The organism is Deltaproteobacteria bacterium, assembly GCA_016208165.1.
GTDB lineage: Bacteria > Desulfobacterota > Desulfarculia > JACQYL01 > JACQYL01 > JACQYL01.
This window is the reverse complement of sequence record JACQYL010000028.1, coordinates 1-57,671: the sequence shown is the minus strand read 5'-3', so window position 1 is coordinate 57,671 and position 57,671 is coordinate 1. Positions and strand designations below refer to the sequence as shown.

The 57,671-nt window shown below is 54.4% G+C and carries 52 protein-coding genes and 1 tRNA gene (1 of these 53 running past the window's edge); 20 read left to right on the top strand and 33 right to left on the bottom strand.

The genetic code is table 11. From position 1 onward, the window contains the following. The 5 genes from pstA to phoU form a co-directional block, all read left to right on the top strand. Nucleotides 1-519 carry the 3' portion of a phosphate ABC transporter permease PstA gene (gene pstA / locus HY788_06170; GenBank protein MBI4773756.1) on the top strand. 342 nt of this gene lie to the left of the window's left edge, so 519 of the gene's 861 nt are visible here — the last part of the coding sequence; the start codon falls outside the window, past its left edge; its stop codon occupies nucleotides 517-519. Nucleotides 520-760: 241 nt separating this feature from the next. Beyond that, nucleotides 761-1,444, top strand: coding sequence for a response regulator transcription factor (locus tag HY788_06165; protein MBI4773755.1), 684 nt, complete (start codon nucleotides 761-763; stop codon nucleotides 1,442-1,444). Between the two features lie 4 nt (nucleotides 1,445-1,448). Continuing rightward, nucleotides 1,449-3,269 (top strand): HAMP domain-containing protein, encoded by a 1,821-nt coding sequence (locus HY788_06160; GenBank protein ID MBI4773754.1) that lies wholly within the window; start codon nucleotides 1,449-1,451, stop codon nucleotides 3,267-3,269. 18 nt (nucleotides 3,270-3,287) lie between these two features. Continuing rightward, nucleotides 3,288-4,052 (top strand): phosphate ABC transporter ATP-binding protein, encoded by a 765-nt coding sequence (locus HY788_06155; protein ID MBI4773753.1) that lies wholly within the window; start codon nucleotides 3,288-3,290, stop codon nucleotides 4,050-4,052. 9 nt (nucleotides 4,053-4,061) lie between these two features. Then, nucleotides 4,062-4,721: a phosphate signaling complex protein PhoU gene (phoU, locus tag HY788_06150; GenBank protein MBI4773752.1), complete on the top strand. Its 660-nt coding sequence runs from the start codon at nucleotides 4,062-4,064 to the stop codon at nucleotides 4,719-4,721. 41 nt (nucleotides 4,722-4,762) lie between these two features. Here the strand turns inward: phoU and HY788_06145 are convergent, their stop codons facing one another. The 16 genes from HY788_06145 to HY788_06070 form a co-directional block, all read right to left on the bottom strand. Further along, entirely contained in the window at nucleotides 4,763-6,736 is a 1,974-nt protein-coding gene (locus tag HY788_06145; protein MBI4773751.1) for a response regulator, read from the bottom strand. Between the two features lie 27 nt (nucleotides 6,737-6,763). Beyond that, nucleotides 6,764-7,570, bottom strand: coding sequence for an SAM-dependent methyltransferase (locus HY788_06140; protein ID MBI4773750.1), 807 nt, complete (start codon nucleotides 7,568-7,570; stop codon nucleotides 6,764-6,766). 946 nt (nucleotides 7,571-8,516) lie between these two features. Next, nucleotides 8,517-8,708, bottom strand: coding sequence for a zinc ribbon domain-containing protein (locus HY788_06135; GenBank protein ID MBI4773749.1), 192 nt, complete (start codon nucleotides 8,706-8,708; stop codon nucleotides 8,517-8,519). Between the two features lie 552 nt (nucleotides 8,709-9,260). Next, nucleotides 9,261-9,890: an OmpA family protein gene (locus HY788_06130; GenBank protein ID MBI4773748.1), complete on the bottom strand. Its 630-nt coding sequence runs from the start codon at nucleotides 9,888-9,890 to the stop codon at nucleotides 9,261-9,263. Nucleotides 9,891-10,068: 178 nt separating this feature from the next. Continuing rightward, on the bottom strand, nucleotides 10,069-11,253 hold the full coding sequence (locus HY788_06125) for a nucleotidyltransferase family protein (GenBank protein ID MBI4773747.1): 1,185 nt from the start codon (nucleotides 11,251-11,253) through the stop codon (nucleotides 10,069-10,071). A gap of 172 nt (nucleotides 11,254-11,425) precedes the next feature. Continuing rightward, nucleotides 11,426-12,115: a glycosyltransferase family 2 protein gene (locus tag HY788_06120; protein ID MBI4773746.1), complete on the bottom strand. Its 690-nt coding sequence runs from the start codon at nucleotides 12,113-12,115 to the stop codon at nucleotides 11,426-11,428. Nucleotides 12,116-12,123: 8 nt separating this feature from the next. Further along, nucleotides 12,124-12,846 carry a glycosyltransferase gene (locus tag HY788_06115; protein ID MBI4773745.1) on the bottom strand — a complete coding sequence of 241 codons (723 nt, stop codon included), beginning with the start codon at nucleotides 12,844-12,846 and terminating at the stop codon, nucleotides 12,124-12,126. A gap of 27 nt (nucleotides 12,847-12,873) precedes the next feature. Further along, nucleotides 12,874-13,944, bottom strand: a complete 1,071-nt coding sequence (locus tag HY788_06110; protein ID MBI4773744.1) for a glycosyltransferase family 4 protein — start codon at nucleotides 13,942-13,944, stop codon at nucleotides 12,874-12,876. Between the two features lie 51 nt (nucleotides 13,945-13,995). Beyond that, nucleotides 13,996-15,042, bottom strand: coding sequence for a serine kinase (locus HY788_06105; GenBank protein MBI4773743.1), 1,047 nt, complete (start codon nucleotides 15,040-15,042; stop codon nucleotides 13,996-13,998). A 49-nt stretch (nucleotides 15,043-15,091) separates the two neighbouring features. Then, nucleotides 15,092-15,568: a PqqD family protein gene (locus HY788_06100; GenBank protein MBI4773742.1), complete on the bottom strand. Its 477-nt coding sequence runs from the start codon at nucleotides 15,566-15,568 to the stop codon at nucleotides 15,092-15,094. 180 nt (nucleotides 15,569-15,748) lie between these two features. Next, a complete protein-coding gene (locus tag HY788_06095; protein MBI4773741.1) occupies nucleotides 15,749-16,687 on the bottom strand; it encodes a hypothetical protein in 939 nt (312 codons plus the stop codon). A gap of 102 nt (nucleotides 16,688-16,789) precedes the next feature. After that, nucleotides 16,790-17,620 carry a hypothetical protein gene (locus HY788_06090; GenBank protein ID MBI4773740.1) on the bottom strand — a complete coding sequence of 277 codons (831 nt, stop codon included), beginning with the start codon at nucleotides 17,618-17,620 and terminating at the stop codon, nucleotides 16,790-16,792. Nucleotides 17,621-18,756: 1,136 nt separating this feature from the next. Continuing rightward, the gene (locus tag HY788_06085) at nucleotides 18,757-19,509 is read right to left on the bottom strand and encodes an FRG domain-containing protein (protein ID MBI4773739.1); all 753 of its coding nucleotides are present in this window, start codon (nucleotides 19,507-19,509) and stop codon (nucleotides 18,757-18,759) included. Nucleotides 19,510-20,170: 661 nt separating this feature from the next. Next, nucleotides 20,171-21,001, bottom strand: a complete 831-nt coding sequence (locus tag HY788_06080) for a hypothetical protein (protein ID MBI4773738.1) — start codon at nucleotides 20,999-21,001, stop codon at nucleotides 20,171-20,173. A 491-nt stretch (nucleotides 21,002-21,492) separates the two neighbouring features. Beyond that, entirely contained in the window at nucleotides 21,493-22,035 is a 543-nt protein-coding gene (locus HY788_06075; GenBank protein ID MBI4773737.1) for a transposase, read from the bottom strand. Between the two features lie 990 nt (nucleotides 22,036-23,025). Continuing rightward, nucleotides 23,026-23,099 (bottom strand) — tRNA-Gln (locus HY788_06070). A 409-nt stretch (nucleotides 23,100-23,508) separates the two neighbouring features. On the opposite strand from HY788_06070, the gene HY788_06065 reads away from it, so the two are divergent. The 10 genes from HY788_06065 to HY788_06020 all read left to right on the top strand — a co-directional run bounded on the left by HY788_06065 (nucleotide 23,509) and on the right by HY788_06020 (nucleotide 33,441). Next, the gene (locus HY788_06065; GenBank protein MBI4773736.1) at nucleotides 23,509-24,486 is read left to right on the top strand and encodes a peptidylprolyl isomerase; all 978 of its coding nucleotides are present in this window, start codon (nucleotides 23,509-23,511) and stop codon (nucleotides 24,484-24,486) included. Between the two features lie 195 nt (nucleotides 24,487-24,681). Continuing rightward, complete coding sequence (locus HY788_06060) at nucleotides 24,682-24,882, top strand: cold shock domain-containing protein (protein ID MBI4773735.1); 201 nt, start codon at nucleotides 24,682-24,684, stop codon at nucleotides 24,880-24,882. 226 nt (nucleotides 24,883-25,108) lie between these two features. Next, nucleotides 25,109-25,879 carry an ABC transporter permease gene (locus HY788_06055; GenBank protein MBI4773734.1) on the top strand — a complete coding sequence of 257 codons (771 nt, stop codon included), beginning with the start codon at nucleotides 25,109-25,111 and terminating at the stop codon, nucleotides 25,877-25,879. Nucleotides 25,880-25,908: 29 nt separating this feature from the next. Next, nucleotides 25,909-26,655 (top strand): ABC transporter ATP-binding protein, encoded by a 747-nt coding sequence (locus tag HY788_06050; GenBank protein ID MBI4773733.1) that lies wholly within the window; start codon nucleotides 25,909-25,911, stop codon nucleotides 26,653-26,655. Nucleotides 26,656-26,663: 8 nt separating this feature from the next. Next, nucleotides 26,664-28,175 (top strand): MCE family protein, encoded by a 1,512-nt coding sequence (locus HY788_06045; protein MBI4773732.1) that lies wholly within the window; start codon nucleotides 26,664-26,666, stop codon nucleotides 28,173-28,175. A gap of 49 nt (nucleotides 28,176-28,224) precedes the next feature. Then, nucleotides 28,225-29,781, top strand: coding sequence for a PAS domain S-box protein (locus HY788_06040; protein MBI4773731.1), 1,557 nt, complete (start codon nucleotides 28,225-28,227; stop codon nucleotides 29,779-29,781). A 47-nt stretch (nucleotides 29,782-29,828) separates the two neighbouring features. Then, nucleotides 29,829-31,307 (top strand): response regulator, encoded by a 1,479-nt coding sequence (locus tag HY788_06035; GenBank protein ID MBI4773730.1) that lies wholly within the window; start codon nucleotides 29,829-29,831, stop codon nucleotides 31,305-31,307. Between the two features lie 119 nt (nucleotides 31,308-31,426). Then, the gene (locus HY788_06030; protein MBI4773729.1) at nucleotides 31,427-31,888 is read left to right on the top strand and encodes a universal stress protein; all 462 of its coding nucleotides are present in this window, start codon (nucleotides 31,427-31,429) and stop codon (nucleotides 31,886-31,888) included. Nucleotides 31,889-31,923: 35 nt separating this feature from the next. Next, nucleotides 31,924-32,298: a response regulator gene (locus HY788_06025; GenBank protein ID MBI4773728.1), complete on the top strand. Its 375-nt coding sequence runs from the start codon at nucleotides 31,924-31,926 to the stop codon at nucleotides 32,296-32,298. Nucleotides 32,299-32,322: 24 nt separating this feature from the next. Then, nucleotides 32,323-33,441, top strand: coding sequence for a hypothetical protein (locus tag HY788_06020; GenBank protein ID MBI4773727.1), 1,119 nt, complete (start codon nucleotides 32,323-32,325; stop codon nucleotides 33,439-33,441). A gap of 39 nt (nucleotides 33,442-33,480) precedes the next feature. Here the strand turns inward: HY788_06020 and HY788_06015 are convergent, their stop codons facing one another. Continuing rightward, entirely contained in the window at nucleotides 33,481-34,623 is a 1,143-nt protein-coding gene (locus HY788_06015) for an aminotransferase class V-fold PLP-dependent enzyme (GenBank protein ID MBI4773726.1), read from the bottom strand. Between the two features lie 352 nt (nucleotides 34,624-34,975). Next, nucleotides 34,976-35,164 (bottom strand): hypothetical protein, encoded by a 189-nt coding sequence (locus HY788_06010; protein MBI4773725.1) that lies wholly within the window; start codon nucleotides 35,162-35,164, stop codon nucleotides 34,976-34,978. Between HY788_06010 and nifA the strand changes: the two genes are divergently transcribed. From nifA to HY788_05995, 3 genes are all read left to right on the top strand, one after another. After that, entirely contained in the window at nucleotides 35,158-36,801 is a 1,644-nt protein-coding gene (nifA, locus tag HY788_06005; protein ID MBI4773724.1) for a nif-specific transcriptional activator NifA, read from the top strand. The genes HY788_06010 and nifA overlap by 7 nt on opposite strands. A gap of 316 nt (nucleotides 36,802-37,117) precedes the next feature. Then, complete coding sequence (locus HY788_06000) at nucleotides 37,118-37,921, top strand: hypothetical protein (GenBank protein ID MBI4773723.1); 804 nt, start codon at nucleotides 37,118-37,120, stop codon at nucleotides 37,919-37,921. Nucleotides 37,922-38,196: 275 nt separating this feature from the next. Next, entirely contained in the window at nucleotides 38,197-38,892 is a 696-nt protein-coding gene (locus tag HY788_05995; protein MBI4773722.1) for a type 1 glutamine amidotransferase, read from the top strand. 352 nt (nucleotides 38,893-39,244) lie between these two features. Here the strand turns inward: HY788_05995 and HY788_05990 are convergent, their stop codons facing one another. The 3 genes from HY788_05990 to HY788_05980 form a co-directional block, all read right to left on the bottom strand. After that, nucleotides 39,245-40,570 (bottom strand): ammonium transporter, encoded by a 1,326-nt coding sequence (locus HY788_05990; GenBank protein MBI4773721.1) that lies wholly within the window; start codon nucleotides 40,568-40,570, stop codon nucleotides 39,245-39,247. Nucleotides 40,571-40,708: 138 nt separating this feature from the next. Then, complete coding sequence (locus HY788_05985) at nucleotides 40,709-40,861, bottom strand: hypothetical protein (GenBank protein MBI4773720.1); 153 nt, start codon at nucleotides 40,859-40,861, stop codon at nucleotides 40,709-40,711. A 285-nt stretch (nucleotides 40,862-41,146) separates the two neighbouring features. Further along, a complete protein-coding gene (locus HY788_05980; protein MBI4773719.1) occupies nucleotides 41,147-42,649 on the bottom strand; it encodes a pyruvate carboxylase subunit B in 1,503 nt (500 codons plus the stop codon). A gap of 583 nt (nucleotides 42,650-43,232) precedes the next feature. Between HY788_05980 and HY788_05975 the strand changes: the two genes are divergently transcribed. Next, on the top strand, nucleotides 43,233-44,555 hold the full coding sequence (locus HY788_05975) for a hypothetical protein (protein ID MBI4773718.1): 1,323 nt from the start codon (nucleotides 43,233-43,235) through the stop codon (nucleotides 44,553-44,555). Further along, nucleotides 44,552-45,658, top strand: coding sequence for a histidinol-phosphate transaminase (gene hisC / locus HY788_05970; protein MBI4773717.1), 1,107 nt, complete (start codon nucleotides 44,552-44,554; stop codon nucleotides 45,656-45,658). The genes HY788_05975 and hisC overlap by 4 nt, the downstream gene beginning before the upstream one ends. A gap of 702 nt (nucleotides 45,659-46,360) precedes the next feature. Here hisC and HY788_05965 read toward each other — a convergent pair. The 12 genes from HY788_05965 to HY788_05910 form a co-directional block, all read right to left on the bottom strand. Next, entirely contained in the window at nucleotides 46,361-47,407 is a 1,047-nt protein-coding gene (locus HY788_05965; protein MBI4773716.1) for a hypothetical protein, read from the bottom strand. 10 nt (nucleotides 47,408-47,417) lie between these two features. Next, the gene (locus tag HY788_05960; GenBank protein ID MBI4773715.1) at nucleotides 47,418-48,635 is read right to left on the bottom strand and encodes an MFS transporter; all 1,218 of its coding nucleotides are present in this window, start codon (nucleotides 48,633-48,635) and stop codon (nucleotides 47,418-47,420) included. After that, on the bottom strand, nucleotides 48,632-49,507 hold the full coding sequence (locus HY788_05955; protein ID MBI4773714.1) for a xanthine dehydrogenase family protein subunit M: 876 nt from the start codon (nucleotides 49,505-49,507) through the stop codon (nucleotides 48,632-48,634). The genes HY788_05960 and HY788_05955 overlap by 4 nt, the downstream gene beginning before the upstream one ends. Further along, the gene (locus HY788_05950) at nucleotides 49,504-49,977 is read right to left on the bottom strand and encodes a (2Fe-2S)-binding protein (protein MBI4773713.1); all 474 of its coding nucleotides are present in this window, start codon (nucleotides 49,975-49,977) and stop codon (nucleotides 49,504-49,506) included. The genes HY788_05955 and HY788_05950 overlap by 4 nt, the downstream gene beginning before the upstream one ends. Beyond that, on the bottom strand, nucleotides 49,977-52,280 hold the full coding sequence (locus HY788_05945; protein MBI4773712.1) for a xanthine dehydrogenase family protein: 2,304 nt from the start codon (nucleotides 52,278-52,280) through the stop codon (nucleotides 49,977-49,979). Before HY788_05945 ends, HY788_05950 begins: the two co-directional genes overlap by 1 nt. A gap of 61 nt (nucleotides 52,281-52,341) precedes the next feature. Next, nucleotides 52,342-53,049 (bottom strand): serine/threonine-protein phosphatase, encoded by a 708-nt coding sequence (locus tag HY788_05940; GenBank protein MBI4773711.1) that lies wholly within the window; start codon nucleotides 53,047-53,049, stop codon nucleotides 52,342-52,344. Further along, nucleotides 53,009-54,136 carry a hypothetical protein gene (locus HY788_05935; protein ID MBI4773710.1) on the bottom strand — a complete coding sequence of 376 codons (1,128 nt, stop codon included), beginning with the start codon at nucleotides 54,134-54,136 and terminating at the stop codon, nucleotides 53,009-53,011. The genes HY788_05940 and HY788_05935 overlap by 41 nt, the downstream gene beginning before the upstream one ends. Beyond that, a complete protein-coding gene (locus tag HY788_05930) occupies nucleotides 54,123-55,106 on the bottom strand; it encodes an ABC transporter substrate-binding protein (GenBank protein MBI4773709.1) in 984 nt (327 codons plus the stop codon). The genes HY788_05935 and HY788_05930 overlap by 14 nt, the downstream gene beginning before the upstream one ends. Nucleotides 55,107-55,115: 9 nt before the next feature. Continuing rightward, entirely contained in the window at nucleotides 55,116-55,523 is a 408-nt protein-coding gene (locus HY788_05925; protein ID MBI4773708.1) for an ATP-binding protein, read from the bottom strand. Between the two features lie 260 nt (nucleotides 55,524-55,783). Further along, nucleotides 55,784-56,113 (bottom strand): STAS domain-containing protein, encoded by a 330-nt coding sequence (locus HY788_05920; GenBank protein ID MBI4773707.1) that lies wholly within the window; start codon nucleotides 56,111-56,113, stop codon nucleotides 55,784-55,786. Between the two features lie 349 nt (nucleotides 56,114-56,462). After that, a complete protein-coding gene (locus HY788_05915) occupies nucleotides 56,463-57,041 on the bottom strand; it encodes a hypothetical protein (GenBank protein MBI4773706.1) in 579 nt (192 codons plus the stop codon). A 41-nt stretch (nucleotides 57,042-57,082) separates the two neighbouring features. Then, a partial coding sequence (locus HY788_05910; protein MBI4773705.1) for a hypothetical protein occupies nucleotides 57,083-57,671 on the bottom strand: 589 nt, incomplete at its 5' end.

Genomic DNA, 57,671 nt, shown 5'->3' with positions numbered 1-57,671 from the left:
CCTTCAGTGGTGTTCGGCCTGTTCGGTCTTGGGCTTTTCGTAGTCTTTTTGAAGTTCGGCTCGAGCCTTTTGTCGGGTTCCCTGACGCTGGGGTTTCTGATTCTGCCGGTCATGATCGGAACATCCGAGGAAGCTCTCAAAAGCGTGCCTCAAACGTACAGAGAAGCTTCGTTAGGGCTAGGAGCCACCAAATGGCAAACCATTTACAAGGTGGTTTTGCCTGCGGCGTTTCCGGGAATCCTGACGGGGTCCATATTGGGAATCGGCAGGGCCGCCGGAGAGACCGCCCCGATCATGTTCACAGCGGCCACGTTCTATACATCCCGTCTTCCGGGGTCCCTTTTTGATGAGGTAATGGCGCTTCCGTATCACATATATGTTCTGGCTACGGCAGGCACCCATATCGAGAAAACCCGGCCTCTGCAGTACGGTACGGCGCTGGTGCTGATCTTTCTGGTCCTAGGCGTCAGTCTTACGGCCATACTGCTTCGATCTAGGCTGCGTAGAACAAGGAACTGACCGTCGGGTGATCGTCGCGTCCCGGAGGCCGGCCCCGGCAAGGATACGGGTTTTTCGAAGGATGGTTCCGGGTGAACAAGCGGGTCGCGCAGGAGCGTCGCAGAGGTGTTCGAAATCGTTACCTTCTCCGAAAGAGAAGGGCATACCTGCATTCTCGAGATTCGTGATCGGGAGATCGGAATGTCTAGACACTCGGAATACCGCCGGACGCACCAATCAATTCTAGTACAAGGAAGGCGAAGTGCAGGCAAACAGAATCCTCATCGTGGAAGATGAAGAGGACATAGCGTCTCTTCTGGAATATCATTTCGAAAAGGCGGGTTTTCGTACCGACAGGGCCGCTAATGGAGAAACGGCCTTCAGAATCATTCGAAACCACCCGCCGGACCTGGTAGTCCTGGACCTCATGCTGCCCGGTATGGACGGCTTGGAGATCTGCAAGCTTCTGAGGAGTGACAAGGAAACTCGAAAGCTGCCGATTCTCATCCTGACGGCCAAAGGAGACGAGATCGACCGGATTCTCGGTTTGGAATTAGGCGCCGACGACTATGTAGTGAAGCCGTTCAGTCCGAGGGAACTCATCTTGAGGGTTCGCGCCATTCTCAAACGGGTATCCATGGAAACCGACGAGTCGGATGTGATCATGGTCGGGAATTTGAGAGTGGATCCAGGATCGCATCGGGTAACCATAAACTCCGAGGAGGTCCCTCTAACGTCTACGGAATTCAATCTTTTGCTGGCACTGCTGCGCCACAAGGGTAAGGTCCTCACGAGAGATCGATTGCTGGATATCGTCTGGGGCTATCAGTACGAAGGATACGCTCGAACGGTGGATACCCATATCCGACGCTTGAGACAGAAATTGGAGGACGAAGGTTCGGCTATCGAAACCGTTTGGGGCGTAGGTTACCGGTATAAGGAATAGGAGAATGACCCTTAGCTTGAGGATGAAGATCATTCTATCGTATCTTTTTCTGTTTGGCGGTTTTTTGGGGGCCGCCACCGTATACTCCACGCGTTTCCTGGAACGCGAGTTGATCGGTCGAGTGGAAACCCGCATGCAGCACGAGATCGATTTTCTGGGTAACTTGCTCCATTACGAACTGATTTCGGAGCCCGGAATAGATCCGATCCTCAAGCGAATGGGTAAGGATCTTGGTCTCAGGTTGACCCTTGTGAACGCCAAAGGGGCAGTGATAGGCGACTCGGAAGTACCCTCCGCGCAGATTCCTGAAATGGACAATCATGGCGGCCGCGAGGAAGTTCGCTCCGCCATAAGGACAGGTTTTGGAAAGAGCCACCGGGTCAGCGCAACCACGGGCAAGGAAATGCTGTACATGGCCCAAAAAGTATTTTTGCCGAAGGATAATTGGGGCATTTTGAGACTGTCCGCGTCCCTGATAGAGGTAAGACAAGAAATTGCGGAAATCCTGTGGCGTTTGTACAGCGCCGCCGCGGGCGCCTTTGTATTGATCGTAGTTTGCACGCTCTGGCTCGGCAGGCGCATAGCCAATCCCATCGAGAATATGACGCAAATGGTGCGGCGCATAGCCGAGGGAGATTTCAGACTCCGGATTTTGGAATATCCGAAGGATGAGATCGGCGAACTCGGAAAAGCCATGGACACGATGGCTCATCGATTGCAGACGACGATCGAAAAGCTGAACGGTGAGACGAGCCAGTTAACGTCCGTGTTCAGAGGGATGATCGAGGGCGTCATGGTCGTGAACGAGCGCGGCGAAATTGTTCTGGTCAACGATGCATTCAAACGCTTCTTTCCTCAGGTGAAAGACATTGAAGGCCAAGGCCCCTTGGCGGCGATTCGCAACACTCTTATCACGGAAGCGATCCGTTCGGCTTTAGGTGGAAAGGAGACATTTGACCTCGAGATCGCAGTGGGGTTGGAGAATAGCCGGTTTTTCCAGGCCAATGTGGTGCCGTTGCGCATAGAAGGCCAGGCAAAGGGCTGCATTGCGGTGCTTCACGACATCACCAGAATCAAGAAACTGGAACAGATGCGCAAAGACTTCCTGGCCAATGTCTCCCATGAGATTCGCACGCCTCTCACGACCATCAAAGGATACTCCGAGACGCTGCTGGAATTGCCGCCCGAAGACTGGGAGGCAAAACGGCGTTTCCTTCAAGTCATCGTCAAACACGCCGATCGTCTGTCCAGCCTGGTCGCGGACCTTCTGAAACTCTCCGCCATTGATTCCCACAAAGTGGAATTGCACATGACGGCCCTGAACATGGAGTCGCTATTTAAAGGACTTAAGCAGACCTATGCGAAAGCGCTGGATTCCAAAGAGCTGAGTATGACGTTTGATGAAGGGATCGGAGAATTGTCCGTGTTCGGAGACTATGGGTCGCTAAATCGAATTTTTGAGAATCTGGTCGATAATGCGATTAAATATACGCCCTTGGGTGGAAAGATTAGAGTCGGTGCTTCCACGGATCAGGAGTGGGTTGACGTAACGATTGAAGACACGGGTATCGGAATCCCCAAGAAAGATCTAGACCGCGTGTTTGAGCGGTTCTATCGGGTGGACAAGGAACGTTCGCGCGACTTGGGTGGAACCGGCCTGGGCCTTGCCATCGTCAAGAACTTGGTCATTGCCAACGGGGGACGTGTGTGGGCCGAAAGCCGGGTCGGCAAAGGATCGACCTTCCATGTCGCGCTCCCGAAACCGAGAAAAGCGGCGCCCTCCGAAGATACGATCGCTGCCACAACTGAGACCACCTCTGTCTAATGAAATCGGAATAGTTGCATGGGGATCACGTCGTCTAAGATATCCGCCCGGAACCTGGACTTCTATTATGGGGATTTCCAGGCCCTTAAGAGTATATCCTTGCTCATGTACGATCGTAAAGTGACTGCCCTGATCGGACCCTCAGGATGCGGCAAAAGCACCTTTCTGCGATGTCTGAACAGAATGAACGAAACCATCGTAGGCGCCCATGCGGAAGGAGAGGTCATTCTGGACGGGCGGAATATCTATGACTCGGACGTGGACGTGGTGGAGGTGCGTCGCAAGGTGGGAATGGTATTTCAGAAGCCGAACCCCTTCCCCAAAAGCATTTTCGAAAATGTGGCGTATGGCCTCAGGGTCAATGGCGTAAAGAGCAAACGCGCCATTATCGAAAAAGTGGAGACGAGCCTCCAGGACGCGGCCCTTTTCGATGAAGTGAAAGATCGCCTTCATTCTTCGGCCATGGGCCTTTCCGGTGGACAGCAACAGAGGCTCTGCATTGCGCGCGCCCTGGCCGTGGAACCGGAGGTGGTCCTGATGGATGAACCCGCTTCGGCCCTGGATCCGGTTGCCACGCAAAAGATCGAGGAACTTATAGAGCGTTTGAAAGAAAAATATTGTATAGTGATCGTGACCCATAATATGCAGCAAGCCGCCAGAGTGTCCGACTATACGGCGTTTTTTTTCCTCGGTGAATTGGTGGAAGTGGACAGAACCGACATTCTTTTTACGCGACCGAAGAAAGAGCAAACGGAAAACTACATCACCGGTCGTTTTGGATAAGGAGTCCAGATGTCCACGGAATTGAACCGTGAATTGAAAGAACTTCAAATGACCCTCCTTGAGATGGCCACCTTGGTCGAGGAGGCTTTACGAAGCGCCATGGAGGCTCTTGTCGAACGCAACACGGAACCCGCCCTGGCGGTTATCGACGGCGATGCTCGAATCGACGAACTGGAAATCCGCATCGACGAAGAGAGCTTGAGGCTGCTGGCCCTAAGGCAACCCCTAGCCGTGGATCTGAGATTCATCACCTCCATCATCAGAATTAATGCGGATATCGAACGGGTGGGCGATCTTGCGGTCAATATAGCTGAGCGGGCCGTTGAACTCAATGAGCGGCCGCCATTACCGTTCCAGGTAGAAATCGAAGCTCTCGGAAATGTGGCGCTGACCATGCTCCAGGACGCCATCAATTCCTTTATCAGCAAGGATACCAGACTCGCCAGGGAAGTATGCAAGCGAGACGACGAGGCCGACGCATTGGCTACGGAGATCGTACACAAGCTGTTGGATCAGATGATGAAGGACACGCCGGCCATCCGAAGGGCGGTAAGCATGATTATCATTGACCGCGCCCTGGAACGTGTTGCGGACCTGGCCACCAACATCTGCGAAGCAACGATCATGTACGCGGAAGGCAAGAGCATCAAACACCACCACTTTGAATGAGCGATCGTTCTATTTCCAAATAGAAGGCAAGGATCGTCCCTTCACATGGTTGACTCGTCGAGGATCTCCCTTACTTTCTTGGAGAGCGCAGTCAGCTTGAAGGGCTTTTGAATAAAGCCGTTACAGCCCCGATTCATAATGTCCGTGGCTTTCCCCTCGATGCTGTAGCCCGTCGAAAGCAGCACCTTTACCTTTGAGCTGATGTTCCTGAGAGCATCGTAGGTTTCACCGCCGCCCATTTCCGGCATAATCATATCCAGAATGACCAGCGAGATTTGATCTCTATTTGCACCATAGATTTCGACGGCCTCTCTGCCGCTGTTCGCCGACAGAACCTGGTACCCAAGAGCCTGAAGGAGTTCGCTCGCTATGCTCAACACCGCCCTTTCGTCGTCCACGCAGAGGATGGTCTCGTTTCCTTTGATCGTTTGTTCCGGGGCTCTTGGAGGCTGGGCGAACACCCGATCCGACGCGGGAAGATAGATCTCGAAGGTCGTACCCTTGCCTACTTCGGATTCCACTTTGATGTAACCACCGTGTCCTTTTACAATGCCATAAACGACCGCCAGACCCAAACCGGTGCCACGGCCCATCTCTTTGGTCGTGAAAAAGGGATCGAAAACGCGCTCCATGGTTTCTTTGGTCATGCCTGAGCCCGTGTCGGCGATGTTGATCATGACGTAGTTGCTCTTTTTCGGGTTGCTCAGCTTTCCTTTCACCTGATCGTAAGACAGATTCTTCGTTCCGATAAACAAGTTTCCGCCGCCGGGCATGGCGTCGGCCGCATTAATATAGAGATTCAGCAAGACCTGTTCGATTTGCCCTGCGTCCGCTTCGATGGCGAGCAAATGCTTATCCAGTTCGAGATGGATCGAGAGTTCCTTTCGAGTTCTGTTGAATGTCTCGGCAAGATCTTCCACAAGTCTGTTCAGATCGACGGGCTTCACCTCGTACCTGCCCTTTCTGGCATAACCAAGGAGTTGAGTCGTCAGCCGGCTACCACTTTCGACTTGTTTCTCGATACTTCTCAGCCGCTCATAAAACGGATGCGCGCGGTCCATGCTTAACAGCATCAGGGACGTGTGGCCCTGAATGGTTGTGAGGAGGTTGTTGAAGTCGTGCGCAATGCCGCTGGCCAGGGTGCCTATGGCCTCGGTCTTCTTAGCCTCTCGGAAATCGGCTTCGAGTCGTTTTCGTTCCGTTATATCAACGAAGGAAACCATCACACCGATTCGATACCGGCCGACGTCCTTGATGATGGATAGTGAGACTTCGACTTCAAAATAGGATCCGTTGGCCCGTCGCGCCCGCAGCTCGCCCCGCCACCCCGCCCCGGCCTTTTCGGATAGCGCGTTGACGATCTCATGCGATTTGTCAATTTCAAGTAAGTCGATGCAATTTTTTCCGTGAACCACACTGGGGTCCTCAAGACCCCACATGTCCGAAAAAGCCGGATTCACGTAAGTAATGCGTCCGTCAATGTCCGTTAACATGATTCCGTTTATGGAGGTATTGATTGCATGGTTCTTGATATAAAGTTCGCGACGCTGACTTTCCAGCGCGCCCGACAGAGCCCGCCTCATTTGTTCCTGGTCTTCGAGTATCCGGGCTTCGAGGGCGGTGTTGTAGCCTTCCATCAACGAACTCATGTACCTGTCCACCAGGTCCAGGCCTTGATCCATGAGCTCAGAGCCTTCCACGGGGAACGTTGCCCTGCAGAAGCGCCTCAGGCGCACGCCCAGGGCTGCGAGGGTTGACTGCCCCAGGCCTTCTTCCATGCGATAACTGCCAGCGCTTACAACTTCTTTATCGTTGCCGGAGGCCACAAACTCAAGGAAGTGGTTCGCTTGTTCCCAGCCCAATTCGCTTATGCGTCTGGGATGGAGGTTGAAGCGATTCTCGAAAGCAAAATCCTGAAACATCTCGCCAAGCTGAGTGGCAAGATAGGTCAGCTTTTCCAGCAGTTTCTGATAGATCACGCTCGAATGGTGACTTTGGCGCACATCGGGGTTCACAGGATCCGACCTCACGGGTTCGAGACTCTACTTATAGAAAATCACGCCGTAGAAGCCCCGCCCTCCCCATTCGTCTGTTTCTCTCTGGGTGACTTTCTTCCCAATTCCAATCCACTCATCCAGCGTCAGCGATCCGGGCTCGGAGACTTTCCAGGGTTCCGCCATCTTCTTCAGCCTTTCCTGAGACCGAATATGAATAGGCTGACCGATTCTTGAATACAACTCGAAGACGGGCTTAAGCTTCTCCGATGTTTCCGAGACGTCCGCGTCTGCGTCACAGAGAAACAGTCTGGACCCTTCTCCGGCCCATCCATACAGCGTGCGGAGAGCGTGCTGGATCCTGTCATCCGGCAGAAAGTATGCGATGCCATTGAAACCGATGGCGATTTTCCGATTTTTCCCAAAAAGCTCCTCGACAACGCCCGAGGTCAGAAGTTTTTCAGGATTGCCGGCGTCGCATTGCACGTACCGAACGTTAGGGTCGTCCTTCAGAAGATCTTGTGCGTACTGCACCGTGACCGGGTCAATGTCGGAATAGATCACTTTGGTCCCCGCCGGCGCCAGTTCATGGATATGATCTTCCACCGGCAGACCGGAAGCAAAGTCAAGGAACTTGTCAAAGCCCTCGACAACCAAACGCCTCGTGGCCTCTCCCAGAAACCATCGAATCAATCGAAGGGTTTGCGGCATAAAAGGCGCCACTGCGAGCAGCTGTTTGGCCGCCATTCTGTCGATTTCAAAGTTGTGATGTCCGCCGATCAGGTAATCGTAGATTCGGCCGGCATTGGGGGACGTAGGATCCGCAATGTTTGAAAAGTCTCCCTTGTTTTGCATGAGCACCCTCCTTCAACGGTTTGTCGTAACAAAGCTCTGCAGGTTTGACCAAGAGGCGATCCGTCAGGTGAAGCTTAGTAGATAGCATCAAAGAATACAAGTGCTTTGATATACAATGTTTACTAACAACCGTTTTTTAACGTTTCGCCGGAGCGGGTATTCGGATCGTCAAAACGGATGTTCCGATTGGTTCACTGTAAATGCATGCCAGGGACACACTGAAACTCATAGGAGGGAGCTGTGAAATGACATTGCCGGCTTGCGAAAGCGCGAGCAGCTGTCGATGTGCAGGGAAAGTTCCGAGGAGACTTCTGATAGGGTCGGATATCACGGTCCACTTCCACCCACCGTTACCATCCAAATCAATGACGGTTTAGGGTGAAACTGTCGGGGAATTCCGCTCCATCGGACGGAACCAACAGCCTTCTGATGGACTCCCGTCTCTTTCATATGCAAAATAATCCACATCCCGGTTTTTCAACGCCGTCCTATAGACCGAAGCGTGTTTCAACACGACTCGATAGGAGTCTCTGCCCTTGGGGTCCAGGAGGTTCTCAGCGTTTGTGTGAAAGCTCGACGACACGTTTATGACTTGAAACGGGTGGAGCATCGAGTCGTGGGGGGAAGGACCCGGTTAGGTACGCCGTCTTCCGGCCGAGTTTCGGGAAAGCTCATACGCACGGACGAGACGCGGGAGCGCGGTTGGGGAAATCTGCGTTAGAGTAACTCGCGCGGTAGTCAGACGGATCCGCCTCACCGCCGAGCGGCCCCGCCAACCGGCGCCATGGAATAGGAGGGATGGGTTCGTTTTTCCATATCCGGTTCATCCTCAGTGCCTATTGCGAGAGCCTATTCTCCTTTATCTCCCGCTCAAGGTTATAGAATGCCACACGAGACGGCCGACGGAAACGCATCGTGAAGCGGTTTCACATTGAGAAAAGACAGGTCATGCGGAACCGGTGACTTTTTCTGCTCCTTTTTCGGACGTTTCCCAATAGGCTCTGAAAAGGTCGTCTTGTCTCGTCGTGCGAATCATGTGGCCGCCGCACGAAGTGCAATGCACCCATTGATCATCCACACCCGCCACACGGCTCTCCACAAGTTCGCACCCATTGCATTGATACTCATAAAAAGGCATTTCAATTCTCCACTCGTTCGACTTTGTTGAAGGTTCCATAAAATAAACTGTATTCATTGTCAAGATATTCACCGAAAAGCAGAGCCCGTCCTTCGTTTGGCCGGCGCCTTGTGGTTCCGGCCTGCCCTTGATATCTCCTCTGACTTCGCGTTGCCGGATTTAGCCCATTGTAACCATCAATACAGAATCCGCAATCAGGTCATTAATGTATTAGGTTATAGTATCGACCGCATCGAGATCGCTGTTCTCCGAAAACTTTTCGTATCAGTACTTGGATGGCCTACCTATGCTCAGTAAAGGAACAACGCTCAAGCGGACCCGAGTTCATCCTACGAGCCGATGCTACAGAATCCTGACGCGACTTTCATGACGGAACGATGAATTCTTGCCGTACACCTATGGCGCCTACGAGTCTCTTCTTCAGAAGGTCAACCAAGGTCTTGTTGACGTAGATGCAAATGGAGAATTTGGAAGAAGGCCTTACCGTACAAATCCGGTGCGTGATTCAGGCCGAGATGGCAACGGCGGGATACGGGGAGCGCGCACGTTCATCTATTGAAGAGGAGGGGCGTGGGGAGACGAGGTATTCCAGTTGGATTCGTCTTTCTGACTCTCTCGAGTCAGCTTCGACGGATCGGGTAGTTTGGTGAGTACTATCTCCACCCGACGGTTATTTTCTCGACCATCCGGTGTATCGTTGGCGGCTATAGGTCTATGTTCGCCGAATCCCATTGTCGCGATTCTACCGGCGTCAACACTGCCTCGGCTTATAAAGAACTGGGCCACCGCGGCCGATCGGCCGACAGACAGCTCGAGATTGGACTTGAAGATGGAATTCGAGATCGGAACGTTGTCCGTATGGCCCGCGATCACCACTTCGCCTTCGCGTTGGTTCAGGAATCCTGCGATTTTTTCCAGTATGGGCGCCGTTTCCGGCTTGATTTCCGCGCTGCCGGAGTCGAAAGTGGACCCCCCCGTGAGACTTATGCGGATGTCGCCGTCTTTAGCCTTTACGTGCAGATTGTCCCTGATGCTTTTAAACTCGTCTTTTATCTCTTGTTCCAGGTCACGCGCTTCCTCTTCCGTGTTCCGAACCGAGTCGTCAATCTTTTCGGAAAAGGGCGGAGCATAACCAGAGAACCCTTGTGATTCGGAACGATACCGACCTTCTTCCTTCTCCAATCCCAACCCACCGAGCGACTCAATCCGGCTGTTTTATGATCGGCTCTTTTCCGAAAAACCAAAGTCCTTTTTTGATCACGGGTTCATTTTAGCTTTCCGGACGGATGTTGTCTGGTAAGCATTTGAAATCAATAATTAAAATGGATAAGGCGAGGGAAGGCGTCCGATGGAGGGGTCTTTATACCGGTTTTGAGCCCGGAAGCAAGTAGCTGGATACCGCCCAGCGCAGGGTATCCCATCGGCTGTCATGCCCGCGCCTCAAACGGAGATATTCAAGGAAGCCCGGCAGTCTGAAAGGAGAGAACGATTTCTCATACTCGGCAGCATAGGCCCGATAATTCAACCAGGAATGCTCGAGAGAACCGATAAGCTTGTTTTTGTGGAGGGTGGCGTCAAACATTCGGCGTTCCGGATCGGATATCGGGATGTTTTCAAACTGCCGTAAAACGTCTTCCGGAATGGCAACGTCCATATACTGCCGCAGGTAGAAAAGCGCCGAGTAGGCCTTGAGGGTCACATGGTAACGTTGCGCCAGGGATATCAGGCGGTTCCAGTCGATTCGCACGATCGCTCGCCTCAGGACCACAACCGCATCGGCAATCCATTGTATGTGTGGTGAACCGATACGTCCTATGGTGAGAGCGCAGGCGCGAAGCAGTTGGTCGGCCTTGCCCAAGGCATGGATCCGGACCCCCCGGACGTATAAGGGGACTGCGGCCTCCCACAAAGCGGCATCATCAATCGGACCGAAACGGTCGGGCATGAATCTCCAGTGCAGATCGCAAGTCAGGGAAGAACCTTTATTGAAACGCAGAGTATGCCCGGCGTTAAGAAAACCCGGGCTCAGTTTCTCGATCCGGATGCCGGAAGGTTTCCAATCCAGGGAACTGAGGACGTGGATGGCTTTTTCAGCCTGTCCGATGCGCACCAGAATGTCGAACCCATCCATAGGCCGAAGGCCGAGGTCTTGATAGTCGTTCATCACGACCGGCACGCCGTCCATCATCAGCACGCCCAGGCCGGCGGCTTGTAGTGCTTCGAGTGCCCGGGCGCAGCCATGAAGCAATGTCTGATTCTGATACCAGGTTCGTCGGAAGATCCCTTTGAAGCGGTCCATCAGTGGGTCCTGGACGCCCAGAAGGCTGAGGTTGCGATACAGCATGGGGATAAGTCCGAAGGATCCCATGTCCAGATGACGAAGGTCCCGGCCTACCAGACCACGCCATTTCCGCCATGCATCGAGGGCCGCATCCCCGGAAAACAGGGCGGCCCGCAACAGCAGCTCCTGTTGATCACTGGGCCGACATCCGGCCCGTATGCGATCGATTCGGACCCGAGAAAGAACCACTTTAGAGGTATCCATGCGTCGTTGTGCATTCCATGTGCGCGTCTTTGGTAACATTTTAAAATCATGGTATTTTGTCGTTCCAGGCACACTCTCCTTCGCCGCAATGTCGGAGAAAAGGAAACGGTTTGGAAGACTGCCCCATGAATGGTCACAGGACTGCTTATGTCCCCGTTGGCAATATCTTAATTCATTCTAGTGTGCGGCGACGGTCAAGCGAAGCCTTAAGAATGCGGGGGTACTCGTTTATGGACATATGTTGGAGAATCCCCTTGTTGGAATCGTGGAGGCGTCTCAACGCGATCAACTCCGGAAGCATGATCATTTGGAGTTTTCGCTCGACGGCGCGTACGTACCAATTTGCCCATTCCCCGACCCGCCAGGCGGTCTCGAACTCACCGACATGAAAAAAAGCCTCCCGCTTAACCAGCATCGCGGAAGGTGAATATCCGGGCATGAGGGAGGATGGGCACTGTATCCTCTTCTTCAAGGATGGGTCCAATCCCGGGCTGTGAAATTGCCGAACATGACCGAATACGACGTCTGCCGTAGGTTCCCTTTCAAACGCCTCAATCTGCAACGTCAATTTGTTCTCGGCCCAGAGATCGTCCTGATCGAGAAAGGCAAAAAATGAACCTCTTGCGGAGCGAACGCCGAAATTACGAGCGGCGGCGGTACCTGCGTTGGATTGGAATCGATATCGTACCGGCGGGCCAAAACGTTTAGCGGCAACGGCGCTAAGATCCGTGGAACCGTCATCCACGACGATGATCTCTATGGGTCTATATGTTTGTGCGATCACGCTTTCGATGGTCTCAGCCAAATACGGCTCACCGTTGAAAACGGGAATGACTACGCTTACGAGGGGTGCGGCCTCCATGCTTTGCTTTACCTCCGCTGCTTCTCATCATCCCTTGTATGCCTGGTCCGACCATGTTCGATCGATTTTTTCACTATCTGCACTATTTCCCGCTTAATGTCCCGCATTTTCGAAGGGTCGTATGAAGCGTTACCGTCATGAATGCGTTTATGAAGCAGTACTTCCTGTACGATCCCCATGGGTATTTGGCTCCGGGCGACACGAGCAAACCACTCAACGTCCTCGATATAGGTCAATTCAGTATTGAACCCTCCAATGGAATCAAAGAGTGATTTCCGAGCAACCAATGTCTCGGGCATCTTTCCGACATAGTCGTCTTTCAACAGCTCCGGTCTGAAACCACGGGGTACGGAGCACCCGGGTTCCAGAAAGAACTTCACTCTCGTTAGCGAATATTGGACGTCCGGATGGTGGACCATATAATCGATCTGGGTTCTGAGTTTATGGGGGGGCCACAGGTCATCGTGGGAAATAAACGATAGAAACTCCCCCTTGGCCGCTGCAATCCCAAGATTCTTGGCGTGGCCGATACCTAACCTTCCTTCTTGACGGATATACCTGATCTTCCCGAACGATTGGACAACGGATCCCGTGCCGTCGGTTGATTGTCCATCAACAACGATAAGTTCGAGGGAAGGATAATCTTGACCAAGTATGCTCTCTATCGCTTCTCGCAGAAACCGTTCGCCGTTTCTCACGGGCATGATTACACTCACGAGCGGCCTATTCATATCTTCCGTCTCCATGGCCTAACGAATTCAGAGCGCTCCGGGGGAACCTACCAATTTTTGGTACAAATCCTCATAGGCATCCAGAAAGCGTTCGAAACTAAATGTGTCCTCGGCTCTTTTCCTGGCCGCCAGTCCCATCTGTGTCGCCGCCTCTTTGTGTTCGAGCAGGAAGATGATTTGCTTGGCCAGGGCCGCGCTATCTTCCTTATCAAAGAGTAATCCGGTCTTTTGGTGTTCGACGATCTCAGCCAGGCCGCCAACTCGAGCGGCCACGACCGGCCGACCCATCTGTGCCGCCTCGAGGGCGACGAGCCCGAACGGTTCTTCCCATCTCGACGGAATGATCACCGCTGTGGCGGTGTTGATTAACTCCGGAACTTCTTCCGGGGGTGCCCAACCGATGAATTCGACAGCCCCTGATAGTCGATATCTTGCGGCCCGCTGATCGAGGTCCGCCATCGCCGGGCCGTCTCCTGCGATAATCAGTCGAGCCGCGGGAAATCGATCGATTACAACCCCAAACGCATCCATGGCCAAGTCGAACCCTTTATCCCTCACGATTCGTCCAATGCACAAAAGGCGAGGGCCGGCGAACGGCAAGGGAGAAGGCTGAACATCCGGTTGAGGGAGACCGTTATAGATCAGGGACGATCGGGCTGTAACTTCGCTCGCAAGATTACGTACGGCCCGCAGCATAGCTTCCGACGTTGTCGTTACCCATGCGGCCGAGGATAGCATCTTCTTCATCAACGTATGAGTCCCACTCTGATTCGGCGGCAGGGAGTGCACCGTAAACAACGAAGGGGCGGGGTAGGCTGTGTCCGTTAGCAGATGAAAAAAAACACTGACATCAATCGAATTCAAGTGGACGATATCCGGATTGAAGGTCCTCTTTATCTCGATTACTCGTCGTATTGTTTCCTTCACTTCCTTAAGATTGTGATCGCTCAATCCGGCGCCGAAGGGCAGTCTATATATCGGAATACCGTGATCGCATTCCCTATGGCTTGGACCGGGATGGTTTTCGGCCGTCACCACAATGAACTCATATCCGCGCTCTCGCATGGCGGACAGGAACCGCGCGCTTAATACTTCCACACCTCCTATCCGCGGCCAAAAGGATCCGGTCCAATAAAGAACTCTCATGATTCAACCGTCGGATAGAAAATTAAGGATCACTTCGGGTATGCCCTGCAGTTCACTACCAACATTCAGTTGATAGCACGGAACTTGTTTACTGAGTGCGGCGATCTCGTGGAACGTCGAACGTCCTGCATGCGGCAATTGAAACAGGGTGTTCGGCGCGACCGCTCTTAACGCGGCTCCCGCCGAAATAGCCGATAATGTGGTCTCGGGGCGGCCCGTTATACGAAGCACGAAGATCGCCCGAATTGGAAATCCTCTTATGATTTTGGAAGAATAATGCCGGCTCAGGAGGAATAGAACCTTTTCAGTTGCGATGCGATCCGTATTGTTGGCAGCCGACGTCAAGTCCGGAAATTTCTTGATCTGATCGGGATCGAGCTTGCCCGAGTTGTAGAGACTAAACACAAACGGATCGGAGGCCGTGCGCACCAGGCAGTAGTCGTCACCCACGTACAGCAGTTCAGAGCCCAGACAAGCAAGAGATGCAGTGGATTTGCCGGAACCTCCTCTGCCCACCAGCAACACTCCGGCCTCCGGTGTTCCAACCGCACCGGCGTGCACAACCTGTAATCCCCGCCCTAGCATCCACCAGTGGAGAATGGTCAACAGGGGCGCCCCGGTCTCGTAGAAGGGGACAAGGGAGGCGCGCCGAATCCACCAGAGAGCTGATCCCGCGCTTCTATCCAGAATGCTCAGAGCGCCGGATCCCTTATGGCACGCGGCGAAATAACGGTCATCATCGTGGGCTTGAACTTCTCCTCGGGCGGAATAATCTTCCAAGGACCACGGAGGCGCCGGCATAACGGTTCCAGTGGATTCGCTGTCCCATAAGCAAATGGTGAGTGATGGCGACCCGTGATGTGTCGTAGCCAAATGTTCCAAGGCGGGTGTCATGAGCGGTACTAAGGCCGAGCCTGCAAAGCGCAATCGGATCGAGTATCCTCCAATCGAATAGAAACGATCGACGGTGATCTTCATGTCGCGTTCCGCTCTCTGAAAGGCTTCAAAGGCGCTGCGGAAGAAAGTGATGGCTTTGGAATCCGGAGTCATACCCTATATCCAACACGCACTTTCCGCGAATGAAGTTCGCACGTTCGCACTACTTGCCCTCCTTTTTTAAGGCGGGCCAACCCGTTTCATCCACTTCATGGATCGGATCGAGTAACAGCATGTCGCTCATATCCGTGTACTTTTCGAGGACCGGCCGTTTGAAGGGGAGCTTGTTATTCTTCCGGCCAACCGCCGGACCCCTGTTCTTGTCTTTATCACGTTCGCGATTCTCGTCCGTGTTGAGTACGATCAGTTCTTCCCTTTTTAGCTCGGCCATCAGTTGGGTTACTTCTTCGGCTATTTTGACCGGGTCTCCTTCATACCTGCCTTTGAGTTCCTCGACAATCTCCATCAAGGCAGCGTTCTTCTCTATAAGCCGCCAGATGTCAGCGCCTACTCCATTCAGACTGTAGTAATTCCCATTGTCAAAATTGACTATAACTACTTCATCATCGATCACTTCATGGACGATTTTATGCGTATTGATGCTGAAACGATCGGACGAGGTCACTTTGTCTCCTTCCATCTTCATTACACCGTCGTAGTCTGCTTTACCAGCCCGTTGAAAAGGCCGGGTTGTTACAGGCCGTTGAAGAACGATGAGATGCAAGGCGCGCAAATCCCTAGGAATGAGGCGTACATAGAGTACGTCGCAGTGACGAGGGATGAAGCGTCACGCCGTTGGCGTGACCGCGGACCGCGTTTTTCAACAGCCTGTTATACCTAAGCCTTTATGGATGGGACAATGTTTGAGGCCGGACTCCGCAACGGGTTCCCGCGACATCCAAAACCCTTTTCCATATCTTCTTTCCATTTCGAGAAGAAGTTGTTCGTGCAGGTCGCTCGCGAGATCGACGTCGATCCGGTTCGTTTTGTACTCCAGCTTCTGATTATTCTTTCTGCCAACGGCCGATTTCAACTTCCGTACGTCGATATCGGTCTCGGGGATCCGGAAGGATGCGAACATCTGAATCATGGAATCATAATTGTTCAGATCTTCAGTAGTTACCGTGCGCCAGTATACGTCCGGGTACGTTTTCTTATGCATTGTTATGCGTGTTTCCACTTCATACCAATACCACAGACATCTACAAATATCATGGTTGAGTTTTCCATTCCCTGAGAATAGATCTTCCATGGCAATCAAGTTGGATGTGTCGGACGGGCTGATAAGGTAGGAGGAGGCCAAGGCCGATCTTCCCGGGATCGAGTGTATCCGATAAAGAGAAACCCCTACGCTTAAAGGGTCCCGAGTCAGGTGCACGATTCTCAATCTGTCCCTGAAATAATCCACGGCGAGTGGAAGAAAATTCTTGGCGAACTGATGATTCGTCTCAATGTAGTAGTTTTTGTTTGCGGAGGAACGGCGGATGTTGATGCGTTTTCTAATGTAGAAGAGGGATTCGAAGTATTGTTTTCTGTCCCGGCCCGGCGCATAGTCGTCGAACATGACGGGCAGAGGTTCGTGTAATGCAACGGAATTTCTTAAGGCTGAACAGATTGAAGCCAGGGTCAGGGTTCCGCATCGTCCCGTAGACGCCACGAAAATATACATATCAGGCTGTGTGTATCTGGTCCTGAGAAGGATATCGTAGCATGAGGCTGTAACCCGATTGTATTTGATCCGGGACAGTATCCCATTCATACGTCTATTCCTGCAGGTTGGATCGTATCCACACCGAGCCTTCGCCATCGGCGGAATGTCTTGTCCTGTTTTCACGGACTTTGCCTGAAGCGGAACCCTATTTCACGCAGCCCTGTTCGCGTCGCTGGAATTGCAGGCGAAATCCAGAGCCCTCGCCAGTCGTTCCGTCTGCCGATAGACAGTGAAGTCGGCGAGCACCTCGGGTTTTCCGCCATAAGGCGCTTTGCCGGAAGATCGCCAGGCCGAAAACCACTCCTCGAGCACCAATGCGACCGAGCGTGCGTCGCCCGCCGTGACCCCTCCGCCGGTTCGAGCAAGCAGCGCATCCACCCAATCGCCATCGGGCGGCATGGCCAATATCGGTCGTCTCGCCCCAAAGGCTTCGAAAATCTTCGTCGGATGGCTCATGGCGCCGTGTCCGTCGCGGAATTTGGTGCAGTTGAATGCCAGCAAAATATCGCTTTCGCGCACCATCTCGACGGCGCGCGGCGATTCGACCTTGGGCAGGATGGTGCATACACGCGCGCAGGGTCTGTCCTGAAGCATCCGCGCCAACTGAGCTTCGCATTTCGAACCAACGAAACGGACTTCCAGCAACGCCGCCGCATCGGGATGCGCCTCCAGAAATCGGTCCAGACCGTCGAAGAAGATCTCGGGCCGTTGGTCTCCGGGATATAAAGAACCAACGTGGGACACGACGAAATTTGTGCGCTGTGCGGATGAAGACACCGGCTCGGAGGGAAACTCGTCGGGATCGTATCCGGCAAGGACCACTTCCACGTGCTTGCCGTAGGTCTGCGAAAGGGTTTTCGCCATGTAGGGCGACACCGCGATGCACGCCGCGGCCGGCGCCATCCACCAATGGTGGCTCGCTTTGAGAATGGCGGCGTTAAGAGCGTTCGAGCGAAGGTGCGCGCTTTCCGGACCGGCCACGGATCGTCGAGCTTCGCCCGCCGAAAGCGCGGGTGGGGCGGATCTGCAACTCGGTGAATGGACACGTCGAGTCCACGCTCGATCTCCGGCTCCCAGCTCAGCCCCCAGGACGGGTCCTCGAATTCCATACTGCGCCAATCGCGAGTGAGCACAACCGGCTCCCATCCGAAAGCGGGCAGGCGCCGCATGTAGCCCACAAGCTGTTTGACGGCCACGTTGTGGACGGGCAGGAAGTGATAATGCACGATGAGCACTCGCCGCATTCGGACCGGCCCTCCTTGGCCGAACATCTTAGGCTTGTTACACGAATAGGCTAATTGGCAACCAGCCCAAAAGTCAAGGACACGGCTTCGTGGCTCTTGCCCTGCGGATCAGCTCCCGCCAACGAACGATATGCGGTTTTCCGGTTTAACTTGTGCGCAATCCGAAATCAAGAACCGGAGGATCCACCCATAGCTTCCGCGTCACGGTTTTTTTCGCCCCTTTCCTCGACGCACTCGACTTCCATTTATTATAAGCCTACTTGCCTGAGCTCGCGATATGCCAGTCAGGAGCATTTGAATGGCCGTACACCTCAAGGCTGTCTCGCTAGAACCAACACGATCCATCTCCTTGAGTTCAAGGATGGTCCCGTTCTCCGGATTGGCTTCTATCAGTCGTTGCGCCATGCACAACGTTGTGCCACACATGCTCACAAATGTCTAGTTTCACTTGTGCCCAATCTCTAACCAAACGGAATATATTTCTGACAAATGCTATAAGATGTTCTACATAGGTATGCGAATTTTCACCCATTGGGAAGGCCTTTCGGCGCGTCTATCTCAGCGGGATTGTTGATTTTTGGGGCAGGCTGGGGGGTACAATATGTTGTAGAGACGCCCGGGAGTAACCTTGGCGTATGGCAATCTGTTTGGGAGTGAGTCAATCATCTCCTCTCAGCCCCTTGCGTGCTATGATGGTCTTTCGTTGGTTAAAGATTAGTAAGGCGTCCCAAGTCTGAAGAATAGAAACGCGCAAAATCAACACCGTACACCTTCCCGGCACCACAACACGTGTGAGTCCGGGCATAGACAGTTTCTGTCAAACAAACGTGCCGATGTCAAAAATAGGTGTGATGTCCCCGGGTTATATGCCAATCAAAGACCAGTAATGAGATTAAGTTTGGCCATTTTTCTTAACTCATCTGCCAAGTGATCCAAATCAGGGAAAATATTAGATTCCCTTATGCCCATCCCAATCAACTCCAAACGTAATAATTGCTTCGATTTCGAAGGAATCTCATACTTAAACAGGAATGACTCTTTTCCACAGTGTTTATTTAGGGGAGTGTTTGCTCCATGAACTGTAAAAGCTGATAATTGCACGGTCATCCTAACATCTACGTGCCGTATAACAACAGAGGCTATACGATGGATGTCTTTCTTGGCGACCCCAAAAGGGGCTTGAAATAAGCCTATGACATCTTCCCTATAGGGAGGCAATAAATCTCTTGTCCGAAACTCTTGAAAATTAAGCGCCGATGGATTTAATGCCCATAATACTCCCGGCTCATCATCATGGTTTTGTACGGCAAAAAACAATGCTATTAATGGAGACTCTGTCCAGTCGAGAAGTCTTGTTGGAAGCCGATAATGCTGCATCATTGCAAGTTGGACTGGATAATCACCTTCAGGCCAGTGAGTATGTCTCGTCATTGCCCCATGTAGGAACCTTATTGTTAAATCCCTTTCACATTGCGATCTATTCTCATCAGCGCCCAAATCGGGACGATGTATTCCTGCCATGAGCGGCCAGCTTTGAGTCTGTCCTCGCCACCAAACCTCAGTCCGAAATGATTTTTCAGTTTTCTCAACAGCATTTAAGAGGTCATGCAGATTATTAATTTCCATCGTTGAGTCACTCTCCGTTGCACTTCGAACGGGTTCCTCACCCGAGCGAGATTACGAGCGTCCGGTGTGTCAAAAAGTTAGAAGGGACGTGGGGACGTCCATGCTTTTATACCTTTATTCTCCAATCAAATGATATCGGTAGTCTTTTTCAATCTGTTCACCCCGTTTCGACAAGCGACTTGCCACCGGTTGAGTGATCTTGGGCCTCCCGGCAATCTCGGTGGCGGTTATCTAAAGCTCTCCATACGCCCAATAACATAAGAGCGTCCTGGCCTTGGGGGTTTGCGGCGATTTACCGAATGCCGTCACTTCGTTGGCGTGGGTGATACCCGTCGATTGGTTCTGAACAAGAAATCAATGTGGTTTTCCAGAATAGCCCAGGCGAAACAATCGGTGTTCGTTTCGGGGTTAACGAAATTCAACCGATCTCCATCGGACCGGAATATCTTCCGTCTTTCGATCCCATTGACGATCACATGATGCAGATCCCCTGGCCCGTCTATTCTAGCTTTCCGTGCAATGGTCCTCTCACATCAAGTGGAATGAATTCCTACAAAGGTTAACAACATGGGCGTCCTCATTCCCCGTGAGTGAAAAGCGGATGCCGGGTCAGCGAATAGTTTCCTTACTTTATTATTCGCGATCCCTTTCTCATTCATCTCTATTGGTTGAATAGTGGGGCATGGATAATCTGGTTTATATTCAGCCAGTCAGTCATGTTCTGAACGAGCTCTATAAAGGGCATTGCGCCGTAATCAATGCCCTTTTTTCGGCATGCTTTTCGGATGATCGATTGAAAAGCACGGAACCGTGTCTTGATCATTTCGCCAGGAGGAATCGTTCTTCGGCGCGAGGCCGTAACGAGCCAGTTACGCAATGCAAGTATCAGTTTATCTGGAGAATTGTCGTGCGGCGTAATGTCCATCCCTGCAATGTCGGACATATACTTCTGATACCTATATTTTTCGGTCTCAAGGATAAGGCATTGTTTGCGTTTGTGGTTCGACGAGCCAAAATGCTTAGCACTATGGAACAGGCCCAATTCAAATGGCATGTTGAATCTAGGAAGTTTGGACGTAGAATCAAGCTGTACGCGAGAAAGATCATGAACTCCGTACGGACAAATATCAATGAGCGAGAGAATGAAGCTCAGGCGAAACTGTGTGGCATCATCCACTTCAAAGGCGCATCGCGGAATGAATCCTGCATCTAGCACGGTGTACTTGCGGGAAGGAGTAACTGCTTCCCGCAACGCCTTCTGAGATTCTTGCATCTGTTTGATCACGTCGCGGATATCCTCAGCAGGCTTCATCGCCTCACGCAATGCCTTCTGAGATTGCTCCCACTCTTTCATCGCGTCCTGGATCTCCTGAAAAGGCTTCATGGCCTCTTCAGCTCTTCGCAGCTCTTCGAGAAGCGCTTCTCGCCGAAGAAGGCTTGGTTTTTTAGGGTCAACAGCGGGATGATTCTTGATTTTTCTAATCTTCGTCATGCTGTCACTTCCGCTTTCGTGTCAGTCACCTTCGTGTTCCGGGGACATGTTCCGAGGATGTCCCGTGGACGCCATACCTGTCTCGTCTTGTTCTGTTTCTTGGTTCAGGGCCATGTTTGCTTCGATGCAGAATATGCTTGAGACCCATATGAGGACGGTCGATCAAGTCCTTCTTCGCTCCTTTTCCACTCTGGCCATGTCTTTTTCGAAATCAGATGGTCATTAGATGCAGATTGACACCCATATCTTCCATTATCTCACAAATAGAAAGGCACGCAAGATGTTCCTGTGCTTCAGACTCGGCATCAGGTTGTGGACGTAATAGGGCCATCCATGTTTTTATACCTTTATTCTCCAATCAAATTAAGTCGATATTCATTTTCAGTTTGTTCACCCCGTCTCGACAAGCGACTTGCCGCCGGCTGAATACTCTTGCGCCTCCTGTCAACGCGGTGTCGCGAGCGAATGCATGTTGGAATAATGTTCCATCGTCAGCTCCATTCCTGGGCAGGTTTAGAACCAGCCCCTGCGACAACGGTCGGATTTTCCCGATCTACATCCCATTGCGCAGGGTTATTGGCGATATATTCCCGGATGCGGTTCAGTTCGTCATCATTGCGGATGATGTGTTCGTAATAATTGCTCTGTCCTATTTTGGCGCTTGGGGTGCCGCGCAGATCGTTGATGCGTTTGGTGGATACCGTTTTGAATGCGCCGACCAAACGACCGATGGGTTTGCGGTTTTTCGTAGGGGCGGTTCGTGAACCGCCCTCAAGGACGTCGGTAATTACGATAACCCCATGCAAATGATTGGGCATGATGACCCGTTCATCCAAGTCCACATAACCGTGTCGTGTCGCCAGCCATTCCCACGATTCTGCAACCTTTAGGCCGAAATCGTTCAAAATCGGTTTCCCGTCCACGGCGTCCCCGAACAGACATTCCCGATTCCAGGCGCAAATGGTCACAAAATACACCCCCGCCCGAGAATAATCGTACCCGTGCAATCGGATGGATCGGCGGTTATGTCGCATCGATTTCCGTTGTAAGGGCGGTTCGCGAACCGCCCCTACAGACCTCCGGCCGTAACTCATGCTGTTGGTCCCTGATCGAAGGGGCCAAATCTGGCACTCTTGCAGGGGCCTTGATCTCTGTCTGTATTACGAGCAGGTTACGTGCCAAATACAATAACTGATACAATTTAATAGGATTCTGCGATTTCGCGGTGGAGTCGGTATCTGAAGATTGCGCAGAAATTGCGCAATATGCGGCCACCCATTGCTCAATAATTGAGCAATGCGCCCTCACCCGGCTTTGCCGAGCTTCCCGCTTCGCCAGGCTACGCCGGGATAAAACGCCGTGGCAAGCCCCCGGCCTCTCCCCCTCGACAAGCTCGGGATCTTTCACAAAGGGAGAGGGTGTATAAGTCGGTAGGAATCGGGATGGACACAACATGTGGTATAGCCCCAAATCGCCAGACATGCACCATACTTGCCAAGTTTGCCAGCTATCCTGTGATGCAAGATAGTGAAAACTTCATTCGATATACTTGAGGCCTGGACCTGCTGTTATCTGTGGCTCTGTCAGTACCCGCCGCCGACTGGGTGACTGGGATCGAACTTCCACTTTTTCGATGTTTCCTATGGATGGGCCGTAGCTGATTTGCGGACAGCGGCTCCATAGACGGTGGAACGGCTAAACGGCGCTTTTTTCGATTTCTAAGCCCGTTTCTTATTTTCCCGGCCACCTAACCATTACCCAACACAGAATACGACATGGATAAGCTTCTGAATGGCGTGTAGCCTGCGCTGGGGAAGGAAACGGGTTGTGGGGAATGGAAGGGAGTTTAGCGCCATTTGGGCTAGAATTCAAGAGGCGGAACATGGCCAAAACCGGATGACGAGAAACCGTCAATTAGGTGCCGAACTGGACTCAGAAGCTGGGTGTTTACGTGTCTCGTGATTGCTACTCGATTGCTGGAAAAAATAAAGGGACCAGCTTTTGAGCTAACCCCCTGAAATTGCTGGCTGGGGGACGAGGATTCGAACCTCGGTAGACAGATCCAGAGTCTGCCGTCCTGCCGCTAGACGATCCCCCAAGATTTGATCTACCCTTCTTAACCATCTGTTTTCCACAAATCAAGAGAAAAAAGGCCCGGCGGTTGAAAGGGCTAAACCAAATAGTGCTTGCCCTTCTCGTGACTTGGTGCTATGCCCTCATCTATTCGTCGGTAGTGTTGCTTGTGATCCTGCTCACTATGGGTTTAAAGCCGGACGGCCTGTTATCCCTGAGAAAAACCGGACGGCCGCCTTTCTCATCACCTCGTCAAAGGATGTCCTCTCCCTTTGTTTTTAGACGATCCCACAGCGCATATGCGGCGAGTCAATGTGTGTATACCGCCGGAAAGCGGGTAAGGCATGGCCTTAGAACGCATTCCGATGGATTCGAGGTATTCCGATGTATTTTTTTGAAATCGAAAAGGAGAACAATAAATGGGAAACTGGTCCATGCCAATCGTTTTTATCATGGCAACCGCGCTTCTTTTTTCGGGTTTTTCCTCTGGGGTTCTTGCTGAAAAGCCGCCGTCAGAGGTCGTATTGGCCAAAGTAAATGAGGCTGTCATCACGCAGGAGGATTTGAACCGGGAGCTGGACAACGCCAAAGCGCGAATGGAGCAACTCGGGGCTGCCAAGCAGGGCTTAAGCGTCGAGGCTATGAAAGGGGAAGTTCTGGACAACCTCATCAAGAGGGAGTTGCTGTACCAGAAAAGCAAAGAAGCGGGAATTGTCATTGACGAAGCAACCGTCAACGAGAAGATCGACTCTGTGAAGAAACGGTTCCCGGGAGATGCGGAGTTCCAGGCTGCTCTGGCGGAGAAAGGGTTGTCCGAGAAAGACTTGAGGCTTCAGGTCACGAAAGGGCTGGCCACAAAGCAACTGCTGGATCGCGATGTCATCCGGAACATAACCGTGTCGGATCAGGAAATGCATAAGTATTTTGACGAGAATCCGGACTTTTTCACCCAGCCGGAGCGGTATCATACCCGGCACATTCTGGTGACTATGCAAAAAGATTGGGACGACGCAAAAAAAGCCGAAGCACGAAAGAAGATCGAAGACATCAAGACGCGGTTGGACAAAGGCGAGGACTTTGCCGCTCTGGCCAAGGAATACTCCGATTGTCCGAGCAAGGACAAGGGCGGGGATCTCGGCAGCGTGAGTCGGGGCCAGATGGTCAAGCCGTTCGAAGACGCGGTGTTTTCAATGAAGCCCGGAGAACGAAGCGGGGTAGTCGAAACCGAGTTCGGACTTCATTTGATCGAGGTGCTGGAAATAGAACCCCCGGGCAAGGTGCCCTATGATACGATTAAAGGCCAGATCGAGGCCTTTCTTAAGCGGCAGAAGACCGAGCAGGAATTAGAGCTTTATGTGGATCGATTGGAGGAAAAGGCGAAGATCGAGAGATTCCTTGACGAAAAGTCGTGATCATTATAGTAGAATGATGTATTGTATAGATGCTTTAATGGCCCTTCTCTAGCGGCTGCGATGCGTAGTCACTTTCGGGTATATTCATGATTCGTTCAGGAGGTCGGCGCCGCTCTGAAAAGGAGTTCCTTTTGCTGGAGCTACGACCTGAGGATAGGAACTGGAATCTGAACCGTTTGGAAGGAGGTCACCGTTTTGGCGAAAGGGATTGTGAAGTGGTTTAGTGACAAGAAGGGTTATGGTTTCATAGAGCAAGAAGGGGGAAGGGACGTATTCGTACATTTTTCTTCCATCGACATGCCGGGATTCAAGACACTTGCAGAAGGTGAGAAAGTGGATTTCGAGGTAGAGGAAAGCGAGCGGGGACCTGTTGCCAAGAAGGTCACAAGATGTTGATGTGAATTGGAACAAGGATTTGAAACGCCCTGACAGTACGTCGGGGCGTTTTCGTTTGTGCGCCCGGCAGGGCGCACCGTGCGTTCAACCTGGCCAATCTCCATTCGAGTCGTCCCGACAAAAGCGCCCGTAGGCGGTGGATTGCCGGTCCATCGTCCTGCAGGCTTGACGAATGAGAAGTCGTTTAATATACAAGGGAAAATCGTCAGAAGTCCGAAGGAAACCGATGCTCGCGCTTATCGCCCGACTGGGTGGGGCCGCCATCCAGTTCGTTGAGGAAATGGGCAGGATTTTCATCCTGTCGGGTCAGTGCGCCTATTGGATGTTTCGTCCTCCTTTTCGGTTCCGCAACCTGTTTACACAGATGGAGTTCGTAGGGGTCAAATCCATTTTCGTGGTGACCCTCACGGGGGTTTTTACGGGAATGGTATTTGCCCTGCAGAGCTACAAGGGATTTCATCTCTTTGGCGCGGAGAGCCTGGTGGGCCCCGTAGTGACGTTATCCATCACCAGGGAGCTGAGCCCCGTGCTGGCCTCATTAATGGTTACGGGCCGGGCCGGTTCAGCTATGGCGGCGGAACTGGGCTCCATGAAGGTCACCGAACAGATCGACGCCTTGCGGGCCATGGCCGTCAATCCGGTGAAGCATTTGGTGGCGCCCCGCGTGCTGGCGGGCATACTCATGACACCGGTGCTCACGGGGCTCACGGATTTCATCGGCATTGCGGGGGGATACTTTGTGGCAGTGGACCTCATGGGGCTGGACTCGGGTACGTTCATAGGAAAGATCCAGGATTACGTGGTGATCGGGGATATCCTGCATGGACTATATAAGTCCATGTTTTTTGGACTGATTCTAAGTATGATCGGTTGCTACAAGGGTCTTGGCGCCCGTGGCGGCGCCCAGGGCGTGGGACGAGCCACGACGCAATCCGTGGTGATATCGTCCGTGCTGATTCTGGTGTCGGACTATGTTTTTACAGCCCTCACCTTTTAAAGCACGGCAAGTCACGATACGAGATACCCATGATCGAGTTGACCGGTGTGCACAAGTCATTTGGCTCCCAACAGGTGCTTCGAGGCGTGGACTTGAAGGTGCAGCCCGGAAAAATTACGGTCATCATCGGGCGCAGTGGCGGGGGGAAAAGCGTCTTGCTGAAGCACATGATCGGCCTGGTGCGTCCGGACAAGGGGAGCGTTTGGGTCTTTGGAAGCGATCTGGCTGCAATGAACGAGCGGGAGATGGACCCCATCAGGCGACGTATGGGTATGTTGTTCCAGGACGCAGCATTGTTCGATTCGATGACGGTTGGCGAGAACGTGGCGTTTCCCATAAAAGAACACACCAACCTGAGCACCAGGATCGTGGGCGAGATGGTTGCTCAAAAGCTTGAGATGGTGGGCTTGCCGGGCACGGGAAAAAAGATGCCTTCCGAACTGAGCGGAGGCATGAGGAAGCGGGTGGGACTGGCCCGGGCTATTGCGCTCGACCCCGAGGTTCTGTTGTTCGATGAGCCCACAACCGGTCTGGATCCCATTATGGCGGAGGCTATCGACAATCTCATCCGGGAGACCCAAAGCGCCTTGGGCGTCACCGCGGTGGTCATCAGTCACGACATCGCCGGCACGATGCGGATTGCGCATTGTATAGCCCTGTTAAATGAAGGTACAATTGTGGCCGAGGGCACGCCGGAAGAGATCGACGCATGCGCGGATCCCCTGGTCCGGGATTTTCTCCGCTGCCGCTCGGGGGATCCAACCGCCCGGCTTTAAGGAACGGCATGGCCAAGTTTACCCCGGAAGTCAAGGTCGGTTTGTTCGTTTCGGTTGGTCTGCTGTTGGTTGTGTATATGTCGCTGAAAGTGGGGGGACCGAAAAGGGCCGAAGAGCGGGGTTATGACCTTGCAGCCGTGTTTGACACCGCCTCGGGCCTGAAGCCGGATACGCCGGCTGAAATCGCCGGCATCCGGGTGGGGTATGTGGAGGGGATCGAGCTTTACCAAGGCAAAGCCAGAGTTATCCTTAAGATTCGTTCGGGCGTTCAACTGGGTCGGGATACCCAAGCCATGATTCGAACCCGCGGAGTGCTGGGGGACCGCTTTGTCGAGCTGATCCCGGGTGAGGGAAACGAGCCTCCCCTCGGACCGGGAGATGCGATAAATAAGACGACGTCCCAGGTGGATGTGGATGCGTTGCTGATCCAGCTATCATCCATTGCGCAGGACGTGAAGGCTGTGACGGCGTCGCTCCGGGACGCGCTGGGAGGGGACGCGGGTGAACTGGCTCTTCGCGAAATACTGGAAAACACCAAGAAGGTGACCAAATCTCTGAACGCGCTGGTGGAACGGAATACAGAGAACCTGGAACAGATCATGGTGAATTTCAGGGACTTCTCCAGCGATATGAAAGACCTGAGTGGAGTCAACAAAGAAAATATTACGGCGTTGATTACGAATGTGAAGGCGGCTTCCGAAACCATCGAAGAAACGCTGGCGTCTCTGAGAGCCATAGTGGATAAGGTGGGCAGAGGGGAAGGCTCCTTAGGCAGACTTCTATACGATGAAAGCACGGTGGATGAACTGAACGAGACCCTGGTGTCACTGCGAGAGATATCCGGGAAAATCAGCCGGGGAGAGGGCACCATCGGGAAGTTGGTGAACGATCCGAGCACGGCCGAAACATTGGACGAAACACTGACCCGTCTGAACGCAATGGTGGCGCGAGCCGAACGGTTCAGGCTGTTCGTAGGATACCGCGGCGAATACCTGTTCAGCGGCGATGACGTAAAGTCGTATCTGGATGTTCGCATCCAGCCTACGTTCGACAAATACTACCTGCTGAGCATTGTGGACGATCCCGGTGGAAGGCTTCGAACCAAGACTACGGAAACGGTAACGTACCTTCCGGACGGCAGCTCGACCTTCGAACGTATGACCGAAAATCAGGTGGACGAAGATGAGCTGAAGTTTTCCGCGCAGATTGCCAAGCGGTACTATGATACGGTGATTCGTGGAGGCGTGCTCGAATCCACCGGCGGGTTCGGATTGGACCATTATCTGTTTGACGACAATGTGAAACTGACCGCTGAGGCCTTCGATTTTAACAAGGATCGGAATCCTCACGTCAAGTTCTACGTAGACGCTAACTTGTTCGATCATATGTATCTGACAGCGGGCTATGATGACGCATTCAGCGACCAGAGCGAGGAGTCGTTCTTTGTTGGAGTCGGACTTCGGTTCGAAGACGACGACCTGAAGTACCTGCTCACCGGCGCCAGGGTCCCGATTCCCTGAGCGGTAGGCCGGTCCCGTCAAAATAACAGCCCGATAGAGGAGTTTGTTCGTGTCTCATGAGGATCTGGGTTTGATGTGGCTGGATCAGTTGGAGCGTAGTTCCGCGGAAGAAGGCGGTTCAAAGCAGGGGTGGCTCGAGTCATTGGTGCTGTTTCTCTTCGAGATGGGAAACAACGGAATTTTGGTGTTGGACGAGGACTTCCGGGTCGAGTACGCCAATCAGCTGGCAAGTGAAATGACCGGAATGGAGAGATGGCGGCTGATTGGAGCCCAATTCCCATCGCTGCTGAACGAGGCCGACCGGCAATCGTGGTTTCGCCTGCACGAGCGTTTGTGCAAGGCCTCCGATGACTACCCAAGGAGATGCGCCTTGCTTATGCTGGAGTCGCCGGCCGGGACCATCCGGGAGGCGGAAGTGTGCATCGGGTCTCACCGGACCCCGCAAGGCCCGAAGCTGTTCGTACAATTGAGCGATCAAACGGAACACCTCAGAATCTTGAACGAGGTGCGAAAGTCCAACACGTTTTTGTCCAATATCATCAGGAGCTCGGTCGATGGTATTCTCGGCGCGGATACCAAAGGCAGCGTGTTGATTTTCAACGAGGGCGCCGAGCAGTTGCTGGGCTACAGGGCAGACGAAGTTGTGGGCAAAATGCATATAGAAAAGATTTATGCTACTCCTGAAATGGCCCGGGAAGTCATGTCCAAGATCCGAAGCGACGAGTATGGAGGTAAAGGCAAGCTGACGACCATACAGGTGCGCCTTAGGGACCGATCGGGCGAGGAGATCCCCTGCAATCTGTCGGCGGCCATGATCTATGAAGACGGAGAAGAGGTGGCCACGGTCGGAATCTTCACGGACTTGAGGGAACGGTTGAGGATGGAGCGGGAACTTGAGGAAACGCACTTGCAGCTCGTTCAATCCGAAAAAATGGCCTCTCTGGGAAAGCTGGCAGCGGGTGTTGCGCATGAAATCAACAATCCTCTGGGGGGAATCCTGATGTACGCGAGCCTCCTTCTCGAAGGGATGGACGATGACATGCGCAAAGGAGACCTGCAGCATATTGTCGATCAGACGCTTCGATGCAAGGAGATCGTCCAGAATCTGTTGGACTTCAGCCGTCAGTCCGGTAAGGAACGCACTCGATTCAGCCTGAACGAGAGCATTCACAAGGTGGTTTCTCTGTTCAAGAATCAATCTCTGTTCCACAACATCCGTGTTTCCATGGATCTCGACCCCCGGTTGCCGCCCACCGAGGGAGATCCGGGACTCATGAATCAGGTCATCACCAACCTGGTGGTGAACGCCGTCGATGCCATGGAAGGAGAAGGAACGCTTTCGCTCAGATCCTATTATGACAAAGAGCGAAGCATGATCGTTGCTGAAATCGAGGACACCGGAAGCGGCATATCCGAAGAGCATCTTCCCAGGATTTTTGACCCGTTCTTTACGACAAAACGAGTCGGAAAGGGCACCGGCTTGGGCCTAAGTACCGCTTATGGAATTGTGCGTCGACATGGAGGGAACCTTTCGGCGAAAAGCCGATTGGGAGAAGGTGCGACCTTTCGGGTGGAACTACCTGTTTCAAACTCGGAAAGACAATAGATGACCGGCAGCAAGAACGGTCCTAGAGCCAAGGCGGGCAAAGCGCGATGACGGACGAAAAGCCGAAAGTGCTGGTGGTGGACGATGAGATGATTATTCGGGAAGGGTGCGACCGGGCGCTTTCGAAAGACGGCTATCAGGTGTTCAAGGCAGCGAACGGCCGCGAGGGCCTCGACCTGCTCATCGGCGAGAACGCCGACATCATGCTGTTGGATTTGAAGATGCCGGTGATGGACGGTATGGCCGTACTCAAGGAGGTTGCCAGACGGGACCTGCAGGTTCTGATTATCATCATTACCGGCCATGGAACCATCGAGACGGCGGTCCAGTCCATGAAAAGCGGGGCGTACGATTTTATTACAAAGCCTTTCATGCCCGATCAATTGCGGTTTACGGTAAGTCGCGCCTGGGAAAAAATCCGCCTCGAGAGGGAAGCGGCATACCTCCGGGAGGAGCGGGTTCGAAGTCTCCGGGACATTGCCACGGAAAAGAGCCGAATTTCGACCATTATTCAAGCTATGACCGACGGCGTCATTATCGCCGATAACAATTGCGAAATCATACTGAACAACGCCCCCGCCGCTCGATTACTGGGGCTTCGATCAAAAGTGCTGTTGGGCGAGAAACTACTGGACGCCACGGATAATGCCATGCTTGCCGACATGGTCCAGCAAGTACTCGAGTTGTCGGATTCAGCCGTTACTTCCATTACCAAAGAGATGGAGCTGAGAGAGGATATCTATGTGCGGGCGAGTACGGGTCTGGTAAAAGACGAAGAGGGAACGCCCATGGGCACCGTCACGGTGCTTCAAGATATCGGATATATCAAGCAGGTTGAAAGAATGAAGTCCAATTTTGTCGCCATGGTGGCCCACGAGTTGCGGGCTCCACTGGCGGCCGTGCTTCAGAATATGGACCTTTTATTGTCGCAAACCCTCGGACCCGTCAACGCAGCCCAGCAACACGCTCTGGAAAGAGTCAATGTACGAAGCACAAGCCTCTTAAAGTTGGTGAACAACCTGTTGGATCTGTCAAAAATGGAGGCCGGCACGCTGGTTTTGAACAAAGAGCAGTTGGACATGCGGCCCATTATCGAGCGGGTGGTGGATCTGATGCGTGTTCGCGCGGTGGAAAAAGGGTGCAGGATCATCGTTGAAATGCCCGAACACCTGCCGCTCATATTGGCGGATCCTCTCCATATGGAAGGGGTGGTGACGAATCTGATCTCGAACGCCATCCGCTACAACAAGGAGGGCGGCAGCGTCCGCGTATGTGCGGGCAGGGGGGACGATAGTCTTGTGATACAGGTTTCCGACACCGGCATCGGGATCTCGCAAGAGGATTTACCTAAGATCTTCGATCGGTTTTACCGGGTCCGAAGTGACAAGACCCGAAAGATCGACGGTTCCGGCTTGGGGCTTCACATCGTAAAGGGCATTGTAGACGCGCATTTGGGTACCATAAAAGTGGAAAGCGAGCCGGACCGGGGCACCAGGTTCAGGGTTATCATTCCGAGCATAATATAATCTAGGGATACAAACCATTCCATGGCCTTCCGGAATTCGTTGACTATCCGACGCCCGTACTGTAGAATCGTATAACTGATTGAAAGTGCAAATAAACTAGGTTGGGGAAAAGGATTGATATGAAGCTCTTCAAGTCTATCATGTTTTGTACGGACTTTTCCGAGGGCGCGGACCGGGCTTTCGATGTCGCTCTAGAACTGGCGAAAACCAACGGCGCGCGGCTTTTTCTGATGCATGTGATCCCACCGATCGTTTCGCCATCGCCTGCGTTCGAGGAGTTCGTCCCTAACTACTCGTCCATCGAGTTTACCGAACAGGTGATGAACTCTTCACAGGAAAAGATGGCGGAAACCTACGGAGCGCGCTTGGACGGATATACCAACTACGAAGTGCGCGTCGAGAACGGATACCCGTCGAATCGAATTGTGGACTTCGCTGAACAGAACGATGTCGATTTGATCGTCGTGGGCTCCCAAGGGTTAACCGGATTGGCGCACGTGTTTTTCGGAAGCACGGCGGAAAAAGTGGTGAGAAAAGCACCGTGTACCGTCATGTGTGTTCGTCATCGGAGTAAAGAGTAGTCTGTCCTCTTTTTCGCTAAGTGAAGAGAATGGCTGTGCGCATTTTGGTCGTCGACGATGACTACGACATGGTAGAAACCGTCAAGTTGTTTCTCGACGCCCAAGGCTTCGAGGTGACAACGGCCTACGATGGCGAAACCGGCGTTGCGTCCGCCGCAAGGGCGGCCCCCGACCTCTGTCTGCTCGACCTGGTTTTGCCGGACATGGACGGCCGCGAACTCACAAAGGCGATCCGCGGCGTGACCGGATGCGCACGGACCCGTGTTGTACTGCTTACGGCCATGGGGGGACGGAAGGCTGTCGAAGCGTACTTAGGGGACGGGGAAAATTCGGCGGACGCCTATGTGGAAAAACCGGTGAACTTCAAGGAATTGAAATCTTTGATCGAAAAACTCCTCGATACTAGATAGTCGCCGTCCTGCTACAGGATTCTGATGCTTGATCGTCTGCTCGATGGGCTTTCACGGATTCTATCCACTGAAAGGGCATACGTTTTCCTTCTTGATGACGAAGGTAGGGAACTGCTCTGTGTGAATTCCGTCCCGGCTGAGATTCCGGATTTCGACGGCCGGGACGAGCGGCTGTTGCATTTTGTTCGCCACACATCCCGGAGAGTCGGGACGGAAACATTGGAGACTTCGGCAGGGTCTCTTGCGCGGGCGCTAGGTGAACATTCCCGGCTGGACTATATTCCCATTCTCAATCTGAATCGCCCCATTGGGGGCTTGATTCTGGTTGACGGCCCTGCCGGGGCTTCCGGCAGGGAGCTTGACCTTATTTCGCTCTTCCTGACGCAGTGGGGCGGTTTTCTACGAAACTCCGGGGATCCGCGGAAGTTGGGTTTCCCTCCGTCCGAGAAGGGTTCGGCACAGGCGATCAGGAATCGAATGCTGTTCATGGCGCACCAGCTGAAATCTCCGTTAGCCGCGGTTCAGCAGCTTCTCGCCGTGTTGGCCGAGGGCATCGTAGGCGAATTGAATGAAAAACAGAAGGAACTTGTCCAAAGGGCTTTAACTCGAGTGCGTGCTCATCTCGACTTGCTCGGCGACTGGCTCATGGGCGAGAACGCGGCTTTAGGAATAGCCAAGGAACGTTTAGGCCCGGTGAGGGTCAAGGCCGTCCTCGAAGAAGCCGTGAAAACAGCCCGATCCAAGGTGGAGATGAGAGGCGTGCAGGTGGTCCTGCAAGCGTTTGAGCCGGACATCACGGTTCAGGCGGACAAGGAATTGCTTACGAGCGCGTTCCGGCGCGTGATCCATAATGCGATCCAGTTCAGCCCTGATAGTGGGTCGGTCGCGGTTGCTCTTCAAGGAGCACCCAACGGCATACGTATTATAGTTAAAGATCAGGGTCCCGGAGTGGCGCCAAAAGACCTGCCGTTTGTATTCGACGATTTTTTTCACTCGAAGGATCGGGCCTTGCAGGACAAGGTGAATTCAGGAACAGGGTTGTCTCTGGCCAAGAAAGTCATCGAGGCGCACGACGGCTGGATCAGGGTGAGGAACCGTCCCGAGGGTGGATTCGAAACAGAGTTGTTCATTCCCACCGACTAGGCTCATTCGGCCGGCTTTATAAGGCGTTCGGAGGTGGCGTCACGCGGGCGGTATGTTCTTTACCGCCCTTACGGCCGCTTCGATCTCGCTTTCGGTGTTGAAGCCGGAAACACTGAATCTGACCGTGCCCTCCGGCGCCGTGCCCAGCGCCTCGTGCATCAGTGGAGCGCAATGCAAACCCGCCTTCGAGATCACCCCGAAGTCTTTGTACAGCTTCTGAGAGAGCAGATCCGGTTTCCAACCATCGAGACGAATTGAAACAATCGGAGTCCGGAGACCATGTCCGTCCGCATCGACGACATCGACGCCCGGAACGGACGCCAGCGCATTCCTTAGAAGATCCGCCAGTGTTCGGGCGCGTCGGGCGAATTCCGCCCCATGACGTTCCTGCCATTGGAGCGCCTGCGCCAGCCCTGCGAATGCTGCCGCACTGGGGCTGCCGGCTTCGAGCCGGGCCGGCATGATCTCAGGTTGGGTCAAGGTGTGGCATTGGATGTCGGTTCCACCGACACAAAACGGCTCGAGGTCCAGTCCGGGGCGTACATAGAGTCCCCCTACGCCGGGAGGACCGTGCAGGCATTTATGGGCGGTGAACGCCACCAGGTCGGCGTGAAGGTGTTCGGCATGGCAAGTGATCTGTCCCAGGGTCTGAGCCGCATCCAACAGAGTGAAGGCGCCCGATGCTCTTGCAAGTCGAAACAGCCTCTCCGCTTCGTTGATGCGCCCGGTTACGTTGGAGGCATGGTTCAGAATTAGCAGGGTCGGGCCTTCCCGTAAGGCGGCTTCGGCTCGGGCCATGTCAAGAGCTCCTTCCGGCCCGAGCCCGACAGGGACGATCCGGATCCCCGGATATCGCCTCTTCAGGCGATACAGGGGACGAAGCGCGGAACTGTGCTCCGTGACGGTGCAAACCACGCGGGAATCATTGTTCAATCCGAGACCGAAGATAGCCACGTTCAAAGCAAAAGTGGCGTCCTGGGTCAGGACGACACGCGACGGGTCGGCAACCTTCAGCATTGCGGCCAGTCTTTGACGGCATTCGGATGCGACATCGGGATGCCGATCCCCGCTCGAGTCCGCCGGAGTAGGCATGGCGTCGAGGAATCCCTTGACGACCTGCGATACGCCTGGAGCCAAGGGCCACGCCGCCCCTGCATTATTCAAATAAACCGGTCGGTCCATGGTGCTTCTCTGTGGAAACTCCTGTTAGAAACGCCCAAACGACGCGAAAGGTTTTCAGCGTTCGTGTTTCTTGAGGACTCCAGTCGTAACTCAGACTGGAATAATCATGAAATTGATTCAAGCTGTACTTAAAGGCTATTCCGTTTGCCGTCCTATAGATAAAACGCGGAAATTTGGAGAAGGAAACCTATCCGACGGTTTAGCCCTTTGCCCCAATGGCCCGCGTTCTGCCCAGGCTAGAGACCATGCCGTCAAACGCTCACTTGCTCTTGGATGTCTGAAGCCTCGAAATGTATGATAGCCGTTTGAGTTCCGTTTATAAACACCAAATCGTTTCCTAGGTTCTCGCCGTTCATTGTGGCTTTAGAAGCGGACAGCCGGTATCGCCTAGGACCCGGACCAATGGCCACAGGTGCGCAGAAAGCGGCGACGCGCCGTTCTCCTTGGTGATGCGCCGGTTGCGATAGGTCTCGTTCGGATCACCTTTTTGGAAATCACGCTTGACCTGGCTTAAAATGTGCCCTAATGTTTTAACTGCCATGCATCTTTTTTTCCTATAACGCTACGGTGGATGTTGTAGTGCAAGCGCTGGACAGTCGAATTCCGAGGGAATCGTTCGTGAACGGACAGGACCGGCCTGAAGTCAGGCGTGAAGTACAAGAGCTTTCGCTTCTTTTTGAAATAAGTCAGATGTTGGACTCGAACACCGACCTTCGTGAGGTGGTGGACTCGGTGTTGAAGTCCATATCCATTCACATGGGTATGGAAAGAGGCACCCTGACGCTCTTGGATTGGGAGACCGGAGAGATTTATATCGAAGCGGCCCACGGGCTTTCGCCGGAACAGCAGGACCGGGGCAGATATCAACGCGGTGAAGGTGTAACGGGAAAGGTAGTTCAGACCGGCAAGCCCATGATTGTGCCGTGTATTTCCGATGAACCGTTGTTTCTCGACCGTACGGGGGTGCGCAAACACTTACCCAAGAAAGACATCGCTTTTCTCTGCGTTCCCATCAAACTGGGCAACGAAGTCATTGGCGCGTTGAGCGTGGACCGGCTGTTTCGTGAGCAGGTTTCACTGGAGGAGGATGTCCGGCTGCTATCGATCATCGCCTCCATGATTGCCCGAGCGGTTCGTTTGCGGCAGGAAATGCAGATCGAGAAACGGCGGCTGCAACAAGAAAATATCCGGCTGAGAAAGGAGCTGAAGGGGCGCTACCGGCCGGACAATATTATAGGCAACTCGAAAGCGATGCACGAAGTCTTCGAATTGATGGCCCAAGTTTCCGGAAGCGACACGACCGTACTGATTCTGGGTGAGAGCGGAACCGGAAAGGAACTGGTGGCCAATGCCATTCATTATAACAGCCCTCGCGGAGGCAAACCTTTTGTAAAAGTGAACTGCGCGGCTCTCCCTGAGACGCTGCTCGAGAGCGAACTTTTCGGACATGAAAGAGGAGCGTTTACCGGCGCATTGGCTCGCCGTATCGGACGTTTCGAAATGGCCAATGAGGGGAGTATTTTCCTGGACGAGATTGGTGATTTTTCAATGGCGACCCAGGTCCGCCTTCTACGGGCGCTCCAGGAAAAGGAATTCGAGCGGCTGGGTGGGACCAAGACCGTCAAAGCGGATGTCCGAGTCATCGCAGCCACCCACCGGGACCTCGAAGAGTTGATTCGACAGGGGAAGTTTCGAGAAGATTTATATTACAGGCTCAATGTGTTTCCCATCCGTATGCCGCCTCTAAGGGAGCGAAAATCGGATATCCTGTTACTCGCCGACCATTTTGTGGAAAGATACGCCAAGGCCAATAAGAAGAATATCCGAAGGATCTCCACCCCGGCCATTGACATGCTCATGAGCTACCACTGGCCGGGAAATGTCCGGGAGTTGGAGAATTGCATCGAGCGCGCCGTATTGCTGAGCACCGACGATGTCATTCGGGGGCATCAGCTTCCCCCGACACTGCAGACGGCGGAAGCCAGCGGCACGCCTCACCGGGGTACTCTCGATGCGGCCGTGCAGACCGTCGAGCGCGAGCTGATTATCGACTCCCTCAAGTCTTCGGGGGGGAACAAGGCCAGGGCCGCCAGGGAATTGGGGATATCCGAGAGATTGATGGGGTTGAGGGTCAGCAAGTACGGGATTGACATCCAGCGGTTTCGTACATCGAAGTAGCTTTTACAGTCCGAAATCTACCGTACGGTAGGGTCACCCGGAAACCTTGCGACAATACCCTGTAACGGTCGGGCGCTCATGCGCGGATTCTCGGTGATTCAGGCTCGTTGAGTTCTTGAGATCGTTTTGGTATGAGGTTTGCCTATGGTTTGTTTTCGTGCGTAAATGGGTAATCGTATGCTTTTCCAACCATTCAAGTTTCTCAATGTGGAGACGAAGGGGAGGAGGTGCGGAACGACTTTGGAGAGCGCCGTTTGCGGGCAAGTGTCGTATGTTTTGACCGTAAATCAGAAATAGAGACTGAAGGAGAAGAGAGATGAGAAAAGGAAAGCTGGGTGTACTTTATATAATTGCGTGCTTCTTGCTGTGCTTTGCACTGGTGATGCCGAGCTATGCGGAAGAGCAAACCCCGTGGGCTGATGCCTCGGTTTCGGTTTTGACCGCCTATATCTGGCGAGGGATCGAGCTGAGCAGAGACAGCATTGTGGTGCAACCCACCATGAGCGTCGGATATTATGGATTTTACGCCAACTTCTGGGCGAACATAGACACCAATCCGTATACCGCCGACGATGAAGGCGCCAATGCTAAGTGGAACGAGAGCGATTTTACGATCGCGTATGGAACCAGCTTTGGTATCCTGAATGTCGAGGGCGGTTATATCTACTATGCTCTGGACAGCGTGGACGATTCGCAGGAGGTTTTCGCCAGTTTAGGTGTGGACACCATCCTTTCCCCCACGCTCACGGTATATAAGGAATTCGCGCGGTATCCGAGTTGGTATTTCCTGTTTGGGATATCCCATTCCTTCGCATTTACCGATTTCATGTCTCTGGACCTTTCGGCGTCCGCAAGTTATTTGTTGAGCGACGACGCGGATGATTATCCGGAAGTCAACGACAACGGGGAACCGACCGGAGATGAGTTCAGCAATTTCCACGATGGGGTTCTTTCGGCCAGCCTGCCGATTTCGTTTGCAAAATATTTTACGGTTGCGCCGACGATTTCCTACGTGTTCCCAATCACGGACGATGCCAAGAATCAGATGCAATTCTTCAGCAAAAACGGTGAAAGCGATCAATTCGTGTACGGCGGCATATCCGTCGGATTCGCATTTTAACCCCGGCGAGAAGCGACTCTTGCCCCTGAGCGACGGCGCTATTCCGAAAGCTTAAGATCGCTTTGATCTTGCTTTCTTAGAACAAACGACAAACGATTGCCCAAGCCTTCGTCCGATTATCCAACCGCGGGCTCGTCCTTTCGACGAGTCCGCGTTCTTTGTCGGCTGGGCGCGTACCGGCAAACGATTCGTGCACACGCTCGGACCCCGGGTGATCAAGGGGTCCTGACTTTTTCTGCGGGTGATAAACAGATAACGGATGGTGTGAGGTTGTCGTGAGAGTGGGCATACTGCAGCACACGGATTTAGATGGACCCGGCGCCCTCGGCGCGTACCTTCAATCCGCAGGAGTTGACGTGTCCATAATCAAACTCTATGAGGGTGAGGCTTTACCGAGTGAGAGCTCGCCCTGGCACGCGGTGGTCTCCCTGGGAGGTTCGATGCACGCCTGGGAGGATGCCGAGTTCCCTTTTCTGCCTCGGGAGACGAGCTTCCTGGCCGGCATGATCGATCGGGGAATTCCCGTGCTGGGCATATGCCTGGGCGCTCAACTGATTGCCAGGGCCTGTGGCTGCCGAGTGCATCCTGCCGCCAAAGAGGAGATCGGATGGCGAGCCGTGACCCTAACGGAGATGGGGTCCAAAGACCCTCTGTTCTCGGGGATTGCCGATAAGCTGCTGGTCCTCCAATATCACTATGACACCTTCGAACTGCCTGCTCGGGGCGAACTCCTTGGGACTTCCATGGACTGCCGAAACCAGGCTTTTCGATTGGGCAATACTTACGGCGTTCAATTTCATCCTGAAATCAACCGCGAAATTCTGGCGGAGTGGTTCTCGGAGCGGCCGGAGCGTGAACAGGTCCTGAGTGAATACGAGCGCGTCAAAGAGGCTTTCTTTCGTCAGAATCAACGAATCTATGAGAACTTCCTGTCCATTATCAGAACTTGGAAGACGGCGACGACCGTATAGTCGCTCAACGTACCATCCGGTTTTCCCGCCTGGACGATTCACGACATCTTCTTTCACCGTCAGTCAATGCTGATGAGATTTGGATATTGAAAGATCGCCGGCGGCCTGCAGGATGACCCGGGATCGGGAGTATGGTTTCGGGATATGATCCGGCTTGCCGGGCCTCCTTCGCGCCGCCGCGCCGGGCCGAACAAATTTGACCATGACTACGGGGGCTGTCGATAAGAGCCCCCGGGAACCGATTTCAAAAAGATCTCCGCGCTCCGTCGGAGATTTCGGACGAAGCGCGGAGGTACGGGGTTGAGAGGATTATAACGCTTTACGACCCGGAAACCGGATGTCGGGTCCGGTGTTAGAGTCGGCTCACGGAGGTCTGAAAATCGGGATACGCGCTCGCGCCGTGTTCGTGGAAGTCCAGACCGTCGGTTTCTTCCTCGGGCGATACGCGAAGGCCGACGATCAGGTCGATCAATTTGAACACAATCAGCCCCATACCAAAGGCCCAAACGAACGCGCCGCCGATTCCGATCAACTGCACTCCAATGATTTTCAAGGAAAAGCCGTCGATGTTGAATAGACCCGCAGCCAACGTTCCCCATGCGCCGCATACACCGTGCACGGAAACGGCTCCAACGGGATCGTCAACCTTGATTTTGTCGAAGAAGAGCACCGAAAGCACCACGATTACACCTGCTATCGCGCCTATGATCACGGAACTCAAAGGCGTCACGTTGTTGCACGGAGCCGTTATGGCCACGAGTCCGGCCAGGGCCCCGTTCAGGCTCATGCCCACATCCGGTTTTCCGAACCGGCACCAGGCGGTGATCATGGCGGTTAGGCATCCTGCGGCTCCTGCCAGGTTGGTATTCACAAAAATCCACGAAATGTCTTTTATGGCCGCGGTCGTAGAACCGGGGTTGAATCCGAACCAGCCCATCCACAGGATGAATGTCCCCAATGCGGCCAGAGGAAGATTGTGACCGGGTATGGGTTTGACACGTCCATCCTGAGTGAATTTTCCAATCCGGGGTCCAAGGGTAATGGCCCCCGCCAGTGCGACCCACCCACCGACGGAATGGACCACGGTGGATCCGGCGAAGTCGATGAATCCCAGTTGCTCCAGCCATCCGTTGCCCTTGAACAGGCTGCCCCAGGCCCAGCTTCCGAAGACGGGATAGATGATGATGCTCACGATCGCGCTGTAAACCAGATAAGCGATGAATTTGGTTCGCTCGGCCATGGCGCCGGAAACGATGGTCGCTGCGGTGGCGGCAAAGACGACTTGAAACATCCAGAATGCCAGTATCCAGGGGTCCCCGCCGGGCGCATAGTCACTCAGAAAGAAACCGGAAGTCCCGAACCAGCCGGTGCTGCTTACCCCGAACATGATGCCGAATCCAATAGCCCAGTAGGCCAGTGATCCGATGGCAAAGTCCATGAGATTCTTCATCATGATGTTCACGGCGTTCTTGGCGCGAGTGTACCCTGTTTCCACCATTGCGAAACCGGCTTGCATGAAGAAAACGAGCGCCGCCGCAACCAGAGTCCAGACGTAATCCGCGTGGGTCTGTACAGCGTCGATGGCTTCCTTGTTACTCAATACGGTAGGAGCCGCCTCTTCGGCAAACGCTAATACGGGTAACGCCAATACAGCCCCCACCATGATGAAGCGTTTCATTGTTCTCAAAAGTAACTGTGTATCCATCTTTTTTCTCCTGTTGGTTCTTCCAAAAATTTCTTGATGCTCCGTTGGAGGTAAAAAAAGCCGGCGCCGTAGTAACGCCTCGGGGAAAGTTACGCGTCCGGCGACGTCGCGTTATAAGGCATCTTTGCCTTGTTCCCCTGTGCGCACCCTAAGCGCCGACTCCACTTTGAAGACAAATATTTTACCGTCGCCGCTTCGACCTTGAACATGGCTTTTCTCCTTTCCTGTTTGGATGCCTTCTAAATCAAGAGATATGCCAAAAATGCAGTCGGGTCGCTGGTCCGGCTAACATATTGATATCGAAATGAAACACAGGATTGGAAGTCACGGACAGGGGAACGACGTCGCATCAAAACGCCCTACTAAACCGTAGGCGCCCTACTGCTTTCCAACCAAAATGTAGGCTTTTGCACCAAGGAATTACCGGAGGAGATGATCAGGAGCCGGAACGGAATAGAGGGGATTACACAAAAAAGGGAGACCGTGTGGCTGCAAGGTCTCCCTTTTGGGATGATTCGAGGCGATGGAAGGTCTTAGGAAGATTCTGGGCTACTTCAGTCCTGAAGCCGCGCAGACTTGAGCTATCGCGTTGGCCATGGCTTCGTCCTCTTTCCGGATGTCTTCCAGGGTTTTGGGGAGCACCTCGGGCGGCTTTTCTTCCACCCCGTATTTCCATTTGAGATATTGCTTCCCCGTTGCCGGATACAGTGCGGCGATCAGCACGTCGTAGTCGTCTTTCGCCAGGTCCCTGACCTGCTCCCGTACGCCATCCAGTTCCGGCTCGAGATAGTCGGCGGCTCGGCCCGTAACCGGGGTCGTCCCGCGCTTGTATCCTTTCAGAACGATCTTCTGGATCTCGGGATCGATGGGCGTGGGCGTCTTCCCGTATAGACCGTACACCAGGTCCTTGACCTGGTTCGTGACCATCTTGTACTTGCCGAACAGCACGTTGAGAACCGCCTGCACACCGACGATCTGGGATGTGGGGGTGACGAGAGGCGGTGTGCCAAGCTCTCTACGAGTTTTGGGAACTTCTTCATACACCTCCTGGAGCCGGTGCAACGCCTTGGCCTCCTTGAGCTGGTTGACCAGGTTCGAGATCATGCCGCCGGGCACCTGGTGCACCAAAACCCCCGTGTCGATAACGGACATTCTGTGTTTGGCCAGATAATCGCGATACTTGGGCGCCACGGACTCCATATATTCATCCATCTCGAGCAGCGTGTTGAGGTCGATACCCGTGTCCCGGTCCGTCCCATACAGCGTGGCCACAATGGGTTCCACCGCCGGCTGGGAGGTCCGCAGGGCGAAAGGCGCCAGACAAGTGTCCACAATATCCACCCCTGCCTGGATGGCCTCGAGATAGGCCATGGAAGCCATGCCGCTGGTGTAATGGGTGTGGAGGTGAATCGGGACCTTGATCTCTTTCTTGAGGGCCGTGACCAACCTACGGATGTCCAGGGGCGCCATGATCCCGGCCATGTCCTTGATACACAGCGTGTCCGCTCCCATGTCCTCGAGTTCCCTGGCTTTGGACAGGTAGTATCCCAGATTGTACACCTCTCCGCCCATGCCGCGTTCCGTCAGCGAGTAACAGATGGTGGCTTCGAAGTGCTTGTTATTCGCCTTGATCCGCTCGACGCAGGTTTCAAAGTTGCGAAAATCGTTCAGTGCATCGAACACGCGAAATATATCGATTCCCACTTCGGCGGCCTTGTCCACAAAAAGCCTGGCCACGTCGTCGGCGTAATTGCGATACCCCACGAGGTTCTGGCCTCGAAGCAGCATGGAAAACGGAGTTTTCTTGATGTACTTTTTGAGGGTTCTTACCCGCTCGAAGGGGTCTTCGGCCAGAAAACGGTGCATGGTATCGAACGTGGCGCCCCCCCATACTTCCATGGCCCAGAATCCCATGCCGTCCATTTTTTCGGCGATGGGGAGCATGTCCTCCGTCCTCATCCGGGTGGCCAGCAACGACTGGTGTCCGTCACGGAATGTGTTGTCTTGAATCTTCAGTGGGTTTTTATTCCCGCTATCCATAAATTCGCTCATAGTAGACCTTTCTTTGATTCTCCTGTCCGGCTCTAAGGCAGTCTTGAGGAAAACCGGTTCGGCCGTTCCTGCGGGGCAAGGAACATGAAGGCTCCGCCTGCCTGAGGCCGGGATTCGTATTGTAATCTCCGGTTTGGTAGGGAGCACCGCCTGATTCCCGCGACGGTTTACGGATGGAACGATATCGCATTTCCCGAAGGGTTCGAAAGATTCGGGCTACCAAATCGGCATCAAGGGAAAAAGGAAACCAAAACCGGACGGAATCGGCTTTGTATTCCTCAGTCCAGGCCACCCTAGTTACTTGGTTAGGCGGCTATTGTCAATAAAGTCCGATTCCGAGTCTCCTGTATTTGTGACCGGAAAGCGTACTTTACGCAGGTTGGATCCGGATGCTATAAACCTACAGAAAGGTCGGAGCCCGGGACCCTCCCAGCACGAGTGCAGGCGCTCGGGTGGAACCCTCACGACGGGTTGCCGCGCAACCGTCTATAAAGGCCGGGAGTCCGAGCCGTTTCATGCCCCCGGTTGAATCGTCCAAGAACATCCCACTGCCGGGGCGATCATCAATCATAGAGGTGCTTTCATGACAAAACCACTGCGGCAATTGCGGCTCACAGCACCCGCCGAACTTGATTTTTTGTCCACAGTCACGTCGATGGTCGAAAACGCTGCGCAGACCTACGGGCTGGATTCGGAAGGATCCCTCAAGTTGGTACTGGCCGCGGAAGAGATATTCGCTTACCTCTGTCACAACGGCCGGCCGGAAGACACGATGCACATCGAGTGTTCGGACTATGGGTACTACGTGCGCGTGGATATGGTGCTCCCGGTCCAGCCGCTGAACATGGAGGCATTTAACCTGGCGGCGCGATTCTCTCCGGACAGCGACTCCGATCTCAAAGACTTGGGACTGCTGATCGCGGGGAGATCCGTGGACCGGCTCCAGATGGAGGATGAGTACCCGGCGGGAGTGCGATTGATCCTGATCAAGGAGAAATCGTATCCGGAAGGTGAAGAAATCCTGGCGTCGGAACCGAGTCCCTTCGGGTCTTTCTTCATTCGCGCGCCGGAGCCGGAGGAAATCAAAATCTTCGCCGCCCTGATTCGGCGAACCTATGATTCGGCCCAAGCGCCTTCCTACGTTCGGTTTCCCGGGAAGATGGCGGATATGGTCGCCGGAGGCGAGTACCGCGTTCTGATCGCCGTCTCGCCGAACGCCGTCATTGGGGGCGGCATCTTCTGGCGATATATGGGATCCGATATGGTGGAAAGCTTCGGTCCCTATGTGTTCCATCAGGAACCGGGAGCTCCGATGGCGGAACATCTCCTGGACGGATGCATCGGTAGCATCGCCCGATCCGAGGCAGTCGGGCTCTTGTCCCGCTACTTCACAGCTCAACTGCCGGCCGGCTACTTTGAAACGCTGGGCTCGATGACGTACTGCCTTCCGAATAAGACGTCCCTGTCGCGGGAAATCCTGTACCGGCAGCTCAAGGAAGATCCGGGGCGCCGTGTGTGGGCGCACCCCGGACTGAAGCGTTTTTTGGAGGAGCAATACCGGCGTCTTTTTCTGGCTCGGGACATCCTGTTGGTGCAAAACCAGGGAGAACGGCATCCGGCGCATTCCGTGTTGGCGGCGGAATTCGATCGCCCTCAACATACGGTCACTCTGCGCCCGATTTGGGCCGGAACGGATGCGGCTGAAAATGTATCCCGGCACGTGCAGCTTCTGAAAAGGGAGTCGCTGTGCACGCTGTCTTTCGAGCTGGATCTGGGTAAGGCGTGGCAAGCGGAATTTACTCCTTCGCTCCTGGACAACGGCTTTGTCCCCCGGCTAGTGCTTCCCCACGCGGGTGTGGCGGATGTGGTGGTGTTTCAGCGCTCGATGGTAGAGCGGCTGCCATGATGAACGTTGACCTGGACAGTCTCGTTCCGGCGCACATCCGGAAGTTTGAATCATATATCCCCAGCAAGCCGGACGATGAGCTTCAGAAGCTCTACGGCTGCGGTCCCATCATACGCCTGAATAACAACGAAAACCCGTTGGGTCCGCCTCCGGGCGCCCAGGAGGTGCTCCGACGTTTTCCTCCACCCCGAGCCTCCGTGTACCCCAGCGGCGACTCTTTTCATCTGAGGCGCAAGCTTGCCGGCCTACACGGTCTGGATCCCGATCAAATTCTCGTGGGAAACGGCGCCAACGAGGTCATTGCCTTTGTGATCAAAGCCTTCTGTAAAGAGGGCGACAACATCATTACGGCGGAGAAAACCTTTGCCGTCTACGAATGGGTGGCCGAATTCTCTGGATTTCAAGCCAAGCTGGTAGCCATGAAGGATCACGGCTTCGACGATGAGGGCATGCTGGCCCGCATCGATGACCGGACCAAGATTCTGTTCCTGTGCAACCCGAACAACCCCACGGGAACCTACTGGAGCGAAGGCAAACTCAGACGCTTTCTGGACCGCATTGCCGGCCACCGGATCGTTGTGGTGGACGAGGCGTATTTCGAATTCGTCGAGCAGGAGAATTATCCCAACGGCATCGAGCTTCTCCGGGAATACCCGAACCTGGTGGTATTCAGAACCTTCTCGAAAATGTACGCTTTGGCCGGACTGCGCATCGGGTATCTGGCCGGGAACCTGGATGTGGTGGACGTCATTCGAAAAACCTGCGTGGTCTATTCCGTAAACAGCCTGGCCCAGGAAGCGGCCCTGGCCGCTCTGGACGACGAGCGACATATCCTCCGGACCAGGGACATGGTGAAACGGGGAAAAGCACTTCTCACGGACGAGCTTACGCGCCTTCAACTTCCATTTGTCCTCGGGGAAGGCAACTATATTATGATCCGGCTTCCCATGAGCGATACCCTCGCGTACCGGCGCCTGATGAAGTTCGGGGTCATGGTCCGCTCCATGACCGGGTTCCGCTTTCCCAATTTCATCCGGGTGACGATCTCGGAACGGCCGGCCATGGAGGCGTTTGTGCGCGCGCTGGAAAAGATCCTCGAGTGAGGGGTTTCGGGGGATGTCCCGTCTCGTTGAAAATCTATTCTGCCGTGGCGCTGGGTAAACGAAACGCGAGCTAAGGACCTGTGTTGAATATGGAACAGTAAAAAAAGACCCTCAAAGCCTTGATATTGCCCTGCCTTGTTCCCTACGCACCTGTTTCAATTTGTTCGAGACCCCGGTGTTGCGAAACAACAGGAGGCTCCACCCAGCGTGTAGTATCTCACACAGCCCTATGGACTTAAAGACTACAGCCGCCTCCTCTCCTTCGGACCCGCACAACCAGTTGTCCGGGTCAACCATGAATCGCGAGCAACAGGGTGCGTTGACGCGTCGGGAACGTGGATTGGGTTAGGGCGCAACGGGAGCGTAACCCAACATGAATCAAGAACCGCAGGGGTTGTAGGTTTTGTTAGCGAGCGAAGCGAGCGTAACCACATCCCTGGGAGCGCCGAGCCCCAGCTCGGCCCAGTTGTTGAATTGGGTTAGCGAGCGAAGCGAGCGTTACCCAACATTTCCAATAGCGCGATATGTATATAGCCCGGGCACATCCGATGACAGGGCAAGGCGACTAGCGCCGAGCGTGATGTTGTGGTCTATGTGACCGAAATTGTTGGGTTTCGCGTTGCTCAACCCAACCTACGAATCTATTTTCGGACACCCGTGAAATATTGAGTCCGAGGGATAGACAATACACACGTTCACGCTTCACGGACGTCCCCCGCCACCCTGCGTTCGCAGCCAGTCCCCATGCACCAGCTCGAGCAGCTTCTTGGCGCGATCGAAGTGCAGCCGGATGCCGTCCCAGGAGGGCGGGGTGAAGATCTTTTGCATGAGAAACCCATCGTCGTCGAACCAGCGGGGCAGAACTCCCCCAAGAAAATACCCGCGCGCCCGAAGCCGATCCACCGCTTCACCCACCCAAGGCCAACCCAAATTCAGCCACACCTGAATGACTATGACGTTCTTTTCTTTTGCAGCCGTTTCCTGACGATCGAGAGCCTCTTCGAAGTCCGGCCCCGCCTGAGTCACGGCCAGGCGGGCGACCTGGGCGAAGTCGAAGATCTGCGCATGGATCCGGGTCGCAAGGTCCTCGGGTAAGGCCTCTCCCGATAAGACAAAATTCCGATGGTCGTCGAAACCCTCGTAAGCGAACCTCAGTTCCTCCTCGTAGGACGTGGGCACATGCACGGTATGAGGCTTGGGTACGAGGGTCCTGAAATCCAATAGGGTGGTAACCCTTCCGGAGGCGCTTGCCTCTTTGGCGTATGCGGCCGCGGGCATCAGGTCGACTTCCATGGCTCGTGTCACCCAGCCGAGGCCGGCGCACATCTTCTGGGAGAAGACGTGATTACACACGGGCTCTCCGAAAATCGTTTCCACACCGAATTTCACGGCCGCCACGTTCTGTCCGTGGAACCCCATTTGAGTGAAGATGCCCGCGCCCCCACGGTAGGCGGGATGCACCAGTCCGGCTCCGCCTTCATACGTTTTTTCGAAGGGAGCGCTGTTGAAGATGGCGTTGTGCCCCACGATGTCTCCTTTAGGCGTTCTGGCGACGCTGGAAACGGTGCGGCCGGCCGCGTTCTCCTCGATCAGCCTTTCAGGATCGATGAAGGTGCGGATGGGATAGCCTTCACCGTAAACCAGCCGGAACAGCCGGGTGACTCCGGGGGCGTCTTCCGGCTGGAACAGGTCGACTTTCCAGGACTGTCCGGGTTCGATGTCGTTTGCCTGTTTTTCCGATTCCGTCATGTGTCTTCTCCTATTCGTTTTCCCGACACGACTTGAGATACGCCAACAAAACCACTGAAATCAGGGTGAACCCCGCGCATACGCTAAACAGGGCCCGAAAACCCCAGTGAAGCACGATCAGACCGCCCACGAAGGGGCCGAGAAAGAACCCTCCTTGGTACATCTGCATTCCGAGATTCACGTTAAAAGTCCTCAACCGGGGCTCGGAGATGTCGAATACCAGTGCGTTGAGGATGGGCATGGCCACTCCCCAGCCCAATCCCAGGAAAACACCCAGAGCGAGCAAGGAAAGAGACCCGTGAACGTACCCAAGCAACCCGTAGCCCACGGCAATCCCGATAAGGGACCAAACGGCCAGGCGGATCTTGTCTCCTTTGTCGAACAGAGACCCCGCCACCAGGCGAACTCCGATTTCGCTCATCGACGACAGGGTGAAAAAGAGTCCCGCCACCGCCGTTTGGATGGTCCGACCGAATTCCGCCAGGAAGTAAAATACCAGAGCATAGCTGCTGAAAAAAAACAGCATGACCGAGAACAAGACGAGTATCTTTGCGTCCTTCAGGCTTTCCAGGACTTCGCGGAAGGAGAGCCTTTGCATTTCCGCCGGATCGGCGGATTGCCGTTGATCGGGCACGCCCATGAGAACCAGGGGAAAAACCAGAATCATGACCACGGCAAAAAACACGAGCACATTTCGGTATCCTCCGAGCCAACTCGTCAAAACCGGAAGCAGGGGAGGAATCGCCGCGTACGGTAGCAAAGTGACGATGGAAAGTAATCCGAACGACTGGCCGCTCCTTTCCAGGGGAATAAGGGATATGATGACGGTCATCAGGGCGGTTGCCAGGCCGACGTGAGTTATGCCGTGCAGTGCTCGGACCAGAAACATGCTCCAGAGGCTTCCCGCTTGGCCGTATGCTGCCAGGCAGACCATGACTCCCGCGTTGCAGATCAGGATCCAGCGAAGAGCGTTTCGGGCGTGAAGCAAAGGACTGATCACGGGCCGAAGGATCAGCGACATGGCTGAGAACAGCCCGATGATCATGCCGAACCATTTGGGGTCTATGGCCAGTGAGCTTAGGTATTGATAGAACTGGAAAAAAACGGCCACGTTTACGAAGGCCAGAAAGATGGCTGCCGCCAGTGAAATGAAACGCCTGTTCCAAAGAACCCCGGAGGGAGGCGTGGCTATGTTTTCAACGACGCGCGTGTTCGTGGTGTCTTTCATTCAGGAGACTCGGGACGACAGGGTTGCTCCCCGGAGTATTCGGTAAGACGAAGAAGGAGATTGCCGGCCACCTGACGCCTGTAGTCCGAGCCTGCCCGGACGTCGTCGATGGGAGCCACGGCTTTCCGGACTATGGCTCCGGCGTTTTCCAATGTCCGCAGGTCCAATGTCTTGCCCAACAGGATTTGCTCGGCTTCCGGGGACCTGACAACCGTGGGGCCCACGCTGCCCCACGCCAGGGAGACCTCCTGAATCTCGCCCGAATCCGAAATACGCAAAAGAGCGGCCATGCTGACCAGAGCTATGGCCAGCGCATTTCGCAGCCCGACTTTTTCGAAATGATGCACGTTGTAGCGATCGGCTTTTCTTACCCGCACGCCCGAGAGGATCTCGTTCTTCGCAAGAATGGTTTTCCCGGGTCCAATAATGAATTCGTGTATCGGACAGCGCCTCGATCCTTCCCTGGACCTCAGTTCCACCTCGGCTCCAAGGGCATACAAGGGGGGAAGGGTGTCACCGGCAGGGGAAGCCGTGACGATGTTTCCACCGATGGTTCCCATGTTTCGTATGGGAGGCGATCCGAGCACGCGAAGCGCGTGGGCCAGCACAGGCAGGAATTGAATGACCAATGGATGGGCCAATGCCGTAGAATGGGTCGTTCCCGCGCCGATAAAGAGGTGCGAACCGTGATCTTCAATCCCTTTGAGTTCTTCGATGCGATCCAGGCATAGGAGGGCCCGGGGAGCCATCAATCCCTTCCTCAGCCGGACGAAGACGTCCGTGCCTCCGGCGAAAGGAACGGCGTCCGGATGGCTCTCCATCGCTCGCCACAGTTCGTCCGGATTTCTTGGAGATAGCAGTTCCGTGCTCATTTCCCGTGTTCCTGCAAACGCGCGGCGGCGAGTTCCACGGCGTCCACGATTTTCTGATATCCCGTGCATCGGCAGAGATTCCCGCTCAATGCTTCCCGAATTTCCGTTCGACTCGGCTTGGGATTGCGTCTCAACAGATCGGCGGTGGCCATGACCATACCGGGCGTGCAATAGCCGCACTGAATGGCTCCGGCTTGTATAAACGCTTCCTGTATCGGATGAAGCGCTCCTTCTCCCGACAGCCCTTCTATGGTGACCACGCGCCGGTCTTCCAACTGGACGGCCGCCATCAAACAGGACAGCCGGCTCGAACCGTCCACCAGAATGGCGCAGGCGCCGCATTCCCCGGAGCCGCAGCATTCCTTGGCGCCGGTCAGGCCCAGGTCCTCACGCAGCAAATCGACCACTCGCCGATCCGGCGGCGTTTCCACGGTTATGCGTTTTCCGTTCAGAGTGAACAAAATCTCCATTAGAATGGGTCATCCTCTTTTTGGTTCAAGGCCGCCAAGACGCGTTCCGGGGTGAACGGCGCGCGGCTGATTCGAACGCCGCAGGCGTCCGCCAGCGCGTTGGCCGCGGCCGGCAGAGGGCCGCTGATCGCAATCTCGCCCACTCCTTTGAGCCCGAAAGGTCCGGTGGGTTCGTGCAGTTCCACGGGGATCGATTCCATGTCCGGGGCATCGAGAGCCGTGGGCGCCAGGTACGTGGACAGATCGGGAGTGCCGGAGCGGCCGTTTTCCACTTTGTAGTCTTCGTACAAACCGTACCCGATCCCCTGCACGATTCCGCCCTGTATCTGCTGTTCGTAGACTTGAGGATTGATCACGCGCCCGCTGTCCGTTACCGCCAGATAACGGACGACTTCCATCCGGCCCGTAAGCTCGTCCACTTCCACATAGGCCAGGTGCGCTGCGTAGGAAAACAGGATGTGAGGCAACCCGAGCAGAGTGGTGTTGGATTTGGCATTGACAGGCTCTTTGCAAACGGGGGCGCGCCAGTGGTGCACGGACACGCGTTCCGCAGGGGCCATGTTCTTTGCCAGGGCCGAAAGGGGCACGTCCCTGCCCGTTGGAAGGTGCCGGACAAAGCCCGGCAGAAGTTCGAAATCAGCCGTGGAACCGGCCATGAGCAGATCCGACGCCTTCTCGTAGATTCTTTGTTTAAGGGCGGTTGCCGCACCGATCAGAGCATTGGCATACGTATAGGTCGTGCGGCTGGCTGCGGAGGAACAGGACGGCAGGGTTCGCTCCGTGTCAGGCAGGATCAGCTCGAGGCCGTCGCAGTCCTGGTTCAGGATGTAACCGCCGATCTGCAGATAGGTGGAGGCATTCCCCTGGCCCATGTCCGACACGCCGCACGTAATGCGGAAGGCGCCCTTCGAGGTCAACTCGATGCTCGCATTGGCATAATCCGGGACGATGGGACCATATCCGGAGCCGTGCGCCAGACAGGCGATCCCTACTCCACGACGCTTCCAGGACCCGGCTCCTTTTTTCCACTCTGCTCTTTCCATCCAGAGGGGATGTCGGGAAAGTCGTTCCAGGCAATCCATCGCGCCGGTGGATTGGGTCAAGGTCACGCCCACACAGTTTCTGTCTCCCTGGCGCACGGCGTTTCGGGATCGAAGTTCGAGGGGGTTCATGTGTAATTTAGCGGCCAGCAGATCCACCATCTGCTCCATGGCCGCGCTTACCTGGGGCGCACCGAACCCCCTGAAAGGCCCACCGGCGGGATTGTTGGTATATATGCATCTTCCCCGAACATGCGTGTGGGGAATGCGATACGGTCCGCTCGCGTGCTCCACGGCGAGGGCCAGAACTTCGCCTCCTAGATGCTCGTAAGGACCGTTGTCGAGGTCGATGGTGCATTCGAGGGCGTGAAACGCGCCTTCCGCATCCGCCCCGAGACGGTAGGATGCACGCCCGGACAGTCGCTTGACACTGGCCAGGAAGCTCTCTTCCCGGTCCCACCACATTTTGACCGGCCGGCCCCCCGAGTTCAGAGCCGCCAGAGCCAGCAGGATCTGGACCGTAGCCCCGTCTTTTCCTCCGAAAGCGCCTCCGAGATATGGAGCGATGACCCGTATGCGGCTAGGGTCCAATCCGAGGGCGGACGCTACCTCGGTTCGATCTCGGAAAGGCGACTGGGTCGATGCCACGATAACGAGTTGGCCGCTTTCCGATACATGGGCCCAGCCGCACTCCGTTTCGAGATAGGCGTGCTCCTGGCGGGGAAGTTCGAAGCTGTGCTCGACCCGCACCGAACAGGACTCCATTGCGGCGGCGCCCATACCCCTTTGAACCGATAGGTCCGATAGTATGTTGCCGTGGGGGTTGTCCTCGTGAATCACAGGCGCTCCATCCGCCAGTGCTTCTTCCACGGAGAACACGGGGGACAACGGCTCCTGGCGCACCTCGATCAGAGATTGCGCCTGCTTCAGAACGGACCTGTCCTCCGCGAGGATCAGCGCCAATGCATCTCCGTAACGACGCACCTTGTCGTTGACCAGCACCGGCTGGTCTTTCCGGACAATGCCTTGTCTGTTGGTTCCCGTTATGTCCCGATAGGTCAGCACGGCCAACACGCCGGGCAATCTTCGAGCATCTTCGGCATCTAGTTCCAGCAGTCGCGCGTGGGCCGGTTCGGAGCGCTTGACTCCGGCCCACACGAAGTCTCCGTCGTAATAATCAGCCGCATACTTCTCCAGCCCGGTGACCTTGTTTTTCCCGTCAAAGCGGGGAAAAGAGACCCCGATCTGAGGCCTTTTGCACATTACGCTCAAAATGTTTCCTTCGCTGGGCTCGGGGGAGTTTCGCCGGGCGAATGCCCATATTTCACGGACGTCCCCAATATTTCACCGCCATCATGGTGATGTCGTCGGACTGCTCCACCCACTGGGAGAAGTGATGGACCTCGTGCAGGACGCCGGCAACAATTTCCTTGATGGGCCGGTCCCTCAGGGAGGTCAGGTTGCGTTTCAGCCGCTCTTCCGAAAAGAGTTCCATGTGTTCGTTCATGGCCTCCGTGACGCCGTCCGTATACAGGAACAGCATGTCGCCCGGAGCCATGACTATTCGGGAGGACTCGAAAACGATGCCTTCCATGGCGCCCACCAGAGCGCCCCCGCAACGTTTCACAAACTCGATGTCTCCGCGGCCGGGAACGATCAGGGGCGGATTGTGCCCTCCATTGGCGTATTCCAGGTCTCCGGTTCGAAGATCCAGAATCCCCAAGAACACGGTTACGAACATACAAACGTCATTGTCCCTTGCCAATTCGTCGTTTACTTTGGACAGTATTTCCGCCGGATCGAGACCGTTCGAGGCCGTCGCCTTGATCAAGGTTTTTGCCACGGCCATAAACAGAGAAGCGGGTATGCCTTTTCCCGATACATCTCCGATGACGAAGCAGAGATGATGTTCATCCAGGTGATAGAAATCGTACAAATCCCCGCCCACTTCCTTGGCCGGCTCGATGGTGGAATAGATGTCGAATTCCGGCTCATCCGGGAAGGGCGGGAACAGTTTGGGCAAGATGCTCATCTGGATATCTCTGGCGATCTGCAACTCGCTTTCGATACGCTCCCGGGCGGCTGTGGCCTAATTCACGAAGGGGTTTGGTTATGGAATTGGCTACGAGAAAAATCACTCCGAGCAGGACCAGGAATCCGGCCAGACCCATAAATATAGCATTCCTGGTCAATCGGGAGACGTCCTCCATGAGTTCGTCTTCCGGGAAAAACACACCCAACGACCATCCGCCCGACTCGAGGGGTGCAAAACCAAGCCAGCCTTGTTTCTCAGTAACGATACTGGTCCAGGGGGCGAATCCCGTCTCACCCCGGATCATGGCTCTGCCGATTTCCCGGATATGCGGGGCATTCCTGGCTTCGGCAACGGCAAATATGGTGTCGTTCATAACCAGATCGGAGTTGGGATGGGTGATGAGCGTGCCGTTCTTGGAGATCAGAAAGCCATATCCCGTCCGCTGAATGCGGATGGAAGAAACGAGCTGCTGAAGCCACGAAAGGGATAAGTCGGCCGAAACGACGCCCATGAACCGTTGTTCGTTCCCTACGGTTCTGTAGAAAGGCGCCGAGTAGGTGGCCATGAGTATGTCGCCGCCGCCCTCGTCGAAATAGGGCTCGCTCCACTCGGGCCGATTCAGTTCTTTGGGAATCTGATACCAGTCCTTGTTCTCGTACTGGTAGCTGATTGCGTCCAGGGTACCGGTCCGGATGTCTCCTTCGGACCTGTAGCCGTATATGGCGAAATACGACGATTTGCCTTCGAACGTATTGGGCTCGAAAGAGATGGCGCACCCATACACTTCCGGATTCTTCTCCACCAGGGAACGGACCATAATAGCCAGTTCTTCCTGTGTTACCGGTCCCTGCTCCAAGTACGGAGTTTGATTTCGAGTGACGCTTTCAATGGAGGCCAGGACGATCTGAATACGGTTCAGCGTGGCTTCGGTCAGATAACGGGCGTTGCTTTTCACTTTTTCAAGAACGATTTGCCGGGAGACCATGTAGTCCATGCCAAGGATGAGGCCGAACACAAGCATACTGCCCGCAAAGATCAGGGCGATCAGTTTGAACGCGATGCCTCTGTTCTTAACGATCCGCATGACATTTCCGGTAAAAGTCCTGAAATTCGGGTATTTGGTCGATCATCCCTTCGTCTTTCATGGTGGAAGCCACCCGATCGAAGTCCTTTCGGGCAAGAGCGCCCACCGCATTGGATGACTCGTTCCACAAAATGAGCTCTTTCATACGCGAAAGCATCCAACGCTGGTGAACCCGGCTGGCCGGAAAGTGCGCCTGCTTCAAGTTTCGGATCACCATGTCCAGCGTCTCCTCGGGATGAGCGAAGGCGTAGCGCCATCCCTCGATAGACGCTTCGACGAAAGCGCAACTGAATTCCGGATGTTGGTTGTAGGTTTCCTCCAGCGCGTAAATGCCGTCTTCAGGGAAATTCAGCCCGTAGTCCTGGAAGAAAAAGGTGGAAAGCTCTTCCGGATTGATGCCGGAATTCAGAATGGTGTGGTACTCGTTGTACCACATGGCCGAGGCCAGATCTACGCCTCCGCGCAGAAAGAGATTGACTGAAAAGGATTGGGGAATGACCTGAACCGTAACGCCGTATTGCTCGAAAAACGCACGGGCCTGAATCTGGAAAATCGGACCCCACAGGCCCACCTTTTTGCCGTTCATGTCATGGGGGGTCTCGATGCCGCTCGATTTCTTCGCTACGAGCATCAAGGCGGAACGCTGCAACATTTGGGCGATATTGACGATCTTGCGCCCCTGGGCCCTCAATTGAACGGCTCTGGAAAGCCACAAGGTACAGAAATCGGCTTCGCCGCTCAGGAGAAGGCGATCCGGGGGACACTCCGGGCCGCCGGGAAGGATGGTCAAATCGATTCCCCGCTTGGCGTAGAAGCCTTTTTCATAAGCGGTATAGTAGCCGGCAAACTGTGCTTGAGGAATCCACTGAGGAATGAACGAAGCCTTTACGAGTTGTTTCTCATCCGCGTGGACGGCGGCGGCTAGTAAGGCTGCGGCCAGGAAAACCAGTATGCGGGGGATTCGGCTCATGAAGTCTCTTTATGGTTTTTCCAGGATCAACGTCAGGATGTTTCGATTGCCGTCCCGCCAATAGTGCACCTCATCCGACATCCTGCGTATAAAGAAGATGCCCAGTTTTCCGATATCGCGCTCCGCCACTTCCGAGGTCAAATCGGGCTCGTTCGCGGACGAGGGATCGAAAGGGACGCCCGTGTCCGAAAACTCGATAACGCATCGGCCGCGATCGTCCGTGTCCACCGAAACCTGGACGTTCCCTTCCGCTTCCGGGTAAGCGTATTTGAAAATGTTCACCAGGGCTTCTTCGGCAACGAGGTGAATCTTCGAGAGTCTGTCACCGGAGAATCCATTGCTTTCTGCAAATTCGGATATGAACCGAATCAGTTCACTCAATTGATCGAGGTTGGCGGGAGCCTCTTTTCGGGGCATGACAATACCGCTGGTCGGTTTATATGAGAATACCCATTGTTCCGGAGGCGCGAAGTTGCTATGCGCCTTTACTCAAAATAACCACTGCCTTGCTTGCCGGGTTGCGGCGGCCGCGCCTCCTAACCCGACCTTACTTCAGCGCCTTGCTGAAGCGGGTCGAAGCTGATCATGTACAGCGAGGTCCGGACCGGCTCCAAGTATAGGGATCTGTTTGGCGGCGTCCGATCCCTTCACCGCCTCGTCGATTCTCACAGGCTGCTTCAACTCAATGCGGCATCGACACTGTCGTAAATCGGAATGATGGAGCTGAAACCGGATATTTCGAATACCTCTTTCACAGGGCCTCTCAAAGAAGCGATGAGGAAATTTCCGTTCAGGGTTTTCAGCCTTTTCGCGATGCTCAGGATCGCGCGCAGCCCCGCACTGCTGATATAGTCCAGTTCCGAAAGATCCACCGCAAAAGCGCGTTGACCGCCGTCGATCATTTCTTGCATATTTTTCTCGAAATCCGGCGCACTTGCAGCATCCATTCTGCCTTTCACCGAGACGACCGTGGCGCCGCCTGATTTGCCCGTTGAGATGATCTCCATTGATATCCTCCAAAATTAAGAATCCGGATCATGGCCTAGTCCGAATGGGGCCACCTTCCCATCGTCCGAACGCCGTGATAACTTTAGTCATTTTTCCCGAATACGCACGGCGGTCGTGAGAGCCGCTCACGGCGGCAACCGGTGCGCGGGCGCATGCCTCTAATGGGGATCCGCATCCAATGAATTGGGCCTGAAGCCGAATTCACGGGTTTCCATGTCGAGGGAGTTATTCGTCAAAGGCGCGCAAGCAGGTGAAGCGGTCGAAAGTTCGTTTTTTTCCATCGTGAAATGAATGCCGAAGGCCATGGCCGCCGGCAGGTGCGGCGGCGGGTTTGAACGGATGGGCCTTCTACTTGAGGGTTATACCCAGTCGTTTCTTTATCCTGTCCATGAGGGAGACGTTTTCCGCCGTGTTTCGAGGGGCGTCACGGCCTTCATTCATGGAATCGGAAGGCTCGCCTTCCCACCAGACCAGCTCGCCGAGTTCGAGGGAAGGGATGTCGCGAAGGGCTTCATAGATCTCGCCGACAATCCGCTGGATCTGGTCGCCGGGCGAACCTGCCAGAAGCACGTCGATGTGCCTCACATAAGCGTCACCGATCATGGACTCCGGCATCGGAACGGCCGACGTTATTTCGGGAACGTATTGGATCAATCTTCTTTCGTCTATCTGTTTCACACACTCCCTGGCGATGCGGAGGGTGTCGGCGTCCGGTGTATCCAGTATGAAAAGCAACGAAACGTACTGCTGGCCCGGACTTCCGGCCAGCGGTTTTGCGACCTTGCAGATGCCGGTCAGCGGAGGCGTGATGCCGGGGGAAGAAGTCACGTCAAAATAGGCGACCACATCCTCTTTTTCGAACAGGTCCGCCAACTCCTGTTTGATGTCTATGGAAGCGTCGGAATGCGCGTCCCTCTTTGTACTCATCGACTCACCTCGCGGAAAGAAAAACGTCCTTTTCAAATGGCCTAGTTTCCACCGTAGACGGACCGTATCAAGGTGCAAGTCTCATGGTATTGGGCGTCGCTCAATACCATGGCGCCGTTCTTCCGATCCGGGGGCTCACCCACATGGAAGATTCGCTCTTCGAGATCGGCCTGCAGGGCGATATTGGGAGGGACCGGAGGCGTGATTCCAAGAGCCTTTTCCACATCTTCCGGAAACTTTCCCGGATCGGCCGTCTCGTAGACCACGGACAAGGCGTCATGTTTGCCCTGCAGAAAAGTTTCAAGGGATCTCCAGCCCACGGCGCCGTGAGGATCCAGAAGCACCCCGTAGGCTTCGTGGACGGCCTTCATCGTTTCATAATGAGTCGGGTTGTTGACGCTGATGGATACGATGTCTCCGCGGAGCATTTCCAGGTCCGGCATGTGGTCGATCCGCCCCTCCTGCGTCACTTTGCCCGTGGCCGGATCGCGTACGTCGTAAATGTGCCCGCCGTATAAATCAATCAGTCGAGCTAAATTGCTCGGATTGGCGACGATCATTGCGGAGGATGGCGACTCGACCGACGGCCGAACCCGATAGACCCCGGGTTCCAGGAAATCGGGAAATTCG

Bases quoted from the DNA above. Each gene is read 5' to 3' on its own strand.
- HY788_06160 (MBI4773754.1), top strand. From the start codon at position 1,449: ATGACCCTTAGCTTGAGGATGAAGATCATTCTATCGTATCTTTTTCTG.
- HY788_06155 (MBI4773753.1), top strand. From the start codon at position 3,288: ATGGGGATCACGTCGTCTAAGATATCCGCCCGGAACCTGGACTTCTAT.
- phoU (MBI4773752.1), top strand. From the start codon at position 4,062: ATGTCCACGGAATTGAACCGTGAATTGAAAGAACTTCAAATGACCCTC.
- HY788_06140 (MBI4773750.1), bottom strand. From the start codon at position 7,570: ATGCAAAACAAGGGAGACTTTTCAAACATTGCGGATCCTACGTCCCCC.
- HY788_06135 (MBI4773749.1), bottom strand. From the start codon at position 8,708: ATGCCTTTTTATGAGTATCAATGCAATGGGTGCGAACTTGTGGAGAGC.
- HY788_06125 (MBI4773747.1), bottom strand. From the start codon at position 11,253: ATGGATACCTCTAAAGTGGTTCTTTCTCGGGTCCGAATCGATCGCATA.
- HY788_06120 (MBI4773746.1), bottom strand. From the start codon at position 12,115: ATGGAGGCCGCACCCCTCGTAAGCGTAGTCATTCCCGTTTTCAACGGT.
- HY788_06115 (MBI4773745.1), bottom strand. From the start codon at position 12,846: ATGAATAGGCCGCTCGTGAGTGTAATCATGCCCGTGAGAAACGGCGAA.
- HY788_06105 (MBI4773743.1), bottom strand. From the start codon at position 15,042: ATGACTCCGGATTCCAAAGCCATCACTTTCTTCCGCAGCGCCTTTGAA.
- HY788_06100 (MBI4773742.1), bottom strand. From the start codon at position 15,568: ATGGAAGGAGACAAAGTGACCTCGTCCGATCGTTTCAGCATCAATACG.
- HY788_06095 (MBI4773741.1), bottom strand. From the start codon at position 16,687: ATGAATGGGATACTGTCCCGGATCAAATACAATCGGGTTACAGCCTCA.
- HY788_06085 (MBI4773739.1), bottom strand. From the start codon at position 19,509: ATGGAAATTAATAATCTGCATGACCTCTTAAATGCTGTTGAGAAAACT.
- HY788_06080 (MBI4773738.1), bottom strand. From the start codon at position 21,001: ATGACGAAGATTAGAAAAATCAAGAATCATCCCGCTGTTGACCCTAAA.
- HY788_06075 (MBI4773737.1), bottom strand. From the start codon at position 22,035: ATGCGACATAACCGCCGATCCATCCGATTGCACGGGTACGATTATTCT.
- HY788_06065 (MBI4773736.1), top strand. From the start codon at position 23,509: ATGCCAATCGTTTTTATCATGGCAACCGCGCTTCTTTTTTCGGGTTTT.
- HY788_06055 (MBI4773734.1), top strand. From the start codon at position 25,109: ATGCTCGCGCTTATCGCCCGACTGGGTGGGGCCGCCATCCAGTTCGTT.
- HY788_06050 (MBI4773733.1), top strand. From the start codon at position 25,909: ATGATCGAGTTGACCGGTGTGCACAAGTCATTTGGCTCCCAACAGGTG.
- HY788_06045 (MBI4773732.1), top strand. From the start codon at position 26,664: ATGGCCAAGTTTACCCCGGAAGTCAAGGTCGGTTTGTTCGTTTCGGTT.
- HY788_06035 (MBI4773730.1), top strand. From the start codon at position 29,829: ATGACGGACGAAAAGCCGAAAGTGCTGGTGGTGGACGATGAGATGATT.
- HY788_06030 (MBI4773729.1), top strand. From the start codon at position 31,427: ATGAAGCTCTTCAAGTCTATCATGTTTTGTACGGACTTTTCCGAGGGC.
- HY788_06020 (MBI4773727.1), top strand. From the start codon at position 32,323: ATGCTTGATCGTCTGCTCGATGGGCTTTCACGGATTCTATCCACTGAA.
- HY788_06015 (MBI4773726.1), bottom strand. From the start codon at position 34,623: ATGGACCGACCGGTTTATTTGAATAATGCAGGGGCGGCGTGGCCCTTG.
- HY788_06010 (MBI4773725.1), bottom strand. From the start codon at position 35,164: ATGGCAGTTAAAACATTAGGGCACATTTTAAGCCAGGTCAAGCGTGAT.
- HY788_06000 (MBI4773723.1), top strand. From the start codon at position 37,118: ATGAGAAAAGGAAAGCTGGGTGTACTTTATATAATTGCGTGCTTCTTG.
- HY788_05990 (MBI4773721.1), bottom strand. From the start codon at position 40,570: ATGAAACGCTTCATCATGGTGGGGGCTGTATTGGCGTTACCCGTATTA.
- HY788_05980 (MBI4773719.1), bottom strand. From the start codon at position 42,649: ATGAGCGAATTTATGGATAGCGGGAATAAAAACCCACTGAAGATTCAA.
- HY788_05975 (MBI4773718.1), top strand. From the start codon at position 43,233: ATGACAAAACCACTGCGGCAATTGCGGCTCACAGCACCCGCCGAACTT.
- hisC (MBI4773717.1), top strand. From the start codon at position 44,552: ATGATGAACGTTGACCTGGACAGTCTCGTTCCGGCGCACATCCGGAAG.
- HY788_05965 (MBI4773716.1), bottom strand. From the start codon at position 47,407: ATGACGGAATCGGAAAAACAGGCAAACGACATCGAACCCGGACAGTCC.
- HY788_05960 (MBI4773715.1), bottom strand. From the start codon at position 48,635: ATGAAAGACACCACGAACACGCGCGTCGTTGAAAACATAGCCACGCCT.
- HY788_05955 (MBI4773714.1), bottom strand. From the start codon at position 49,507: ATGAGCACGGAACTGCTATCTCCAAGAAATCCGGACGAACTGTGGCGA.
- HY788_05950 (MBI4773713.1), bottom strand. From the start codon at position 49,977: ATGGAGATTTTGTTCACTCTGAACGGAAAACGCATAACCGTGGAAACG.
- HY788_05945 (MBI4773712.1), bottom strand. From the start codon at position 52,280: ATGTGCAAAAGGCCTCAGATCGGGGTCTCTTTTCCCCGCTTTGACGGG.
- HY788_05940 (MBI4773711.1), bottom strand. From the start codon at position 53,049: ATGAGCATCTTGCCCAAACTGTTCCCGCCCTTCCCGGATGAGCCGGAA.
- HY788_05935 (MBI4773710.1), bottom strand. From the start codon at position 54,136: ATGCGGATCGTTAAGAACAGAGGCATCGCGTTCAAACTGATCGCCCTG.
- HY788_05930 (MBI4773709.1), bottom strand. From the start codon at position 55,106: ATGAGCCGAATCCCCCGCATACTGGTTTTCCTGGCCGCAGCCTTACTA.
- HY788_05925 (MBI4773708.1), bottom strand. From the start codon at position 55,523: ATGCCCCGAAAAGAGGCTCCCGCCAACCTCGATCAATTGAGTGAACTG.
- HY788_05920 (MBI4773707.1), bottom strand. From the start codon at position 56,113: ATGGAGATCATCTCAACGGGCAAATCAGGCGGCGCCACGGTCGTCTCG.
- HY788_05915 (MBI4773706.1), bottom strand. From the start codon at position 57,041: ATGAGTACAAAGAGGGACGCGCATTCCGACGCTTCCATAGACATCAAA.